Source organism: Caulobacter sp. GW821-FHT09B08 (assembly GCF_059418225.1).
In genome coordinates, this window is sequence record NZ_JBWKPL010000004.1 from 1 (window position 1) to 55,756 (window position 55,756).

The window sequence follows — 55,756 nt, forward strand, 5'->3', positions numbered from 1 at the left end:
TAGACGTCGATGCCCGGGCCGGCGCTCTCGGTATATTCGCCCTTGAGCACATGGGGGATGCCGCAGGCGAACTCGATTACCTCCAGGCCCCGCTGGATGTCGCCCTTGGAGTCGGCGATCACCTTGCCGTGCTCGGACGACAGGATTTCGGCCAGCGAATTCATGTCGCGCTCGAGCAGGCGCTTGAACTCGAACATCACCCGCGCCCGGCGCTGGGGATTGGTGGCGGCCCAGCCGATCTGGGCGGCCACGGCGGCGGCGACCGCCTTGTCCAGCTCCGCATCCGTCGCCAGCTGCACCCGCGCCTGCACCTCGCCGGTGTTGGGATTGAAGACGTCGCCGTAACGGCCCGAGCTGCCGGCGAAGGTCTGTCCGTTCACGAAGTGGTCGATGCTACGCATGATACGCTCCCTAAATCTTGTTTTGCGCGTCGATAGCACCCGGCGACCGAGCCGTATCGCGCAAAACCTCTCCGCCGCAATTCGTGAAGGCGGACGCTATTCCTCGACGTGGACCTTGCGGAACCGCCCTTGCAGATAGACCAGCGGCTCGTGGTCCGGGTCGTAGCGCAGCTTGACCACGCGGCCGACATAGACCCGGTGGTCGCCCGCGTCGAAGACCTGGTGGGTCACGCATTCGAAATTGGCCATGCAGTCGGGCAGGACCGGCACGCCGGTGCCCCAGGTCTCGGTCTCGATGCCCGCGAAACGGTCACCGTCCTTCTGGACGAACTGGCGGGCCATGGCCTGCTGGTCGGCGTGCAGCACATTGACCGTGAACCGCTCGGCCGCGTCCAGGAACGGCAGGCTGCGCGAATTGAGGTCGACGCAGACCAGGGCCAGCGGCGGGTCCAGCGACACCGAGGTGAAGGAGTTGGCGGTCAGCCCGACCTTGCGGCCGTCCTCGCAGACGGTGGTGATCACCGTCACCCCCGTGGTGAAGCATCCAAAGGCGTGGCGCAGCGCCCGGGCGTCATGCTCGCCCCCCTCGCCCAGTTCGATCGTGACCGGCTGACTCATCGGACCACCAGTGATGCAAACCGGCGTTACGGGCAAGGGTTTGGGGGCTTCTGTTGGGGTAGTGCGGCGCCCACTTGCCCCCTACGGACCGCTTCGCGGTCGTCTTCCCCCATAGGGGGAAGAGCTGGGTGAGTGCGAGCGGCTCCGCCCCCTACGGGGGCGGACAGGCGGCGCAGCCGCCAGGTGGGGGCAAGCAGGTACGCTCCCACGCCAGCGGCTGTGAGAAGTGGGAAGGGTGCGAAGCGCCCGGGCCTCGCCCGGAGGTTTTGCAGTTTTGAATACCGTTTCGACGAAGACAGAGCGCTTCGCGCGGCCGTTATCCGGAAGCCTTCGGATCGCGGATTTTTAACCCGCTCCGATGGAGGCCCCCGACGGGCGGGATGCTGGCTGCATCCCGGACCGCAGAGGCGATTTCAGCCCCTGCCTGTCGCGCATCGTCTTTCGGCCCCGTGGGGGAGTTCCCCTCGTCCGGCCCGACCCGCCGCGAGCCCAATCCAAGGCTCCGACACGCCGACCGACCCGAAAGGCCCCACCAGACCGGCCGACGGACGCTTCCCGCTCGACCACCCCTGAGAGCCGTTCGGTCGCCGGCCGGACGCCCTTCCCGTGCTTTCAGGTGGGATAAGGATACGGGAGGTCTGGAGGGTGGGGATAACTTAGCTCGAAAAACTTCAAGCGACTGAAATCGCTGAACTCCACCGGCTATCCGCCGGGAATAGAGCTCCGCTGATGGGGACACACGCATGCGTGTGTCCCCAGCCGTGGTCGCCGACTCGCCGGGGACACGCACTCACTCAACCGCCCAGCCAACCGGCCGACGCCTTGCCGTGAGAGCATGTCCCCTTAAGCCCTACCCTTCGATCACATGCGGCACGAACCGCGCCAGATTCTTGGTCACCACGCTGTCGTCCTCGCGGATGCCGATGCCGGCGGGTTCATTGCCGACGATCCACGCCCCGATCACCGGCCGCTTGCCGTCGAACTCGGGCGGCGGGTGGTAGGCCTGGACGATCGCGCCCTCGGCGCCGTAGCCCTGGTCGAGCACGGGCTCGTCTCCGCCGACCACCTCGACATTGGCCCCTTCGCGCGAGAACAGCGGCTTGCGCACGAACCGCCCGCCCAGGGCGCTGGCCGCCGGATCCCCCTCGAAATAGGCCTCCAGCAGGTTCGGGTGGCCGCGATGGCGCTCCCACAGCAGCGGCAGGATGCCCTTGTTGGACAGGATCGCCTTCCACGGCGGCTCCAGCCAGCGCACGCCCGCCGTGGCGAGGTTCGCCGCATAGGGCTCGCGCAGCATGAACTCCCACGGATAGAGCTTGAACGCCGCCTGCAGGACGAAGCCCTCCAGGTCGACGAACTGGCCCTCTTCGTTGAGGCCGATGGCGTCCATGGCCACGAACTTGGGCTCCAGCCCCGCCTGCAGGGCCAAGTCCTCCAGGAAGCGCACCGTCTGGCGATCCTCGACCGCCTCCTCGTCGCTGGCGAAGTGGACGAAGCCGCCGGACGGGAACAGGGTCTTGAACCGGTCGCGCAGGGCCTCGAACAGGCTGTTGAACTGGTCGGCGTTCGCCGGGAACGTGCCGTTGGCGATCAGTTCCTCCAGCCACAGCCACTGGAAAGTGGCCGCCTCGAACACGCTGGTGGGGGTGTCGGCGTTGTACTCGTAGAGCTTGGGCTTGGACTGGCCGTCATAGCCGAAGTCGAACCGGCCGTAGAGCGACGGCGCCTTGGCCCGCCAGGAGGCCGCCACGAAGTCGCGATGCTCGGTCGGGATCGCCAGCTTCTCCATCAGCTCCTGGCTGGTCACGACCTCGTCGACCAGATCCAGGCACAGGTCGTGGAGCTCGGCCGCGGCCGGCTCCAGGTCCTGCTCCACCTGATCCAGGGTCAGGGCGTAGGCGACGCTTTCGTCCCAGTACGCCTGGCCCTCGGTGTGGTGATAGACGAACCCGACGGCGTCGGCTTTCGCCTGCCAGTCGGGTCGCGGGGGCAGCTTGAGACGACGCACGGGCGGCTCGACCCTATCCGTTGCCCTTCTCGTTGAGATCGGCGTCCTTCTGCTCGATCTGCAGCGGCGGAGCGGCCGGGGCCAGGCGGGCCAGGACGTCGTCGGCGCTGGACTGGCCCGGCAGGATGCCGGCCAGGCGCAGCTTCTCGTCGAGGTCCGCGCCCGTGCGGCGGTCTTCCAGCTCGCCGGCGGCCTTGATCTTCTCGCCGCGAATGGCCTGGCGTTCCTTGATGCGGGCCAGGCTGTCGGCGGCCGAGCCCAGGGCCGCGCCGGCGCCCGCGCCACGCGCGGTGACGGCGGCCTGGGCCTTCTGGACGCTCTCGTTGACCTTCACCACCTCGACCTCGCGACGCAGGGTCTCGATGCGGCGGTCGGTGGCGCTGATGGCCTGGTGCAGCTGGTCCTCGGCCGCGCGCATGTCGGCGACCTGCGGCTCTTTCAGGTTGATGTCCTGCTCGAGGTCGGCGATGCGCTGGGCCACCTGGCGGGCCAGGTCCATGTCGCCCTTGGCGACGGCGGCGCGGGCCGAGCCCTCGTACTTGCCGACCTGGTCGCGGAAGCCGGCGATTTCCTTTTCCAGGATGCGGCGGCGAGCCACCAGGGTGGCCAGGTCGTCGCGCGCCTTGCCCTGGGCGGTGTCGGCGTCGCGGATTTCCTGGTCGAGGATGCGGATGGCGTTGGCGTCGACCACGGCGGCGGTGGCCTCGTGCGCGCCCGCGCGGCCCAGGGTGAACAGCTTGTTCCAGATGGACATCGGAAGGGTCTCTCTTGAGGCTCTTATGGGTTAGGCGGCGGGCGCGAAGGATGCGCGCAGGTCGGAGGCGGCGTCGATGGCGTTTTCGGCCAGGGTGCGCAGCTCGATCAGGATTTCCTCGACCGGCGAGGTGGTCGAGATCTCGCCGAACAGCTCGTAATAGTCGCGCTCGCCCACCGTGCTGATGCCGAAGTTCGACAGCGGCACCAGCTTCTGAGCCTTGAGCAGGAATTCGTTGAAGGCGTGGCGGTCGGCCTGTTCGTCGACGGGCCACAGCAGGGTGGAGGCGGCGATCTGCTGGTCGCTGACGCTGACGAAGATCTCGAGATCCCCCTGCCAGTGCATGGTGGCCAGGAGGATCGGCTCGGCGCCTTCCAGCACCCGCACCGTCAGCTCGTCGGCGCCGCGTCCCGGCGCGTCGTCGAGCGCGGCCTTCAGGGTGCGGACAGTCCAGGCGGTCTGGCTCATGGGGGCGTGATCCTCAGGTAAGCCCGTTCGGGCGGTTTCATACTAGATGGGAGAACGAACGCCAGTCGTCGAGAGCGCGACCTTACGTGCTCGCATGACAAGTTGGTAATCCCGGAGCCCCTTTTTTAGCTGGAGCCGGCGTCGTACATGTGACGCGAGTTTCGCATCGGGTCGTTCATGTTCAGCAAGCTCTTCGGCCGCAAGGACGCCGCGCCCGCCTCGGCCCTGCCGGCTGTGCGTAACGTCACCCTGGGCCGCACCGTCTGGTTGGATACGCTGGCCTGGCGGCGACTGGGCGACGAGCTGAAGTTCACCCTGGACACCGACACGCTGGAGATCACCGCCCAGGGCCTGGTCGATCTGCGCGACGGCGGCTTCGTGCACCGGTTCTACACCGACGACGACGTGATGTTCCAAGCCGTGTCCGACGACCGCGAGGGCCAGCGCGTCACCGACGTGACCCTGTTCATTCCGTGGGTCAGCGCCTATCCGGGCGGACGGGCCGACGAAGAGGCCTGGGCCAAGCGGCTGCGGGCGCGCACCTTCACCGGTCCGGACCTGCCCGAATACCGCCGCGACTGGTTCGGCGACGAGGCCGGGAGCCAGGACCCGGTCACCTTCTGGGAAGACGTCCACGACGACCGCGACGGCGTTCCGGACCGGCGCATCTTCCAGGCCTGCATGCTGTTCTCGCGCGACCTGCCGGGCGACGGCCGCGAGCTGTTGCTGGCGATCCAGCAGGAAAACGAGAACGAGGATTCCCGCAAGCGCGAGACCTCGTTCGAGATCATGATCGGCGTGGCGCTGGGCGTCGGCGATTTCCGGGCCTAGCGCCTTTATTTTGGGGGAAACGATGAGCGACCTGCACGGATTTGGCGGCAACGCCCTGGCTTTCCTGGTGGCCTTCGCGGTCGCGGGGCTGTTCACCGTGGCCTTCAAGCTGATCTACCAGTGGGTGACGCCCTATAACGAGGCCAAGCTGATCCGCGAGGGCAATGTGGCCGCGGCCATCGCCCTGGGCGGCGCCCTGGTGGGCTATGTGCTGCCCCTGGCTTCGGCGCTTTCGAACACCGTGTCGCTGGTCGAGTTCTGCGCCTGGGCCCTGCTGGCCGGCGTGATCCAGGTCGCGGCCTTCACCCTGGTGCGTGTCGTGGCGATGAAGGACGTCGCCGCCCGCATCGAGAAGGGCGAGATCGCCGCGGGCCTCTATCTGATGAGCATCTCCCTGGCGGTCGGCCTGCTGAACGCCGCCTGCATGACGGCCTGAGGCTTACCGCGATGACCGATCAAGCTCCCTCCCCCGCCCCGCGCCGTCGCCTGCGTTCCGGCGGCCTGGTCCTGACCGGGCTGATGGCCGGCACGGCGATGTCGATCAGCGCCTGCGACGATGGCGGCGGCTCGGCCGCCCAATGGGGCGATCCCCCGGCCGCCTCGCGCGAGGTCGACGCCAAGACCTACGCCTCGCTGGCCGACTGCAAGGCCGACAGCGACATGACCGCCCAGCAGTGCGAGACCGCCTACGCCCAGGCCCAGAAGGACAACACGGAGAACTCTCCGAAATTCAACGACCGCCAGACCTGCGAGGAGCGCTACGGCGTCGACCAGTGCGTGCCGCGCAACGACAACAACGGCGGCAGCTTCTTCACCCCGCTGCTGACCGGCTTCATCGTCGGCCAGGCCCTGAGCAACATGGGCGGCGGCTATTACGGCGCGCCGATGTACCGCGGCCGCGACGGGACCTATTACGGCGGGGGCGGCTATCCGCTGTCGCGCGACTACGTCACCGGCCGCACGCGGGTGCGCACCGACACCTTCAACGCGCCCGAGATGCACGCCCCCACCCGCGTCCAGACCCGTAGCTCGGTGATCTCGCGCGGCGGCTTCGGCGGCGGCGGACGCAGCTGGGGGGGCTGAGGCCGCCTCTCGCTATTGGGAATGTTGGTCCTCGAACTGGACTGTAAACCATTGTAAATTCGGCCCGACAGCCGAAGCGGAGGGGGCTTCGGCGCGGTAGTCTGCGCTTCGTGGACCGGCGCGTTGTTCCATCCCCCCGGACCGGCGTCCGCCACCGCGCGCCCCGCTTTTCCCACCACTGCGGGGCGCGCGCGTTACCTTGGTGCAAATGAACGCATGAAAGTCGCCCTGCTCGACGACGACGACAGCCACAACGCGCTGGTCGCCGCCCTTTTGGGGCCGGCCGGCTATGACTGCACCAGCTTCACCCGTCCCGAGCGCCTGCTGGCCGAGCTTCGCCGCCAGACCTTCGACCTCCTGATCCTCGACTGGAACATGCCCGAGCTTTCCGGCATCGAGACCCTGCGCCGGGTGGCCGAGGTGCTGAACCCCGGCCCGCCGGTGCTGCTGCTGACCAGCCGCTCCATAGAGGCCGACCTGGTGGAGGGGCTGAACGCCGGGGCCGACGACTACATCGTAAAGCCCCTGCAGCCGCCGGTGCTGATCGCCCGGGTCAACGCCCTGGCCCGCCGCGCCTATCGTCCGGCCGCCCTGCCCCAGATCGAGCAGCACGGCGTCTATCGCCTGGACCCCGGCGCCCAGACCGCCGCCTGGGGCGAACACCTGGAGACGCTGACGCCCAAGGAGTTCCAGCTGGCCAGCCTGCTGTTCAACAACCTGGCCCGGCCGCTGTCGCGCGAATATCTGCTGCGCCGGGTCTGGGGCCAGCGGCCCGACCTGGAGACCCGCACCCTGGACGCGCACGTGTCGCGCCTGCGATCTAAGCTTCACCTTCGACCCGCGAATGGTTTTAGACTGACCACCGTCTACGGGTTCGGCTACCGGCTGGAAGCCTGCGAGCCCGAAACCGCGACCGGAGCCGCCGAATGATCGTTCGCCCCTCGCTTGCCGTCCTCGCTCTGCTGGCGATGGCGTCGACCCCGGTTCTGGCCGCGCCGCCGGCCAAGAAGCCCGCGCCTACACGGCCCGCGTCCAGCGAACCGCCGGTCAACTACACCGTCCAGAAGGGCGACACCCTGATCGGCCTGGGCCGGAACTACCTGCAAAAGCCCGGCGACTATCGCCAGGTGCAGACCGCCAACCAGATCAGCCGCCCCACCTCGATGCCGGTCGGCAAGAAGCTGGTCATCGACCCGCGCCTTTTGAAGACCACCCCCATCGACGCCAAGCTCAGCGCCTTCAGCGGCAAGGTCGAGATCGAGACCAACGGCCGCCGCGCCCCGGCCCAGGCGGGCATGACGATCCAGGAAGGCCAGCGGATCATCACCGGCCCCGGCGCCTTCGCCACCTTCGAGATGGAGGACGCCTCGCGCGTCACCCTGCCCTCCAACACCACCGTCCGCGTCGAGCGGCTGCGCACGATCAACCTGACCAACGCCCCGCAGCGGGTGTTCAAGCTGGACGAGGGCCGCTCGACCATCCAGGCCACGCCCAACGGCAATCCCAACGGCCGCTTCGAGGTGCGCACCCCGGTCTCGATCTCGGCCGTGCGCGGCACCGAGTTCCGGGTCGGCGCCGGCGACGCGAAGGCCCAGACCGAAGTGATCAAGGGCGGCGTCGGCGTGGGCCTGGGCGAGGCGCCGCCCGCCGGCGAGCCGATCCCCGCCGGCTTCGGAGTCACCGCCACCCCGGCCGGGGTCAGCCCGCCCGTCGCCCTGCTGCCCGCGCCCAAGCTGGGCGACGGCGGCCAGAACCAGGGCGACCGCACCGTCCACTTCGCCGTCCAGCCCGTGGCGGGCGCCGCGGCCTACCGGCTCCAGCTCTCGCGCGACGCCGGCTTCGTCGACCTGTTCGCCGAGGCCAATCCGAAGGAGCCGGCCATGGACTTCGGTCCGCTGGACAACGGCACCTATTTCGTCCGCCTGACCGCCATCGACGCCGGGGGCCTGGAAGGCCTGCCCGCCGATTACAGCTTCGACCGCGACCTGGACATCCTGGAGCCCGGCGCCCCGCCCAGCCCCGAGCAGGACGGCAAGCACCGCAAGTTCCTGTTCCGCTGGAGCTCGGCCGGTGACGGCGTGCGCACTTATCGCTTCCAGCTGTTCCCCGGGACCGAGGCGGCCAATCCCATCGTCGATCAGCCCGGCCTGAACACGCCGCAACTGACCCTGACCGACCTGCCCCCCGGCGCCTACAGCTGGCGGGTCAGCGCCACGCGGTTCAAGAACGGCGCGGTCACCGAGAAGGTCGGTCCGCTGCAGTCGCTGCAGATCGGGCGCTAGGGCTTGGCCCTTGCCCTGCGCCTGCCCTCCTGGCGTCGCCTGCGGCCCCCGCCGCCGGCCTCGACCCGGCATCGGCTGGCGCGCTGGCTGATCGTGGCGGCCCTGACCGGCCTGGCCCTGGCGGGACTGACCGCCAGCCCGCTGACCACCCGGCTGGACAACATCCTCTACGACCGCCTGGTGCGGGCCAGCGCGCGGCCGGTGGATCCCACGATCCTGATCGTCGGCATAGACGAGCGCAGCCTGCGCGAACTGGGCGCCTGGCCCTGGTCGCGCGCGCGGCATGCCGAGATGATCGACCGACTGACCCAGGCCGGGGCCAAGGCGGTCGTCTACGACGTGCTGTTCAGCCAGCCCGCGCCCGATCCGGCCGACGACGCGGCCCTAGCCTCGGCCATCGCCCGCTCGGGCAAGGTCTATCTGCCCCGGTTCCTGGAGCCGCCGCCGCGCGAGGGTGCGCCGCCGGTCGTCGTGGGCTCCACCCAGGAGATCGCCCAGGGCGCGGCCGGCGTCGGCCTGGCTCACGTGCTGTTCGACGCCGACGGCGTGGTGCGCCGCGTGGAGCCATTCTCGCCCGACGGTCCCGACCTGGCGCCCGACCTGATGACCGTGGTCCATCGCGCCACCAAGGCCCCGGACGCGCCGGACGCCACGCGGGGCGACGCCCCGACCCTGCTGATCCCCTTCGCCGGACCGCCGGACCGCTATCGCCAGATCGCCTTCTCCAGCGTGCTGGCCGGCGAGATCCCGCCCGAGATGATCGCCGGCCACACGGTGTTCGTGGGCCTGACCGCGCCCGGCCTCGGCCCCGCCTTCCCCACCCCGGTCACGCCCGACGCGGCCAGCATGACCGGCGTGCAACTTCAGGCCAGCCTGCTGGACGGGCTGCGCAGCGGGACGATGATCAAGCCCGCCGGCCTGACCGCCCAGCTGGTCTTCGCGCTCAGCCTGCTGTGGCTGCTGCTGGCGGGCCTGCTGGTGTTGCCCCCCCGCGCCAGCCTGCTGCTGCTGGCGGTGCTGTTCGTGGTGGCGGTGGGCGCCAGCGCCTCGCTGTTCAGCGGCGGCCACCTGTGGCTGTCGCCGGTGGCGGCGCTGCTCGGCATGGCCCTGGTCTCGCTGGTCTGGGGCTGGGGACGCCTCGGGCGGGTCAACGACCTCTTGGGCCACGAGTTGGACCGCCTGCGCGCCACCGATCCGGCGGCACCCGCCGCTCAGGAGACCGGCTTCGAGGGCGACGTGGTCACCCGCCAGGCGCTCAGCCTGGGCGCGGCCATCACCCGCATCGACGACCTGCGGCGGTTCTCGGCCGACGCCCTGTTCAGCCTGCCCGACGCCACCCTGGTGGCCGACGCCCAGCGCCGGGTGATCGCCGCCAACGCCGCCGCCCAGACCCTGCTGGCCCAGCTGCCCTGGGTGCTGGAGGGCGGCGGCCTGGCCGAGGCCCTCAACGCCCTGGAGCCCCTGGGCCGCACCTTCCCGATGACCTGGCCGGCCGAGGCCGACAGCGGCCGCGCCATCGACCTGCACCTGGCCGACGGCCGCTCGTTCCAGGTCCAGACCGTCTTCCGCCGCGACGAGGCCGGAGAGGGCTCGGGCTGGATCCTGCGCCTGGCCGACATCACGCCCCTGACGGCGGCCATGCGCCAGCGCGAGCAGGCCCTGCAGCTGCTGACCCACGACATGCGCTCGCCGCAGACCTCGATCCTGGCCCTGCTGGCCACCACGCCCGATCTGCCGCTCGAGGTGTCCGAGCGGCTGGCCGCCTGCGCCCGTCGCACCCTGGCCCTGGCCGACGGCTTCGTGCAGCTGGCCCGCGCCGAGGTGACCCAGACCCTGATGGAGCCGGTCGACCTGTGCGACGTGGCGGTGGAAGCCGTCGACGAGTTGTGGCCCCAGTGCCGCCAGCGCCGCATCGAGATCCGCCAGGAGGGCTGCGACGCCCCGATGATGGCCCTGGGCGACCGGGGCGTCCTGGCCCGCGCCCTGGTCAACCTGATCGGCAACGCGGTGAAGTACAGCCCCGACGGCGGGGTGATCACGGTCAGCGCCGCCACGGCCGTGGAGGCCGGCCGCGCCTTCGTCGACATCGCCGTCGCCGACCAGGGTCCGGGCCTGACCGCCCAGGAGATGACGTTGGCCTTCCGCCCCTTCCAGCGCTTCGACCGTCCCGGCGCGGCCGCCGCCGAAGGCGCGGGCTTGGGCCTGGCCTTCGTCCAGGCCGCCGCCATCCGCCACGGCGGCGGCGTGACCTGCGCCAGCACGCCGGGCGCGGGCGCCCGGTTCACGCTGCGACTGCCGGAGTTGGCCGTCTAACCCCTCTCCCAGAGGGAGAGGGAGGGGCCCGTCGCGAAGCGATGGGAGGGTGAGGGGTTACGAGGACTGACGACGTGCCGGCGCTCCGTCCGACGCCGTAACCCCTCACCCCGACCCTCTCCCTATGGGAGAGGGAGCAGCAAACCGGGACACGCACGCCTCTCCCGCGCTCTGCATGGCGCGGTCTTGGAGGCGTGCGTGTCCCCTTCCCCCTCCCGTAACTACGGCTTGACGAACTTGAGAATGAACTGGTCGGTCTTGCCCCGGATGGCGGGGTCGAAGACGCTGGCGGTGCGCGGGTCCGCCGGGTTGCGCAGCAGCGGGCTCTCGGCCGCCAGCTTGAAGCCGGCCGCCTCGACCTCCTTCTTGACCACGGCGATGTCGATACGGTGCAGAGTATCGGGCGCGGTCAGGCCCGAGCCGTCGACGGCGTAGTGGTCGACGATCAGGAAGACCCCGCCCGGCTTCAGCGCCTTGAAGATCAGGGCGTCGATCTTTCCGGCGTTGTCGGCCGGCGACATCTTCAGGTGCAGGTCGTGATAGTTCTGGACGGTGATCACCGCGTCCAGGTCGTCGGGCAGGTTCAGGTCGCCCAGGCTGTGGTTCATGGGCGTGACGTTCTTGTAGGCCTTCTCGACGGCCTTCAGGTCCTCGCCGTACTTGGCCTGGAACTGGATGAACTCCAGCGGCTGGTAGGCGTAGACTCTGCCCATCGGCCCCACGGCCGGTGACAGGATGCGGGTGAAATAGCCGCCGCCGATGATGAAATCGAGCACCGTGTCGCCCGGCTTGACCCCGGCCAGGGCCAGGATCTCGCCCGGATGGCGGGCGGCGTCGCGGGCGGTGTCGGCGGCGGGCCGGGCCGGATCGGCCAGGGCCGCGGTGATGCTGGCGGGAACTTGTGCGAAAGTCGGGACGGCGAACGCGCCGAGCGCCAGCGCCGCCAGGGCGGAGATCAGGGGTCGCGACGTCATGGGGGGTCCTCGCCTTCGACGCCCCTCGATAGCCCGTCACGGCGCCTGAGTGAACATCGGTATTCGAGATCGCGCGAGGTTTCGGGGGATAGGCGGTGGATGAAACCGCTAGGTCGCGCTGAGCGCCGCCACCAGCCGGTCGGCCAACACGTCCGGATCGGCGCCGGAGGCCCGCACGCTGGACCAGGCCACGACCTTGCCGCTGGTCAGGTCCAGCACCGACAGGGTCGCGGTGCGCACCGGGCCGCGCCGGTTCCAGAAGTGGCGCTTGACCGGGGCGCCGCGCCAGGGCGCGGTGGCCACCTCGGGGCCGGCGCCGGTGGAGATCCCCACCTCGCCCGGCGAGGTGGCCACCGCCACCTGCAGCCGATAGCGCGGCCCCTGAGCGCCCGGCGAGACCGCGCCCTTGGCCAGCGCCCGGGTCAGCACCTTGTCCTGAACCGCCTTGGCCAGGGCCGCGTCGGGGCCGGCGGGAGCGCCCGATCCGGCCTCGACGGTCACGGCCTGATGGGCCAGGGCCGAAAGCCCGCCCTCGTGCGCCACCTGCGGCCGGGTCGCGCAGGCGCCCAGGGCCAGGCAGGCCATCAGGGCCATCATCGGAACGCGCATGGAAGGCTCCCCCAGGACCGAACGTCGGTGCGTCAAACTCTAGCTTCCGATGCCCGCGCCGTCACCCCGCCAGCCAGGCGAAGAGCCGCGTCAGCACCCAGCCGATACCGATCCACAGGGCCAGACTGATCAGGCCGGCGACACACAGCAGGATCAGGCGTGGGCGGCCGTCGGCCGTGCGATGCGGCGCGGGATCCAGGCCCAGGCGGTCGGCCAGCGCCTGCAGCGCCGTCATCATGTTCACCGCCCGGCCACGCCCCCTAATGATTGGTGGGCGGAGTAGAAGCCCTGAAAAAGGGCCCCCACCAGAGGTGGAGGCCCGGATTTTACAAAGCGTTACATTGAGCGAACGCGGGTCGCCCGGTCAGTGGGTCTCGTAGGCCGCCTTGCCGCCGCTGATGGCGAAGGCCTCCTCCGGCGAGAGCACCAGCTTCTTGCGGCCGAACAGGGCGAAATAGACGATGCCGATGGCGAACCAGATGGCCACCCCGATCACCCCGCCGCGATAGATGGGGTCCTTCAGCTGGTAGAAGATCGTCACCAGCGAGATGACCACCGTCAGCACGCCGCCGGCGATCCCGAACCGACTCTTGTAGGGCCGCTCCAGGTTCGGGAACTTCTTGCGCAGCAGGATGTAGGACAGGCCCTGGGCCACATAGGACAGCATGGCGCCGAACACGGCCATGTTCAGCAGGGTGCTGCCGATCATCGCCGCGCCCTTCTCGGCCCCCAGGATGAACCAGACCGCCAGCATCACCAGCAGGCCCAGGCCCGAGCCGGTGATCAGGGCCACGTCCGGCGTCTTGCGCACGCCGTGGGTCACCGACAGGGCGCGGGGGAAGTAGCCGGCGCGCGACAGCGAATAGATCTGCCGGCCATAGGCGAAGATCACCGCGTGGAAGCTGGCCACCAGGCCGGCCACCGCGACGGCCGCCAGCAGCTTGGCCACCCCGCCGCCGTAGATCGTGCGGAAGCCTTCCAGGATCGGTTCGCCCGACTTGGCCAGGGCGAAGGTCCCCGGCGCGATGGCGCTGTTGAGCCACAGCACCAGCAGGCCCGAGATGATCAGGGTCGAGATGCCCAGGATGATGCCCTTGGGCAGGTCGCGCTGCGGGGTGTGGCTCTCCTCGGCCGCCAGGGGCAGCTGCTCGATGGCCAGGAACAGCCAGACCGCGAACGGCAGCTGGGCCAGGGCCCCGCCGATGCCGGCCGGCAGGAACGGCCCGTGGCCGTTGGGCAGCTCGGTCCCGCCGGGACCCACGTTCATAGCGTACTTGAAGAAGTCGGCGTGCGGCAGGGCGCTGACCCAGAACACCGCCAGACAGGCCAGGGCCAGCAGGGTGACGAACACCGTGAACTTGAACGACATGGCCACCCCGCCCGCGTTCAGCCCCACGAAGATGATGTAGGCCCCGATCCAGTAGAGCGGCTGGGCCCAGGTGGGGGTCTCGAAGATCCCTCCCAGGTACGAGCCGATGAAGAAGCAGACCACGGCCGCCGTCAGCACGTATTCGACGTTCTCGCACAGGCCGGTGACGAAGCCGCCCCACGGCCCCATGGCGGCGCGGGCGAAGCTGTAGGCGCCGCCGGTGTGCGGCTGGGCCGCCGCCATCTCGGCGATCGAGAAGGTCAGGCCCAGGTACATGACGGTGATGATCAGGGTGGCCACCAGCATGCCGCCCCAGCCGCCCGTGCCCATCCCCAGGTTCCAGCCCGAAAACTGGCCGGAGATCACGGCCCCGACGCCCAGGGCCCACAGCGAGAACACCCCCGCGTATCGCTTGAGGCCTCGTTTATCGAAGTACGCGGCGTCGACCTTTTCGTAGCTGACGCCGCCGCCGGCGGTCTCCTCGCTCATGATCCATCCCCTCGTTGAAGCTTTCCCGCGCCGAGGGTGCGCCCGCCGTCCGAACGCGGCGAGTCTTCGTGATCACGAAATCCGCGCCTCGCAGATCGACGTTCACTATTTCGGCGCCCGGCGGCCGCTGGGCGATCCGGCGAGCACGATCTGCCTTGGGAGGCGGCATGACCGTACCGTTTCGGGTGGAATTGACCCCGCCGTCGAACTGGACGAGAACAGCCAGGTTCAATTGTCAGACAAGAGGTCTTTCCGTGACCCGGTTTTCGCGACGCACGTTCCTCGGCCAAGGCGCCGCCCTGGCCTGCGCCTGCGGCCTGCCGGCCTTCCCGGCCCGCGCCGCGACCGCAGCCCCCGCGACCGAGCCCGCCCTGAAGACCCTCGCCTATGACCAGGTCCGCCTGGGCCAGAGCAAGCTTCTGGATCAGCTGGAGAGCCAGCACCGCCTGTTCATGGGCCTCTCCGACGACCGCCTGCTCAAGCCCTTCCGCCAGCGCGCCGGCCAGGACGCCCCCGGCGAGGACATGGGCGGCTGGTACGACAATTCGGCCGACTTCCACATCGACGTGAACGACTGGAGCACGGCCAACTGGCACGGCTACATCCCGGGCCACAGCTTCGGCCAATACGTCTCGGGCCTGTCGCGCTATGTCGCCATCACCGGCGATCAGGCCACGCGCGCCAAGGTGGCCGGCCTGGTGAAGGCCTATGGCGAGACGATCTCGCCGCGCTTCTTCGACGGCTACACCCTGCCCGCCTACACCTACGACAAGGTCGTGATCGGCCTGATCGACGCCTATCGCTACGCCGACGTGAAGGAGGCCGGACCGGCCCTCGACCGGGTCACCGACGCGGTCCTGCCGTTCCTGCCCGAAAAGGCCCTCACCCGCGAGGAGCGCCGCCAGCGGCCGCACACCAGCGAGGCCGAGATTTGGGACGAGCCCTATACCCTGCCCGAGAACCTGTTCCTGGCCTGGCGGCTAGGCCTGGGCGAACGCTATCGCGAACTGGCCGTGCGCTACCTGCAGGACGGGCCGCTGTTCGATCCGCTGGCCGCCGGCGTCAGCCCCCTGAAGGGCAAGCACGCCTATAGCCACGTCAACGCCCTCAACTCGGCGGTCCAGGCCTATTACGTGACCGGCGACGCCAAGTACCTGCGCGCGGCCCGCAACGGCTTCGACTTCGTCCAGCGCCAGTCCTACGTCACCGGCGGCTGGGGTCCCAACGAAACCCTGCTGGCGCCCGACGACACCGAGGGCCTCTACAAGTCGCTGACCTCGACCCACAGCTCGTTCGAGACGCCCTGCGGCGCCTACGGCCACTTCAAGATCGCCCGCTCGCTGCTGCAGATCACCCGCGACAGCCGCTACGGCGACAGCATGGAGCGGGTGCTCTACAACACCATCCTCGGCGCCAAGGACACCTTGGCCGACGGCCGCACGTTCTACTATTCCGACTACAGCGACACGGCGACCAAGGTCTTCCGGGGCGAGACCTGGCCGTGCTGCTCGGGCACCTTCATCCAGCTGGCGGCCGACTACGGCATCAGCGCCTGGTTGGTGGACGGCGCCAAGGTCTACGCCAACCTCTACGTGCCCTCGACCCTGACGGCCGAGGCCGGCGGCCTGCCGCTGACGATCCGCCAGACCACCAGCTATCCGATGAACGGCCGCATCCAGCTGAACGTCGACCCCGCCCGCGCCGGCCGCTTCGACCTGATGCTGCGCATTCCGGAATGGGCCGGGACGGCCACCAAGATCGCCATCAACGGCCGCCCCTTCGCCGGCCCCGTTCGCGCCGGAACCTTCGCCGAGGTCTCGCGCACCTGGCGCCCCGGCGACGTGGTCATGATCGACTTCGACATGACCCCGCGTCTGGAGGCCCTGGACGCCGCCCATCCGAACGTCGTGGCCCTGGTCACCGGCCCGCTGGTGCTGATGCCGGTGGGCGGCTCGAAGGCCAAGCCCGACCGCAAGGCCTGGCTGGCGGCCCAGCGGCGGGGAGATCAGGAATGGGCCGTCCGCACCGCCGACGGCGACCTCGTCCTGAAGCCGTTCATGGCGATCCAGGACGAGCCGTATCGCGTGTACAGCGAGGTCCTGGCCTAGTCAGGCGTCGCTGACGGAAATCGCCTGCGCCGGGCACTGGCTCTCGGCCCGGCGCACCAGGTCCTCAAGGTCCGGCGGCACCTCGTCGACCTTCACGGTGGCGTAACCGTCGTCGTGCAGTTCGAACACCTCGGGACAGACCCCGACGCAGATCCCGAAGCCGGCGCATATATCCTGGTTGATACGAACCTTCACCGCGCGCCAGCCTCCACCGGGTCGAACTCGATGGCGATGTGCGTCAGGCCCCGCAGGATGAAGGTCGGCAGATAGCTGTAGCGCCGCGCGTCGGCCGGGCCGTGGACCTTTTCGGAGATGCGGATGTCGCTGGTCCGGTCGAACATGCGGTTGATGGCGACGATCGTTTCGGCCCGGGCCAGCGGCGCGCCGGGACAGGCGTGGCGGCCGGCGCCGAACGCCACGTGCAGGCGGGCGTTCTTCCGATCCAGCTGGAATTCCTCGGGATTGTCGAACTTGCGCGAGTCCCGGTTGGCGGCGCTGTTGGAGATGTAGAGGAAGGCGCCGGCGGGGATGTCGACGCCGCCCACGCTGGTCGGCTTCTTCGCCAGGCGGAAATCGCCCTTCACCGGGCCCTCGATCCGCAGGCATTCCTCGACGAAGTTGGGGATCAGGCTGCGATCCTCGCGCAGGCGCTTCTGGAGATCGGGGCGCTCGCCGATCACCTTGAACGCGTAGCTGAGCAGTCTCACCGTGGTTTCCTGGCCCGCGGCGAACAGGTTGGCGGCGATCCGCGCCACGTCCATCGGCTCGGGCACCGCACCGCCCGGGAAGGTGGCGGCGGCCAGGCCCGTGAGGACGTCATCCGTCGGATTGCGCCGGCGATCCTCGATATATTTCGAGAACTTGTCGTACAGGAAGATCAGCGGCCCGTGATTGACCTCGCCGTCCGTGCCGCCGACCACGGCCCCGCCACTCTCGCGCTCCACCCGGATGAGATGCCTGCGGAACTCCGCCCGGTCCTCCGGCGGCACGCCCAGCAGGTCGGACACGACCAGCACGGCGAAGGGCTGGGCGAAGGCGTCCATGAACTCGCACTCGCCCTTGGCAAGGAACGTGTCGATCTGCTCGTCGGCCAGCTTCCACATGAAGTCCTCGTTTTCCTTGAGGCGCTTCGGGGTGATCAGCGACATCAACAGCGTCCGATGGGCGGTGTGGGTCGGCGGATCCATCGTGGGCAGCTGGTCGCTGAACGGCGTCTGGTCGCGATAGGTTTCGATCAGTTCGGAGATGTCGTCGTTCTCGCGGCCCGCCAGCGGAATGGGGCAGCCCGCGAACGGTCCCGTGGTCGACATGCAGGAGGAGAAGCGCGCCGGATCGTTATAGACTTCGAGCGCTTCGTTGTAGCCCGTCACCATGACGATGCCCTGGTGAGGCTCGCGCACCACCGGAGACTGCTGCCTCAGATAGTCGAAATAGCCGTACGGGTCCTCGATGAACCGGTCGCTGCGGAAGAAGTCATGCGCTTCAAACTCATCGGGCTTGTCGTGCATGGTCTCACCTTCAACGGGTTTCTGGCGAACTCCAGGTTCGCGATCCGCTGAGATTTGGCGCCGCCCACCCGTAAATCCACCGCATATCGGCCGCGCCTCTCCAACACCGCCTTGGCGATGTTCCTCACCCCGCGTCCGTCACGCACCGGAAGCCGATGGTCCCCGCCCGGTCCTTGCCCGGCGCCATCAGCAAGAGCTTGCCGTGCTGGTCGTTGCGATAGGCCTGGGGGAAGTACCAGATCGAGCCCTGCGGCTGGTACGACGAGCCGCCGCGCAGGATGGCGGCGCGGGTGTGGTCGTCCTGGTGCTCGTCGGTCCACTGCCAGACATTGCCGACCAGATCGAGCACGCCGAACGGGCTGGCCCCGGCCGGATGGGCGTCGACAGCGGCGGGCGGGGTGAGGGTCCGCCCCTTGTTCGGCGTCGGGACGGCGGCGGGATTCCAGGCCTCGCCCCAGGGATAGGCGCGGCCGTCGGTCCCCTGGGCGGCGTACTGCCATTCCCATTCGCGCGGCAGGCGCTTGCCGGCCCAGGCGGCATAGGCGCGGGCGTCCTCCAGCGACACCCAGGTCACCGGCTTGTCGGCCCAGCCGTCGGGATAGGTCCCGCCCGTCCAGTCCTTGAGGAAGTTGAGGTCGTCCTTGGGGTGGTAGCGGGTGGCGTCCAGGAAGGCTTTGAACTGCTGGTTTGTCACCGGCGTGCGGTCGATGAAGAAGCGCTTGATCGCCATCTGGCGGTCGTGGAAGCGGCGCGGAGTCCCCTCCTCCCACGGATAGGCCACGTCGACGCCGGCGCCGTTGGCGCCTTCCACCGCCAGGCCGCGCACGGCGAAGCGGAAAGTCCCGGCCGGGATCTCGACCATGCCGGCGGGCGCTGTGGCTGCGGGACGGGTGGGCGCGACCTCGACCATCTTCTGCGGCAGCGGCCTCCACTCGGCCGAGTAGGCAGCCAGGGGCTTGGCGGTCATGGTCTTCATGCGGGCCATCAGGTCGCGCGTCGCCGCGTCCGGCTCGCCGTCGACCGCCAGCACCGCGCCATAGGCCTTGGCCTCGATGGGGAAGCTCAGCCAAGCCTTGCCGCTATCACGCTCCGGCGTCAGCTCGACACCGTGATATAGGTCGAACCACCGGCGGCCAGGCGCGTCTGCCACGGCCATCTGCCGGCCGTCGACGCCGTATTCGTTGCGGTTGACGATGGTCCAGACCTCTTGCCCGTTTTTGGGCCAACGGCTGGAGAAGACCCCGAACCGGACCATCGGATAGAACGGCTCCCAGTCCGGGCTGGTCAGGAACGGGGCGACGCCGCGCTCGATCGCGGCCACCCGGCGCGTGGCCTCGCCGTCGCGCGGGGTGATCCCGTTCCAGATGCCCCAGATGTTCTCCCAGCTCTCCCAGCCCTCACCGTTGAAAAAGGCGTACTGCAGGTCGTCGGTCTTGGAGCGGTTCCAGCGGTCGGAGATGTTGACCATGTGGCGCGGCTCCAGCCACCGGTACCGGTCGACCTTGGGCACGAAGCCGAAGTCGTACTGGCCCCACGACATCACGTTCCAGCCCAGCTGCTCGTCGTGGACCACGCCCTCGGGCTGGAAGGCCAGCACCTTGCCCTGGCGCTCGGCGGCCAGGGAGAAGGCCAGCGGCACGCCGTCCTGGGTGTCGCCGTTCATGCCGTCGGCGCCGATCTCGATCATCAGCTGGGTCAGGGCCTCGGGCCAGGGCGCGCCGGGATCGCGCGTGCCCTGGTCCCACATCATCATCGGGAACAGCACCTTCACCCCGCGACGGTGGAAGTCGGCGATCATGCCCTTCACGCCGGGGATCCCGCCAGGCAGCGCGTGGATCATGTCGATCTGGTTGCGGGCGTCGACACCCAGGTTGGGATAGTCGGGCCACAGCAGCACCGCGTCGATGCCGCCGAACCGCTCGATCAGGTCGTCCAGATAGCGGTCGACCGTGTAGCGGCCGCTGGCGGGATCGTAGAGGTAGCGGTCCTCCATCATCGCCTGGGCCTGCATGAAGGCCTTCTGGGTCCAGGCCAGCTCGGGCCTGTCGTAACGGCTGGTGTCCAGCCCCACCCGGATCCGCCGCTCGGCCCGCCAGCGGGTGATGTCGGCCAGCCAGGCCTGGTGGTCGGCCTCGGTGCAGGGGTTGAACGGGCCCTCCCAGGGCTCGGGGTAGGTGAAGCAGCGCGGCCCCACGACCATGTTCTGCTTGAACCAGGGGAAGGTGGAGTACTGGGTGTCCTGGGCGCTGGCCGGCGCGGCGGCCAGGGTGGCGGCGGTCAGGGCCGAGGCCAGGAAGGCGGCGACGCCCTTCGAACGATGTCGATAGACCATGGCGCGCTCTCCCCCTCAGGCTCGAGGAAAAGCGATAGCAAGCCGGCGTCGCCGCACGGTGGCCGGTGTGTCGCGGGGCCGGCGTTTCCGCACGATGCCGTGGAGGCGCCCAGACGAAGGGCGCCTCCACGTCCGTTTCCACGCGATGACTTGTCCGAGCGCGCACGAGGCTTGCACCGCCGTCATCGACGCCGGCCGCGTCAGGTTCAGCCGGCCTTGGCCCACGCCACCGCATCGGTGCCGGCGGGAAGGCGCATCGGGCTGGAGGGATCGGTCGCCGCCCGCCAGACCGCTTCGGCGACGTCCGTCGGCCGCGTCACGTCGCCGGGGTTTTCAAACCCCGCGAAGACCTGGGCGGCAATGTCGGCATAGGCTTCGGGGATGGCCACGCCCATCCGGGTGCGGGCGTTCGCGCCGAAAGCGGTTTCGGGGGCAAGGCCAGGCAGGACGATCCGAACCCGGACGCCGAACGGTTCCAGCTCTAGGGCCAGGGACTCGGTGAAGGCGTTCACCGCCGCCTTGCTGGCCGTATAGACCGACAGCAGGTGCAGCGGGCGCAGGGTCACCGTGGACGTGACGTTGACCACCACGCCGGCGCGCCGCTCGCGAAATTGCGGCAGGAAGGCCTGGGTCATGGCGATGGTCCCCAGCGTGTTGGTCTCGAACACCTCGCGCGCCTGATCCATGGACAGGCCTTCCACGGCGTTGAGCAGGCCCACGCCGGCGTTGTTGACCAGGACGTCGATCGGCCCGGCCGCTTCGACGACGCTCGCGATGCTGGCGGCGTCGGTGACGTCCAGCGGTAGGATCCGCAGACGGTCGGACGGCGGAAGGATGTCGGGGTTCGGCGTCCGCATCGTGGCGATGACGGTCCAGTCGCGGTCGAGGAAATAGCGGGCGGTCTCCAGGCCGAAGCCGGAAGAGCATCCGGTGATGAGGATCGTGTTCATGACTGCTCCTTTGGGGGAGACAGAAAGTTGGGATGGCACGAGCGGACCTGCTACGATCTAAAGTCCAGATTGCATTGTCGTAAGTCCGAATATGACCGACCCTCTCGCCCAAATCGTCGGCTTGCTGCAGCCCAACGCCTCGTTCTCAAAGCTGGTGGTGGGATCGGGCGCCTGGGCCGTGCGCCGCTCCGACGACGACGGGCGGCCCTTCTATTGCGCGGTGCTGGAGGGCGCCTGCCTGTTGTCGGTCGCCGGCCAGGCGCCGATCACGCTCGAGCAAGGCGATTTCGTCCTTGTGCCCGCGGCCTTCGATTTTTCGACCTCCAGCCTCGAACCGCCGCCGCAAGGCGTCGAGACACGACGGGCCGAGATCAGTCCGGGCGTCTTCCGGCTGGGCGATCCCGACGATCCGCCCAATGTGCGGATGCTGGTGGGCCATTGCGCCTTCGTCGCCGACGACGCCCGGCTGCTGGTGTCGCTGCTACCGCAGTTGGTGCACGTGCGTGGCCATGATCGGCTGACGACGCTGGTCGAGCTGGTCAACGGAGAGACGCGCGCCGATCGGCCCGGACGGGACGTGGTCCTGGCCCGGCTGCTGGAAATCCTGCTGATCGAGACCCTTCGCTCCACCGCCTGCGCCGTGGCGCCTCCGGGCCTGCTGCGAGGGCTCGCCGACGATCAACTCGCCGTCGCGCTGCGGCGGATGCACGAGCGCCCGACGCACGCCTGGACGGTGGTCGAGCTGGCGCGGGAAGCGGCGCTATCCCGCTCGACCTTCTTCGAACGGTTCCGGCGCGAGGTGGGCGTCGCGCCGATGGAGTATCTGCTGGGCTGGCGCATGGCCCTGGCCAAGGACCTGCTGCGCCGCGAGAAGGTGGGCGTCGCCCAGGTGGCCCAGCGAGTGGGCTACAGCTCGGCCAGCACCTTCAGCGTCGCCTTCGCCCGCTCGGTGGGGATGCCGCCGGTCGCCTATGCGCGTGAACAGCGAAACACCTGATCCGCCCGAGAGCGTGGCAAGAGGGCCGGAGCCCCCTACCCCGCCAGAGCGGCCTTGATCGCGTCCAGGCCGTCCTGGGCCTTGGTCGCATCCGGGGCGCCGCCCTGGGCGAAGTCGGGCTTGCCGCCGGCGCCCTGGCCGCCCATGGCGATCACGGCGGCCTTGGCCAGGTCGGCGGCGCTGAACTTGCCGACCAGATCGGCGGTCACGGCCACGGTGACGGCGGCCTTGCCGTCGGTGGTGCCGATCAGGGCCACGACGCCCGAGGCCAGCTGCTTCTTGAACTCTTCGGCCACGCCGCGCAGTTCCTTGCCGCCGACGCCGTCCAGGACGCGGGCGATCAGGGCCGTGCCGGCGACGTCTTCCGGACCAGCCGCACCGCCGCCGCCGAGGGCCAGCTGTTTCTTGGCGTCGGCCAGTTCCTTTTCCAGGCGCTTGCGGTCGGCGATCAGGGCGTCGACGCGCAGCAGCACGTCGGCGACCGGGGTCTTGAACTGGTCGGCCAGCGACTTGGCGACGCCGGCCTGGTCCAGCAGGAAGCGGCGGGCCGCCTCGCCGGTGAGGGCCTCGATGCGGCGCACGCCGGCGGCCACGCCCTGCTCGGAGACGATCTTGAACAGGGCGATGTCGCCGGTGCGGGCCACGTGGGTGCCGCCGCACAGCTCGACCGAATAGGCTTTACCGGTCTCTGTCAGCGACTCGCCCAGCGTCAGCACGCGGACGCTGTCGCCGTACTTCTCGCCGAACAGGGCCACGGCGCCGGCCTCGATGGCCTCCTGCGGGGCCATTTCCTTGGTCTCGGCCGGGACGTTCTGGCGGATCACGGCGTTCACTTCGGCCTCGATGCGCTCCAGCTCGTCGGCGGTCAGCGGGCCGCCGTGGCTGAAGTCGAAGCGCATGCGGTCGCCGTCGACCATCTGGCCCTTCTGGGCGACGTGCGGACCCAGCACGTGGTGCAGGGCGGCGTGCACCAGGTGGGCGGCCGAGTGGTTGGCGCGAGTTGTGGTGCGCTTGGCGGCGTCGACCGAGGCCACGACCTGGTCGCCGACCTTCAGCGGGCCGGCGAGCTCGACGCGGTGCACGTGCAGATCGCCGGCCTGCTTCTGGGTGTCGAGCACGCGGCTTTCGACGCCATGGGCTTCGATCACGCCGGTGTCGCCGGCCTGGCCGCCGCTCTCGGCGTAGAAGCTGGTGCGGTCCAGCAGGACGTCGACCGTGGCGCCGGCCTGGGCGGCCTCGACGGTCGCGCCGTCCAGCACGATGGCCTTGACGGTCCCGGTGGTCTCGGTGGTGTCGTAGCCGACGAAGTTGGTGGGGCCGTTGGCCTCGCGGATCGGGAACCAGGCGGCGGCCGCGCCCTGCTGGCCCGAGCCGGCCCAGTTGGCGCGGGCCATCTGGCGCTGGCGGTCCATGGCCACGTCGAAGCCGTCGGTATCGACGGTCAGGCCCTTGGCGCGCACGGCGTCCTGAGTCAGGTCCAGCGGGAAACCGTAGGTGTCGTAGAGCTTGAAGGCGGTCTCGCCGTCCAGCACGCCGCCGGCGGCCAGGTTGGCGGTGGCCTCGTCCAGCAGGCCCATGCCGCGGCCCAGGGTGACGCGGAAGCGCTCTTCCTCCTGGCGCAGGGTCTCGACGATGGAGGCCTCGGCGCGGCGCAGTTCCGGATAGGCCTGGCCCATCTCGGCCACCAGGGTCGGGGCCAGGCGGTGCATCAGGGGCTCGTTGGCGCCCAGCAGATAGGCGTGGCGCATGGCCCGGCGCATGATGCGGCGCAGGACGTAGCCACGGCCTTCGTTCGACGGCGTGACGCCGTCGGCCAGCAGGAACGAGGACGAGCGCAGGTGGTCGGCGATCACCCGGTGCGAGGGAGCCTGGGCGCCCTCGGCCTTGACGCCGGTCAGCTCGACCGACGCGGCGATCAGGGCCTTGAACAGGTCGATGTCGTAGTTGTCGTGCACGCCCTGCAGGACGGCGGCGACGCGCTCCAGGCCCATGCCGGTGTCGATCGAGGGCTTGGGCAGCGACACGCGCTCGCCGCCGGCCATCTGCTCGAACTGCATGAAGACCAGGTTCCAGATCTCGATGAACCGGTCGCCATCCTCATCCGGCGAACCGGGAGGGCCGCCGGGGATGCCTTCGCCGTGGTCGAAGAAGATCTCCGAGCACGGGCCGCAGGGGCCGGTGTCGCCCATCGACCAGAAATTGTCGTTGGTCGGGATGCGGATGATGCGGTCGTCGGAGAGGCCCGCGATCTTCTTCCAGAGATCGGCCGCCTCGTCGTCGGTGTGGTAGACGGTGACCAGCAGCTTGTCCTTGGGTAGGGCGAAGTCGCGGGTCAGCAGGGTCCAGGCATGGTGGATCGCCTGTTCCTTGAAGTAGTCGCCGAACGAGAAGTTGCCCAGCATCTCGAAGAAGGTGTGGTGACGGGCGGTGTAGCCGACATTGTCCAGGTCGTTGTGCTTGCCGCCGGCGCGGACGCACTTCTGCGAGCTGGTGGCGCGCGGATGGGCCGGGGTCTCGGCGCCCGTGAACACGTTCTTGAACGGCACCATGCCGGCGTTGACGAACAGCAGGGTCGGATCGTTCTGCGGCACCAGCGGAGCCGAAGGCGTGATCGCGTGATCGGCCGCGCCGAAGTAGTTCAGGAAGGTGCTGCGGATCTCGTTCAGGCTGGGCATCGGCGTCTCGAGTGTTCGTACAGAGTCCGGTCGAACCGGAAGTCGGCGCTGCATAGCGCGGTTTCAAGATTTGTGGAAACCAAGTCGGTGATCTTGGGGCGGAATGAGGCTCGCGCCTGAGCACTCCCCCCTCCGTCGGCTGCGCCGGCACCTCCCCCACGGGGGGAGGACCTATCGAGGCGCACCCACTTGCCCCCACCTGACCGCTTCGCGGTCTGTCCGCCCCCGTAGGGGGCGGAGGGGCGGAGGCCTGAATAAAATCGGACGCCTGGCATGGGGTCCAGGCGTCCGGGGATCGCGGCCGGCCGTGGCGGTAAGCGCGGCGGGCTATAAGGCGGGGTCGCCCGCAGCGGGCGGCGGCCGCGAAGCTTCCGGGCGGCGGCCCATGGGGGAGCCGCCGCCGGAAATCCTAGTCTTCGGTGTCGTCGTCTTCCGACGGGCCGACCAGAAGCTCTTCCTCGATCTTCTGCGACGACTTGCGCACCGCCGCCTCGATCTCGGCGCACAGGTCCTTGTTGACCTTCAGGAACTCGCGGACGTTGTCGCGGCCCTGGCCGATGCGCTGGCTGTTGTAGGAGAACCAGGAGCCGGCCTTGTCGATGATGCCGCCCTTGACGCCCAGGTCGATGATCTCGCCCAGCTTGGAGATGCCCTCGCCGTACATGATGTCGAACTCGACCTCGCGGAACGGCGGGGCCACCTTGTTCTTGACCACCTTGACCCGGACGTTGTTGCCGACGATCTCGTCGCGGTTCTTGATCGAACCCGTGCGGCGGATGTCCAGGCGGACCGAGGCGTAGAACTTCAGGGCGTTGCCGCCCGTGGTGGTTTCCGGGCTGCCGTACATCACCCCGATCTTGTGACGGATCTGGTTGATGAAGATGACGATGGTGTTGGCCTTGTTGATCGAGGCGGTCAGCTTGCGCAGCGCCTGGCTCATCAGACGGGCCTGCAGGCCCGGCAGGCTGTCGCCCATCTCGCCTTCGATTTCGGCCTTCGGGGTCAGGGCCGCCACCGAGTCGACGATCACGATGTCGACCGCGCCCGAACGCACCAGGGTGTCGGTGATCTCCAGGGCCTGTTCGCCGTTGTCGGGCTGGGCCACCAGCAGGTTGTCGAGATTGACGCCCAGCTTGAAGGCGTAGCCCGGATCCAGGGCGTGCTCGGCGTCGACGAAGGCGGCGGTGCCGCCGGCCTTCTGGCACTCGGCCACCACGTGCAGGGCCAGGGTGGTCTTGCCCGAGCTTTCCGGCCCGTAGATCTCGATCACCCGGCCCTTGGGCAGGCCGCCGATGCCGAGCGCGATGTCCAGGCCCAGCGAACCGGTGGAGATCGACTCGATCTCGACCTTGCCCTTCTCGCCCAGCTTCATCACCGAGCCCTTGCCGAACGCCCGGTCGATCTGGGCCAGCGCCGCTTCCAGAGCGCGCTGCTTGTCGCCGTCTTCCTTGCCCACGAGTTTCAAAGCCGCCTGGTTGCTCATTGTTGGTCCGCCCTTATTCCATGATTCCGACAACCGGATCGGAGGTTCGCGACCGCCGCGCCCACCCGCCTGTGGAATGATTAATGCGTACATGGTTTGTTCCATGTTCGCAACATGTTCTTACTGTAAGGGCCCTATACGTCAGATACGGTCGTATCGACCCTCGCGATCGACGCTAACCTTGACAATACATCTGGGGCGCGAGCCGATCCGCGCGAACACATCCCAGGGTACGTCGGGTGCGACATTTCCCCACATCTGCAAGGCGATAGCGAAGCTCCAACGCAACCGGTCCTTAACAAGAGCCCGCCCATTCTGGTCGCCTTCCGGGGGGACTACGTCTTGTCGATCGATCCGCGTCGCCTGCTGAGCCTGGCCTTCGCCAGCGCCGACCTCTTGCTTGAAGTCGAGAACGGCCGGGTGACCCTGGCCCTCGGCGCCGCCCAGCGGATCATGGGCCAGGACGAGCGCACCCTGATGGGCCGCGCCTGGCGCGATCTCTTCACCGCCGCCGACCGTCCGCTGATCGACGCGACCACCGCCATGATGGGCGACGGCCAGCGCCGTGGTCCGGTCACCATCCGCATGGCCGGCGAACCGGTCCGCTACGTGAACCTGACCATGCGCGCCCTGCCCGACAACGGCGGCCGGATCTCGGTTTCGGTCACGCCGGGCACGGCGCCGTCCGGCGAGCTGGACGAGGCCGGCCTGCGCTCGCGCGAGAGCTTCGAAGACATCGCCCGCGGCCTGTTCGAGGCCGCCCGCGTGACCGGCCTGGAACTGGAACTGGCCATGGTCGACTTCTCGGGCCTGGATTCGGTGCGCCAGCAGCTGTCCAAGCCCGAGGCCCACGCCCTGGACCTGAGACTGGCCGGCGCGGTGCGGGCCGAGTCCCACGCCGGGGCCATGGCCACCCAGCTGTCGTCCGAGCGCTTCGCCCTGGTCCGCGCCAAGAGCGATCATCCCGACGAGATGGCCCAGCGCCTGACCAGCGCCACGGCCATGCAGGCCAGCGCCCACATCGTACCCATCGACGGCGGCGTGGCCCCGTCGCGCGGCCTGAAGGCCCTGCGCTACGCCCTGGACGACTTCCTGCGCGAGGGGCTGAAGGACACCCCGCCGCTCAGCCTGTCGGAAGCCATGAACCGCTCGGTCAAGCGCACCCTGTCGCGGGCCGGCGCCCTGGGCGTGGCGGTCAGCCAGCGGCGCTTCACCCTGGCCTACCAGCCGGTGGTCGACTTGCGGACCGGTGTCGCCCACCACCACGAGGCCCTGGTGCGCTTCGAGGACGGCGGCAGCCCGTTCCAGCTGATCCGCATGGCCGAGGAATTCGACCTGATCGAGGAGCTGGACCACGCCATCGCCGAGATGGCGGTCAAGCGCCTGGCCGGCGACCGCACCGGCGCGGTCAAGCTGGCGGTCAATGTCTCGGGCCGCACCATCGTCAGCGAGACCTTCGTCAATCACATCGCCGGCCTGCTTTCCAAGCACGAGGCGGCCAAGGGCCGGCTGATCTTCGAGATCACCGAGACCAGCGCCATCGACGACCTGCCGCGCGCCAATCTGCACATCCAGGGCCTGCGCGGCCTGGGCTCGCTGGTCTGCCTGGACGACTTCGGGGCCGGCGCCTCGTCGTTCGCCTATCTGCAGGAACTGAGCCTGGACATCGTCAAGATCGACGGCCGATACGTGCGCGAGCTGGCCGGCAACGGCCGCGACGGGGCCATGGTCCGCCGCCTGGTCGAGCTGTGCCGCGACCTGAAAATCCGCACCGTGGCCGAGATGGTCGAGACCGCCGAGGTCGAGGACGTGGTCCGCAAGGCCGGCGTCGACTTCGCCCAGGGCTGGCTGTTCGGCAAGCCGGCCGACCAGCCCCAGCCGGCGCTGAAGCTGAACTCGGTCATGCCGGCGGCGCGACGCGCGGGGGTTTCGGAAGGCTGGGGCTAAGCCCTACTCCCCCTACTTCCCCGCCTTCGTCCGCGCGATGTAGTCGTCGATCACCCTGTCCAGCACGACCAGCGGCGTCATGCCCGACAGCAGGCCCGCGTCGTGGAATTTCTTGATGTCGAACTTCTTGCCCAGCGCCTTCTTCGCGCGCTCGCGGGCCCGCAGCCAGGTGATCTTGCCGACCATGTAGCTGCACGCCTGGCCCGGCCAGACGACATAGCGCTCGATCTCGGTGATCGACCCGCTCTCCTCGTCGCCCATGGTCTCGGCCATGTATTTGACGGCCTGCTCGCGGCTCCACTTCTTGTAGTGCATGCCGCTGTCGACCACGAGCCGCACGGCCCGGAACAGGGCGTCGTGCAGCATGCCGATATGGCCGAACGGGTCGTCCTTGTAGAGGCCCATCTCCACGCCCAGTTGCTCGGAATAGAGCGCCCAGCCCTCGGTGTAGCCGGAATTGCCGATGGTCTTGCGGATCAGGGGCAGGCCCTTGGCCTCGTTCGACAGCGACAGCTGCAGGTGGTGGCCCGGAACGCCCTCGTGCACCGTCAGGGTGGTGAGGATGAACTTGGGCTGCTCGGCCGTGTCGCGCAGATTGATCCAGTAGATCCCGGGCCGTTTGCCGTCGAGCGAGGGCGAATTGTAGTAGCCGGCCGGCGCTCCGGCCTCGATGGCCTTGGGCACGCGACGGATCTCCAGCGGGGCCTTGGGCAACTGGCCGAAATAGGCCGGCAGCTGCTTTTCGATCCACTGGGCCTTGGCGTTCAGGTCGGCGATCAGCTGGTCCTTGGCCGCGTCGGTGTTGGCGTAGACTTGGCTGGGATCGGTGGCCAGGGCGCGCATGCGCTCGCCCGGCGTGCCCTTGGTGATGCCCTGCTTGTCGAAGATCTGGCCGATCTCGGCCGAGATCGACTTGACCAGGTCCAGGCCCAGCTGGTGGATCTCGTCGGGCGTCAGGGTGGCGGTCGTGTAGTTCTTCAGCGACACGGCGTAGTAGTCGGCGCCGTCCTTCAGACGCCAGACGCCGGCGTCGTGGACGGCCTGGGGCCGCACGCTTTCCAGCAGCGCGATCTGGCGCTTCAACGCCGGCAGCACCGAATAGTCGTAGATCTTGCCGGCCTCGCCGGCCCAGTCGCCGGGGATGTCCTTGGCCTTGGTCCGGCGGGCCAGGGACGTCACCACCGGCGCCTCGGCCGTGGGGACGCCGGCGAAGGCCCGCATCTGGATCAGGGTCTTGTCGATGACGAAGTCGGGCGGGATCACACCCTGCGCATAGTCGCGCTTGGCCAGCTCCAGCTCCTGGTCCATCAGCCGGGCGAAACCCTCCAGGCGCACCAGATAGGCGTCGGCGTCGGCCTTGGTCTCGATGGTGTGCTGGGTGTCGAGGAAGTCGGGATAGCTGCGATAGGCGCCGGTCAGCTGGCTCAGCACGTAGGGCGAGCCCGAGCCGCCGCCGGCGTAGGTGAACTTGCTGTTGCCCTCGTCCTGCACCGCCAGGGTGAACTCGACGGTGTCGTAGTTGACCGCGTCCATGCCGGTCAGCTGCTTGCGGTCGATGGCCCGCAGGGCGGCCAGGTCCTTGCGGGTCTGGTCGATGCCGGCTTGGATCGCCGTGGCCGACCGGTCGCCCAACAGCGACTTGGTCCAGGCCAGGTCGCCCTTGTCCATGCCCAGGCCCGTGGTGCTCCCGGGATTGCGACGCAAGCGGCGGGCCATCATGGCGTCGAACAGGGCGTTCAGCTTAGCGGCCTCGCCTGAAGCGGGGACGGGGGCGGGCGCGTCCTGAGCCAGGGCCAGTTCGGGCGCGGCGACGGCCAGGCCGGCGGCGACCGTGGCGAGCAGCATCTGGCGGCGGTTCTGCATGGCGGGCCCTTCCCCTCTTTTATCCCATGGGCAAAGGCGTAGAGAGCCTTGCCTGGAGTCACAACCGGCGCGGGATTAAATTCCCGTCATCTTGCCCCTGGCCGCATTTTCATGCGGCCGAACCTCAGCTCAGCGTGACGAACAGCTCGTTCTCGATCACCCACTGGCCGGTCACCTTGCGCCAGGTGGCCAGATAGGTCCCCCGGGTGTCGTCCTGGCCGCGCGTGGTCCCCACCCAGGTCCCCTGCTCGGCGGCGCGCAGGCCGGCCGCGTCGATCTCGATGCTCGTGGTCGTGCGCACATAGGCCACGAAGGCCGGGTCGGCGAACTGGCCGGCGAAGGCCTCCAGCACGTCGCGCGCGCCCAGGATCAGCGAGCCGTCGCCGACGATCACCTTGATGTCCGGCGCGAAGAACGGCGCCAGGCGTCGGGCGTCCTTGCCCGCGATCAGCTTGTTGGTGAGCTTGCGGCGGGCGGCGACGGCGTCTTGTGGCGTGGTCATGAAACGGGCGCTCGCGGCGGGTGGATGGCGGGACGAACACCGGTATAGGCTGACCGTCTCCCCGCCCGCAAACCGGACGCCCCATGCCGACCGACCTGCCCGTCCTGACCACCGCGCGCCTGACGCTGCGCCCGCCGGAGCTCTCCGACTTCGAGGACAGCGCGGCGATGTGGAGCGATCCGATGGTGGTGCGCCACGTGGGTGGCCGCACCTCCACGCCCGAGGAAAGCTGGGCGCGGCTGCTGCGGGCCCGGGGCCTGTGGCCGCTGCTGGGCTACGGCTACTGGGCGGTGCGCGAGACCGCCACGGGCCGCTATGTGGGCGAGGTCGGGTTCGCAGACTTCCACCGGGGGCTGGAGCCCTCCATCGACGGCGTGCCGGAGATGGGCTGGGTGATGGCGACCTGGGCGCACGGCCAAGGCTTCGCCAGCGAGGCGGTGGCGGCCGGCCTCTCCTGGGGCCTCGCCCAATGGGACGACGCCCCGGTGGTCTGCATCATCGACCCCGACAACGCCCCGTCCCTGAAACTGGCCTACAAGATGGGCTTCCTGGAGCTGGCGCGAACCACCTACAAGGACGCTCCCATCGTGCTGCTGCAGCGAGGCTAGCTAGTCCCGCAGGGTCGACGCCCTGAACTGGCCCTGCACGCTTTCCTGCGTCCGGTCGGCGGCCGCGCGGGCGGCGTCGCGCTCGCTCTTGGTGGTGCAGACCCGCCGGGGGAGATGGCTGCCGATCGGGGTCTCCTGGCGGCAGATCACCTTGTCCTTGGCCTTGTCCGTCTCGGCGGCCGTGACCGTGGCGGGGGAAACGCTGGTCGTCGCGGCCGACGTCGTCCCAGGCTCCGAGGTCGATTGGGCCAGCCTCGGCGCGGCGGCGGCCGACAGGATCAGGATGGAGACCAGAAGACGCATGGGAACCCTCGGAGAAGACCAGCGGATAAAACCGGAGCCAACGATCCGTCGTCAAGCCGCCTGCAGCTGCTGCTTCACCCGCTCGGCCAGGGTCTTGATGTCGATGGGCTTGGGCAGGAAGGTGACGCCCGTCTCGCCTTCCAGCAGGTCGCTGAACTCGGCCTCGGCATAGCCGCTGATGAACATCACCGGCGCGTTGCCCAGATAGCCGCGCGCCTTCTTCAGCAGGGTCGGGCCGTCGATGCCGGGCATGATCACGTCGCTGATCAGGAGGTCGATGGTGCCGGCGTGCTCCTCGGCGATGACCAGGGCCTCTTCGCCGTCGCTGGCCTCCAGGACCTCGTAGCCGCGAGCGCGCAGCAGGCGGGCGGCGACGCCGCGCACGGCGTCCTCGTCCTCGACGAACAGGATGCGGCCGGCGCCCGACAGGTCGCGGGGCGGACGCGGCTTGGCGGTCTCGGCCACGGTGGCGGCGGCCGCCGCGGCGGCCTGCTGGGCCGGGGTCTGTTCGTGCACGGGCAGGAAGATGCGGAAGGCCGCGCCCTCGCCCGGACGGCTGTGGACGTGGATCCAGCCGTCGGACTGCTTGACGATGCCGTAGACCGTGGCCAGGCCCAGGCCCGTGCCCTCGCCCACCGGCTTGGTGGTGAAGAACGGGTCGAAGATCTTGCCCATCACCTCGGGCGGGATGCCGGGGCCGTCGTCGCTGACCTCGATGAAGGCCTGGTCGCCCTCGGCGCCGGGGAAGCCCAGGCCCTGGGCCTCGTCCTGGGTGAGGCGGGCGGTGCGGATGCGCACCACGCCGCCGCCCTTGGCCGCCCGCACCGCGTCGCGGGCGTTGACGGCCAGGTTCATGACGGCGGTCTCGAGCTGGCTCTTGTCGGCCCGCACCTGCGGCAGGTCGCGGCCATAGTCGGTGATCAGCTTGACGTCTTCGCGGAGGAGACGACGCAGCAGGACCTCGAACTCGCTGATCAGCTCGCCCAGCTCCAGCACCTCGCGCTGGACGGTCTGCTTGCGGCTGAAGGCCAGCAGCTTGCGGACCAGGTCGGCGGCGCGCACGCCCGTCTGGCGGATCTCGTTGAGGCCTTCGTACGAGGGATCGCCCACCGGGTGGCGGTGCAGCAGCTCGTCCAGGCGCAGCTGGATGGCGGTCAGCAGGTTGTTGAAGTCGTGGGCCACGCCGCCGGCCAACTGGCCGATGGCCTGCATCTTCTGGGCCTGGGCCAGCTGCAGTTCCATCTGCTTCTGCTCGGACACGTCGATCAGATAGACCACCAGCCGCCCGTCGGCGCGGTAGAGATAGAGATGGGCGATCCGGGTGGGGTCGCGGGCCAGGCGCACCTCGAACGGTCCGGCCTTGCCTTCGGCCAGGCGGGTCTCGGCCTCGACGCGCGAGGGCGGGTCGATCAGGGCGCCGAACATCGTGCCGGCCGGCACGGTCCCGGCCAGGGCGGCCAGGGCGGGGTTGGCTTCCAGGATGCGCGAATTGAACGGGTCCAGACCGTCCAGCAGGGCCGCGCCGAACGGCGAGGCGCCGGAGAAGGCGTCCAGGGTGCGAGGGGCGGCCTGGGCCGGCTGGGCCAGCGCGGGCGCCGGCGCGGCGGCGGCCACCACCACTTCCTTCTCGATCACGGTGGGCAGGCGCACCAGCAGGCGGCCGCCGCGCAGGCGGGCGGCCTCGGCCTGGCGCTCGACGCCGGCGATCACCAGCACGCCCTTGGCGGGCGCGCCGCCCAGAACGGAGTCGCGCGCCTTGACCAGGGCGGCGAACAGGCCGGCGCCCGCCGCGCCCTTGGGCAGGCGGCGCGCGTCGCCCACGGCGTCCACCCAGGCGGCGTTGGCGGCCAGGATGCGGCCGTCGGCGGCGGTGAGGGCGGCGGGTTCGGACAGGGCGTCGAGGATGGCCTCGCCGCCTTCGGGCTCGGCGTCGCCCACGGCGGTGGAGGCGCGGATGGCCACCAGGCCCAGGATCGCCACGCCGGCGACGCCGCCCAGCAGCAGCAGACCCGCCAGGGTCGCCGGACCGGCGCGCAGCGCGGGGGCGGCGGCGAACACCGCGGCCAGGACCAGGAACACCGCGGCCCCCCAGATCAGGAGGTCGGGACGGCGCTTGCCCTCGCCGGGGAGATCTTTCATGGACGTCTCGGTCATGGGGGACCGGAATCCTTCTTCAGCCTTGCAGGCGTCTAGCCCGTTGATTCGCGGGATAGAATACCCCTAACGCGCCCCATCGACCGACTCCTGATCGGTTGCCGATTCCGTGACCGAATTATGGTGTGGAAGTATCGGGGAAGAGACGTTGCCGGACGCCCCCTCCGTCACGCGCCCGCGACGCGCGCCACCTCCCCCGCAGGCGGGGGAGGATCAGTCCGCCCAGGCCCGCTTCTTGGCCTGCTTGTTGCTCATCACGAAGCCGATGACCTTGGCGACGGCCTCGAAATGTTCGGCCGGGATCTGCTCGTCCACGTCCATGGCCGCGTAGAGGGCGCGGGCCAGGGGCGGGTCTTCCAGCACGTAGACGCCGTTCTCCTCGGCGACGGCGCGGATCTTCAAGGCCAAGTCGTCGACGCCCTTGGCCACGCAGATCGGGGCGGCGGTCTCGCCCTGCTCGTACTTCAGCGCCACGGCGTAGTGGGTCGGGTTCATGACGACGACGGTCGCCTTGGGCACGGCGGCCATCATCCGCTGGCGCGAGCGCTGCATGCGCATCTGCTTCTGCTTGCCCTTGATGTGCGGGTCGCCTTCGGACTGCTTCATCTCGTCCTTGACGTCCTGGACGCTCATCCGCATGCGCTTGTTGAAGCGCAGGCGCTGCCAGAACCAGTCGAAGCCGGCGGTGGCGATCAGGAAGATCAGCACCATCCAGAACAGCTTCATGCACAGCTTCATGGACAGCGGGATGATCGCCGCCACGTCCATGCCTACCAGGCCGGGGATCTCGTCCGCGTTCGGCTTGACCACCATCCAGGCGATCAGACCGGTGATCAGGAACTTCACCGCCGACTTGGCGAACTGCATCAGGCCGTCGGGACCGAACAGGCGACCCAGGCCCTTGATGATGTCCAGCTTCTGCAGGTCGGGCTTGATCTTGTCGGCCGACAGCAGGAAGCCCGTCTGGGCCACGTTGGCGGCCGCGCCCAAGAGGCCCGACACCACCATCACCAGCACCACCGCCGGCAGGGCCGCCAGGATCGCGGTCTTGGCGATGGCCCGGATGCCGCCCTCCACGTCCATGGTGCCGGCATGGGCCAGGAACGGCGTCAGCTGTCCCACAAGGTCGCGGGTCAGCCAGCCTCCGGCGATGACCACGACGCCGAACGCGCCAGACAGCGAAGCCAGTTGCGAGATGTCGGCGGATTTCGGGACGTCGCCCTTGGCGCGAGCGTCCGACAGCTTCTTGGCTGTTGGTTCTTCTGTCTTCGAAGCTTCGTCCTGATCGTCGGCCATGGCGTCCCCCTAGTTGAACACCGCCAGCAGGTCCCGGTACCGATCGGCCCAGACCATGGCGATGCCGCCGAGCGAGAGGCCCAGCAGGGAGAGGCCCAGGATGACGCTGAGCGGCGAGGTGACGAAGAAGATCTGGAACGAGGGCATGACCCGGCCCACCAGGCCGGTCGCCAGGTTGAAGACGATGGAGAACACCAGGATCGGCGCCGACAGCTGGACGCCCAGCTTGAACGAATCCGCCACGGTGCGCACGGCCAGGGTGGCCGCGTCCTCCACCGGCACGGCGCGGGTGAACGGGAAGATGTCGTAGGACCGGACCATCGCGCCGATGAACAGGTGGTGCAGGTCGGTGACCATGACCAGCACGATGCCCAGCATCGACAGGAAGGTGGCCACCGCCGTGCTGGAGGGCGCCCCGGCCGGGTTGGCGGTCTGGGCGAAGGACAGGGTGGTCTGGATCGAGATGATCTCGCCGGCCGTGGTCAGGGCGGTCATGAACAGCTTCAGCACCGCGCCGATCATCAGGCCGATCAGCACCTCGTGCAGCACCGCCCCGCCCAGGGCGCCGACGCTGCCGGGCACCGTGGTGATCGAGCGCGAAACCAGCGGGGCCATCACGAGGGCCATCAGCACGGCGAACGACAGGCGGATGCGCTGGGGAACCACGGTCTCGCCGATCCCGGGCATCAGCATGACCATCGCCCCGATCCGGGCGAAGACCAGACCGGCCGTATAGACCTGCAGAACGGTGGCGTAGCTGTCCAAAGCCCCCTGCCCCTACATCCCGGCGATCTTGGCGGCGATCTCTTTCATGAAGCCCGACATCAAGGCGCCCATCAGCGGCAGGAACAGCAGCAGCGACACGAAGATGGCCACGATCTTGGGGGCGTAGACCAGGGTCGCCTCCTGGATCTGGGTCAGGGCCTGGAACAGGCCGATGGCCACACCCACCACCAGGCCCACGATCAGGATCGGCGCGCAAAGCTGCAGGGTCAGCCAGATCGCGTCGCGGCCCACATCCAGGACTTCGGCTCCAGTCATCGGAAGGGCCTCTACGGGTAAGCGCGCACGCGGGGGATTCGATGGCTGGCACCATCGCCCGACATGGTTAACAGCCAGTTAGGGAAGATTGACAGAGGGCAGTCGGCCGCGTGGCGAAAGGTCGCCGGGGGGCAGACGCTTCGGCTAGCTTCTCAAACTACACAATGGCACTCTCCACAACTATGAAGGCGCCTGAAGACAGCCAGAGCGACCTTTGGCTGAGCTGTCGCGCGAGGGCGCAAAGGGCCTGGGATGAATAAGGACTTCGTCGTCTGGCTCAGCCATGTGAGCTATCTCGGCTGGGCAACCATTATTGTCGACCTGCTGAAGGCGCTGGCGTGGCCCGCGACCGTGATTTTCGTCGTTTGGCGGTTTCGAAAGAGCCTTGAGCGTTTGGCTCAAGAGGTCGCCAAATTCGAGGGCTTTGGCCTCAAGATTGACTTCGCCAAAGGAGTGGAGGCATTGGCCGAGGCCGTCGAAGCGGTGGCCGAGATCCCGTTGCCAGCAGAAACAGACACTCCTGTGGGCCATCCAGACCTAGTTAGGCCTAATGTTGATGAGCCATCTCCACAACCCGATACCCTGGCGCCGACCGACCGGGACCTCATCATAAAGACTTTGCCCTCTAACAACGAAACATTGGTGCGCGGCCACATCCTAGCAGCCTGGGTTGGCATCGAGACGGCGATTAAAGAGGTTGCTGCACGCTTTGCCGTGGTGAGTAAAAATCCCTTTCCGGCCGGACCATTGCTTAAGGATATGGTGAGAAAAGGGATCGTCAGCTCCGAAACCGCCGCCCTCGTCGAACAGGCTAGAGCCCTCCGAAATGCCGCTGCTCACAATCAGGCGGAAGGACTGAGCGTGTCGTCAGCCACAAATTATGCCGCGCTCACATCCCAAATTATCAGCCAGTTGTTCCGGGACGCAAGGCTGTTCTCAGACATTTCTCAGAATGGCCCAGAATCTCCGTAATAAACAGGAATAAAAAGACACCAATCTCTTGCACCCAAAGGTTTAGCGGGGAGTACTACGTTGACATCGTAGTGCTCCCCGGAGCCCCCTACTTCGGCTTCCGCGCCGCCTGGACCTCGATCTCCACCAGCATGCCGCCCTGCACCAGCGACGTGACCTGGCTTGTGATGCGCGAGGGCTTGTTGGGCTGTTCGGGGGTGCCGAAGAAGGTCTTGTAGCCTTCCATCATGCCCGGGAAGTCCATCTTGCCGCCCTTGGCCGGGTCGCCGACCAGGAGGACGCGCATCATGACGACGTCGCCCATGGTCGCGCCTTGAGTCTTCAGGGCCTCTTCGATGCGCTTCAGCACGCCGATGGTCTGGGTCTTGGTGTCGCCGAAGGTGGCGACCAGGGCGGTGTCGCCCTTGGGGTCCAGCTGCGGCGGCACCTGGCCGCTGACATAGATGGTGTCGTAGCCGGCCGGCACGGTCACCACGGTGGCGATCGGCGAGGCCGGCGAGCCGCCCCGGACGATCTCCTGGGCGTTGGCGGCGCCGGCGGCGAGACCAGCGGTGGCCAGGACGGCGGCGAGGATCAGGCGCTTCATGGTCGTCTCTCTCCTTGGTGGTCGTTCGGGACTCTAGTGGGCCTGCAGGCTGGCCGGCTTCTTGCCGGCCTTCAGCCTGGCGCGGGCGGCGGCGACGTCGGCGGGGGTCACGGGCTTGCCCTTGTTGCCCCACGCGGTGCGAACATAGCTGATGATCGAGGACAGGTCGGCGTCGGAAAGGTCGTCCTTGAACGCGGGCATGCCCGCCCGGCCGGCCAGGACGGTGGCCATCATCGGCCCGGCGTCGCCCTGCACGAACGGGTCGCCCGCCAGGGCCGGGAACGCGCCCTTCACCCCCTTGCCGCTGGTCTGGTGGCAGGCCGAGCAGTTGTCGTTGAACAGCGACTGCGGCGTGGCGGCGTGCGCGCCTCCCGCAAGGACCGACACGGCCGAAAGGCCGAAAGCGAAGACGATCGAACGCTTCATGGAATCTCCCCGAAAACCCTTTCTCCAGGCATAGCCCGACTTCACGCCTTGAGCACCCGGGCGTGCAGCTTGCCGATCTGCTGCCAGGCCGACTCGATGGCGCCCGCCTGCCAGCCGCCCAGATAGGTCAGGTGCTCGCCGGCCAGGTAGACGCGGCCGTCGGGCTCGCACAGCACCGGATAGGCGTCCTTGCGGCCCTCCTCGCCCCACTCGGCCCAGCCGCCCAGATTGAACTGCGCCAAGTGCCAGCAGAACGAGAAGGCGGTCTCGAAGTTCTCGGCGTATTCGGGGAAAATCTTCTGGCCGGCGGCCACGGCGAAGGCCGCGCGGTCGGACGGGCTCTTGGCGCTGATCTTGGCCGCCTCGCCGCCGAACGAATAGTAGCCCAAGAGCACGCCCTTCTGCCCCTGCCAGCCGGTGGAGGGCATGGTGATGCTGCCCACGCCCGGCATGTCGTTGTAGACGTGGCCGCCATAGATGAAGTGCTTTTCTTCCCAGAACCGGGTCTTCATCTGCAGGCCGATCTTGTTGACCGGCGCGTAGGACACGCCCGACATCGCCGCCTTGAACGGCTTGGAGAAGTCGGCGTCGATGTTCTTCAGCACGCTGAGCGGAATGGTGCAGACGCAGTAGTCGGCGGCGATGGTGTCGCGCTCGCCGAACTTGTCGGTGTAGGTGACGGTCACGCCCTTGGGACCCTGCTTGATCTTCTCGACCACGCAGGAATAGCGGATCAGCGAGCCGACGCGCTTTTCGAAGCCCTTGGCGATCTGATCCATGCCGCCGATCGGCTGGAGCATGGTGCGCTGCTGTTCGTAGCCGCTGACCGAGCTCAGCACCTGCCAGGCCTTGGAGTGCAGAACGTCGCCGAGGCTATAGGGGGTGGACGGCTTGCCAGGGCCGGGATCGACGCCGGGGCCGGGATTGACGTCGAAGCCCCGGCCTTCCGTGCCGGTATAGGCAAGATCCGTTGGAGACAGACGCCCCTCGTTGATCATGTAGGCCACGAAGAGGTCGCGGTCCTCGGCCGTCAGCGGCGCGTCCAGCTGGCCCTTGGAGGCGGCCTTGGCGATCATCTCGGCGGCGTAGCCCCGGGCGTCGGCGGCGATCTGGCCCTTGCGGACGGGCTTGCCGGCCAGCGGCCCGTCGCCCTTCTCGAAATAGACATAGGCCGCGTCGTTGTCGTTGACGAAGCTCTCCAGCGGCACCCCGAACAGCTTGGTGTAGTGCAGGGTCGAACGGTGGTGGTACGGGATCCGCCACGGGCCGTGGTTGATGTAGAGCCCCTCGTCGAAGTCGCAGGTCTGGCTGTTGCCGATCAGGTCGGTGTGCTGGAAGCCCTTGCGCGCCGTCTGGCAGCGGCCGCCGGCGAAGGACCGAGCCTCGAGGATCTGCACCTGGTAGCCGGCCTTGGTCAGTTCGTAGGCAGCCGTCATGCCCGCCAGGCCCGCGCCCAGCACCACCACCTTGGTCCCCTTGGCGTCGCCTTCCAGCTTGGGCGGTTCGGCATGGGCCGAGGAGAAGCCGAAGCCCAGGGCGTCCATGGCCGACATGGCCAGCGACACCCCGCCAAACGCCGCCACGCTCTCGAAAAACCGCCGCCGCGTGAGGATGGCGCCGTCGTCGTTCATTACTGCCTTCACAAGCCCCGCTCCGAAATCGCGCTCATCGCTGCCCCTTACTTCGCGCCCCTTCGATCCGGGATCATGTCCCGCGCATCCGATCCGGGGGCCGGATCGAGCTTTGCCGCGCGCTTGGGCGCCGGCTCGACTTTATGCGGCAAGAACGGGCCGTCATCACCCATCGCGCGAAAACGCCGCCCGGCTGGAAGCCGGACGGCGCTCGCGTCGGACATCGCCGGCCTTGAGGCGGCGATGTCCGATCGGTTCGAGAGCTCTAGTATTTCACCTTCAGACGCGCGTACCAGAAGCCGCCGTTCATGCCGAACGGACCGCCCGAGCGCGGGTAGATCTGACCGTCGGCGGTGCTGCCGGTCAGGGCGTAGATCGGGTTGGCCGTGGTCGGCTTGAGCTTGTCCGGATATTCGTCGAACAGATTGTTGGCACCGACGGTGACGGTGTACTTCTCCGCGACCGTGTAGCTCACGTCCAGGTCCGCCGTGACCTTCGAGCCGAACGTCTGGCCCGGATAGTCCTGGTTGGTGCTCCAGCTGCTGTAGTAGTTGCCGCGGGCGTTGACCATGAAGCCGGCGACCTCGTAGCTGGCCGAGAGGTTGGCGCGGTGCTTGGGCGTGATGTGCTCGATGTCGTAGATCCGGTCGGCGCCGATGGCCACCGGATCGGACTTGGTCACCTCGCTCTTGTTGTAGCTGTAGGCCAGGGTCAGGGTCAGCGGGTTTTCCAGCAGGTCGGCGCGATAGGTGGCCACCGCGTCGACGCCCTTGGTCTTGGTGTCGAAGCCGTTGGTGAAGTAGGCCACGGCGCCGCCGACGCCCACCGCGGCGAGCGCGGGTTGGGCGGCGATGTCGGCCGCGTCCACATCGAAGGTGCTGGTGATGCTGATGCGGTCCTTCACCTTGATCAGATAGCCGTCGACCGTGAGGGTGAAGTTGCTGATCGGGTTGAAGATGAAGCCGACGCCGAAGTTGGTGGACTTTTCAGGCGTCAGGGTTTTCGCGCCGAAGTACTGCGCGATGGCGCTGGTCACCGGATAGGTGCCGGTCTGAACCTGCTCGCCACCGGGAGCGAAGGCGGTCGTCAGGATCTCGGTGTTGCTCTGACCGGGCGACGGCGCGTGGAAGCCGGTGCCGACGGTGCCGCGCAGCGAGAACATGTCGGACACCCGGTAGAGGGCGTTCGCCTTGCCCACGACGGTGTCGCCGAAGGTGTCGTAGTCCTCGTAGCGACCGGCGACGCCGACCGTGAAGGCCTCGGTGATGTCGGTTTCGGCGCCGACATAGAGGCCGTAGTTGCTCTGGGTCGAGGTCTTGGCCGAGGCCGGGCTGGTGCCGCCGTAGCCGCTGGCGCCGGGCGATTGCGAAACCGTCTCGGGATTGCCGTTGACCAGCGAGCGCGTGTAGACGCCGGGCGAAACCTGCACGTACAGCGGCTGCACGGCGTAGGGGCCAGCGGCGTAGGACTGCAGGTCGCCGGCCGTGGCTTCATACTCTTCGTGGCGGTACTCGGCGCCGCCCGACAGGGTGATCGGGCTCGCGAAGCCGACCTCGATCGGATAGGTCAGGTCGAGGTTCAGGTTGGTTTCGCGCTGGATCAGCTTGCCGAACTTGAACTCCGTCTGGCTGTTGGGACCGAAGGAGGCGTTGAGCGACTTGGTCATGGCCAGGTCGAGCGAGTTCTTGGCCAAGGTGGCCGAGAGGTCGTAGGTCAGGCCGTTGTCGGCCTTACCCTTGACGCCCGCCGTGCCGTAGAACTGTTCGACCACGCCCTGGAAGCGCGGGGTGAAGCCGGCCGGATAGACGGACGTGAAGTTGAAGGTGTTGCCGTCCTTGACGAACCCGCCCGTGGGGCAGGTGGCGTTGTTGGCCGGGCAAGGCGTCAGGTAGATCGGCGCGAAGGCCCCGTTGCGACCCGGCGAGCCGGTGGCCGCCTGGCCGGTGCCGTTGTCGATCACCAGCGGCGTCGGCGCCGAGATCGGCGAGCGATAGTTGAAGCTCTGGTCGGCTTCGCGATGCCCGACATTGGCCGTCAGATAGATGGTGGTGTTGTCGTTGACGTCGTAGCCGGAGTTCAGGAACACCTTGTAGCCGTCGGTCGGCGACGAGCCCCAGATCTGCGCCGGGCCCGGATAGTTGGGCAGCTGATTGGCGAGGTTGGGATAGGTCGAGGCGAAGACGGCCGCGATGGGTCGGGTGGCGCCGCGGCTGGTCTGGCCGTCGTCGAAATACTCGCCCGAAATATTGACGAAGCCCGAGTCGAACAGCTTGAAGCCGGCGTTGGCCGCGAACTGATAGCTCTCGCCGTCGCCGGCATAGGTCTTGCCGTAGCGCGCCTGGGCTTCGAAGCCGCTGTCGCTGTCGCGCAGGCCGTAGTTGATGACGCCGCCGATGGCGTCCGAGCCGTATTGGGCGGTCGCGCCGTCGCGCAGGATCTGCAGGTTCTTCACCGCGATCGAGGGGATCAGCGAGAGGTCGACGGCCTGGGCGCCCAGCGACAGGGCGGTGTCGCCGCCCGTGACGACCTGCACCAGGGCCGAGCGGTTGTAGCGCTTGCCGTTGATCATCACCAGAACCTGGTCGGCGCCGAGACCGCGCAACGAGGGCGCGCGCACGAAGGTCGAGGCGTCGGAAATGGTGTTCTGCGGGACGTAGAACGACGGGACGATGTTCTTGACCACGTCCAGCATGTCGGCGGCGGGCTGACGGGCCAGTTCTTCACCCCCGAAGACGTCGATCGGCGACGGCGAATCCACGACCGACCGGTCGGTTCGACGCGTGCCGAGGACGATGACGGTTTCGACCTCCGTCGTGGTCGCGGCCGGCTCGGGCGCCGCGGCCGGCGTTTCGGCGGCGTTGGCCAGGCCGGCGTAAGCGAGGGCGACCGAAAGAGTCGAGATCCCCGAAAGCAGAATATTCCGTGAGCACTTATTCATACACAACCCCCTCGTGGCGCTTAATGCGCGCGTTTGATTGCTCCTCCGTGGTGTTTCCCGGGACGCGTTTTCTTGTTGTGATACTTGAATACAGACGCAACGCACGACGTATGCCGTCATTGCAACAGTTCGTCAGAGCTGAAATTTCCGCAATAGCCCCGACCGTCACCGGATCGTAACGAAGGCCTTCAGGGCGCTCGTCGCCTGATTGCACGGCGCCCGCCATGGTTTTTGGGCAGAACGATGATCAGGATTGCGGCGCCTTGGGGCGATGGAGGCGCTTTTGGACGGTCGTCCCGGCTTCGCGCCGCCCAAACAAAAACCCTCTCCCGGCGGGGAGAGGGTTTTGGCCTTTCGGCGGGGATTCGGGAGGCTAGCAGCCCGGTCCGGCGCCCAGGGGCAGGCAGCGGCCGTCGATGTCGGCCGGCGGGGTGACGCCGGTCACGCCGGCGATGGTGGGGGCAATGTCGACCGTCTCGATCGGCAGCACCCGCTCGCGGCTGGGACCGCCCTTCCACCAGAATAGGATCGGCACGCGGCGGTCGTAGTCCCAGGGGCTGCCGTGGCTGGCGACATAGGTCGCGCCGGCCGCCGCCAGGGTCTGGTAGGGCTTGAAGGCCACCAGCACGTCGCCCACCCGGCCCGGATAGGCGCTGCGGCGCATGCGCTCGGCCACGCTGATCTCGTCGGCCGGCGTGCCCTTGGGCGGCGGGGCGGCGGTGAACAGGGCGGCGGAGTCGTAGGCCTCGTAGACCTCCGAGCGCTGGCCCAGGATCGCCAGGGTCGCGGCGACCACGCGGGCGCGGTCCTGCACGGTCGGCGTCTTGCCGTCGGGACCGACCACGTACAGCGACTCGATGCCCCCAGCCTGGACCAGCGGGTCGTAGTCCAGCTTCAACCGGTCGCGCAGCTGCGCGTTCAGCGCCTTCATCCACGGGATCGACGGCACCCGGCCCGCGTCGTAGCCGTTCTCGGCCAGGCGCTCGGGGAAGTCCGAACCGCCATGGTCGGCGGCCAGCACGACCAGCACCTGGCCCTTGACCTTGTCCAGGCTGTCCAGGAACACGCCCAGCCGGTCGTCCAGGCGCAGCACCTGGTCGCACATCTCAGGACCGCGCGCGCCGTAGCGGTGGCCGATGAAGTCGGTGGCCGACAGGCTGATGGTCAGGACGTCGGTCGCCTCGCCCTCGCCCAGCTTGAATTCGTCGCGCAGGGCCTGGGCGGCGTCCAGGGTGACGCGGTCGGTATAGGGACTGACCGACAGGTCGTTGGTGATCGCCGCCTCGTCCTTGCCCACCGGCGTGGGCAGGCCCGCATGCCATTCTCGGCCGCCCGTCGTGTAGTCGCCCTCCAGCGCCTTGCAGGCCTTGTGGTCGTAGGTCCAGACGAACGGCTTCTTCTTCTGGTCGGCCACCAGCTTGGCGTTGAACGCCGCCACGGGGGCCAGCCTGGCCTTGGCGTCCTGGCCGGGCTCGACCCAGGTGGTCATGCCGAAGCGCGTCTCCAGCCAGAAGACGCCGTCGGCCTTGTGGCCGGCCATGTTGATCGCCCCGCGATCCTTGCCCGACACCGCATAGACGCGGCTCTTGGGCGAGACGGCCTTCAGCCAGTCGCCATAGGTGTCGGCCATCAGGAGCTTGGGGCTGGCCAGGCGGCCGCCGCCGGACGGGTCGTTAGCCAGGGTCACCGACGGATCGTCCAGGCAGTAGGTCTTCTTGCCCGTCTCCTTGTCGTACCAGTCGTTGGCGACGATGCCGGTCTTGTTGGGATACTTGCCCGTCAGCAGGGTGGAGTGGCCCGGGCAGGTCTCGGTCATGCCGTGCGACTGGAAGCCGCTGGGATAGACCGTGCCCTCCCCGGCCATCCGGCCCAGGCCGCCCTTGAACCGGCCGCGATACTGCTCGAACAGGTTGGCGCTGAACTGGTCGATCGAGATCACCACCACCAGCTTGGGCTTGGGCGCCTCGACGGGCGCGGCCAGGGTCGAACCGGCGGAGAACAGGGCGGCGGAGGCCGCGAGGGCGGCGAAAAGGGGCAAGCTACGCATGCCCGTCAAAATGCACCGTCACAAAACGGTCGCAAGCCGGAACTGGCGGAACGGCGGTGTTTAGGAGGTATGCGGATTATTACGCCACCTCCCTTTCGGCCTCCCGGCGACGCCCGATCGCGGCCCGTTCGAACGGGGTGGTCTGGTAGATCTCGTTGAGCCAGTTGCCGAACAGCAGGTGGGCGTGGCTGCGCCAGCGGTTGGCCGGGGCGCGGGCCGGATCGTCGCTGGGGAAGTAGTGGCGCGGCACCGGCGTGGCCGGGTCCAGGGCGTGGTCGCGGACATATTCCGCCGCCAGGGTGCCGGCCTCGTATTCGGGGTGGTTGAACATGTGCAGCGCGCGGTGGCCGGCGTCCTCCAGCAGGCACAGGCCCGCCTCCTCGGAATCCAGCAGCACCTTCAGGGCGCCGTCGGCCGGCAGATCGGCCTCGCGCACCTCGGTCCAGCGCGAGACGGGGATGTCGATCTCGTCCGACAGGCCGCGCAGATAGGGCGAGGCCGGGGCGCGGTTGAGGTGGCCGTAGACGCCCGAGCGCTTGGCGGCCAGGGCGTGCTTGGGCACCCCGTGGAAGTGACGCACGGCGGCCTGGGCGCCCCAGCAGACGGTCAGGGTCGAATGCACGTGGGTCTGGGTCCAGTCCAGGATCCGGCGCAGCTCGTCCCAGTAGCCCACCTCCTCGAAGGCCAGGGTTTCGACCGGCGCGCCGGTGACGATGAAGCCGTCGAAGGTCTGATCCCGCACCTCGTCCCAGGGGCGATAGAAGGCGGCCATGTGGTCGGCCGAGGTGTTGCGCGGCGTGTGGCTGGACAGGCGCACCAGCGACAGCTCCACCTGCAGCGGCGTACCGCCCAGCAGGCGCGCGAACTGGGTCTCGGTGCGCGGCTTGTCGGGCATCAGGTTCAAGAGGCCGATGTGCAGGGGCCGGATGTCCTGGCGGGCGGCCTCGGTCTCGCGCATCACCACCACGCCCTCGGTCTCGAGGGTGGCGCGGGCGGGGAGGTCGTCGGGGATCTTGATCGGCATGGAACGTGCGGCCCTGTGGTCTCGAAAGGGACCGGAGCGGACGGAGCGTGGAGTCACCCGTTTCGTTGCCGCCTCGGCCACATCCTCCCCTGGGGGAGCGCCACCTTGCCCGGAAAGCAGGTTGGCGTTGGACCGACGGCCCAACTCTGGATGCGAGGCAAGCTCTACGGCGTTCGGCCGCCGGTCGCAAGACCCTCCTCCAGCGCCTTGGCCGCCTGGCCCGGCGACCGCTTGTCGCGGTCGCGGTCGACCGAGAAGTTGGCGCGCTGCATGGCCTCCACCGTGATCGCGCCCTCCAAACCCGCCAAGGCCCGCTTCAGCCGCGCGTCGTCGGCCCGCCCCGGCGCGACCAGCAGCACCGCGTCATAGGGCGGCAAGGCGCCCTTGGGATCGGCCAGCACCACCAGGTCGTCGGCGGCGATGCGCCCGTCGCTGGAGAAGGCCGAGATCACATCGGCCTCGCCCGAGCCCAGGGCGCGGTACATGAAGGTGGGCTGGAACTGCCGCTTGGCCTTGAACCTCAGGCCGTAGGTGGTCTCGACGCTGGCCCATTCGGGACGCGAGAAGAACTCAAGGTCCCCGCCCATGGTCAGCTGCGGGGCATTGGCGGCCAGGTCGGCCAGGGTGCGGATGCCCAGGGCCTCGGCCCGGTCGCGGCGCATGGCCAGGGCGTAGGCGTTCTCGAAGCCCAGCGGGGCCAGCAGCACCACCCCGTCGCGGCGCCTCAGCTCGGTGCGCAGACCGTCGAGCACCGCCTGGCGGCCGGGATTGTCCTTGCGACCCAGGACGTTGGCCCACAGCGTGCCGGAATAGTCGACATAGGCGTCGATCTCGCCGGCGGCCAGGGCGCGATAGGCGACGGCCGAGCCGAGGTTGATCTTGCGGGTGACCGTCGCCCCCTGCCCTTCCAGCCGGTCGGCCATCACCTCGGCCAGGATATATTGCTCGGAGAAATTCTTGGCCCCGATCACATAGCTGGCCGGGCGCGGCGCCAGCTGGGCCGCCAGGGGCGCGACGGCCACGGCCAGGCCCATGGCGAGGCCCGCCAGGCCCGCGCCCCACAGCCGCCGGTCGCGCCGCTCGGCCCCGCGCTCGACCAGGCCCAGCAACTGGTCCACGACCAGGGCCAGGGCGGCCGAGGCGATGCAGCCGGTCAACACCATGTCCCAGGCCTCGGTCTGGAGCCCTGAGAAGATGTAGTCGCCCAGAGAGGTCTGGCCGACCGGGGTCGACAGGGTCGCCGCCCCGATGGTCCACACCGCCGCCGTGCGCACCCCGGCCATGATCACCGGGATGGCCAGGGGCAGCTCCACCCGCCACAGCCGCTGGCGGTCGGTCATGCCCACGCCGCGCGCGGCCTCGACCACCGCCGGGTCCACGCCCGTCAGCCCGGCCACGGTGTTCCGCAGGATCGGCAGCATCGAATAGAGGGTCAGGGCCAGCAGCGACGGCAGGAAGCCCAGGGCCGAGAAGCCATGGCCGAACGCCGCCTTGGCCAGGTTCGAGAGGCCCAGCAGCAGCGGATAGAACAGGGCCAGCAGGGCCAGGCTGGGAATGGTCTGCACCAGCCCCGCCAGGGCCAGCGAAGGCCAGCGCAGGCGCGGGCTGCGGGCGGCGAGCACGCCCAGCGGCAGGGCGATCAGCAGGCCCAGCGCCAGGGCCGAGGCCGACAGCAGCACGTGCCAGGCCAGGCGCTCGGGCAGCAGCGAGAGCAGACCGCTATTCACCGGCCACCTCGCGCATCCGAACGGCCTGGCGGCGCGGGGCCTGCATCAGGGCCTCGACGGCGGGGTCGTCGTGCCCGGCCAGCAACGCCCTCGGCGTATCGTCGGCGATCACCCGGCCCTGGCTCATCACCACGATCCGATCGGCCAGCAGCACGGCCTCGGCGATGTCGTGGGTGACCATCACCGTGGTCAGGGCGAGCGCCTCGTGCAGGCCGCGCACGTCGTCGGCCAGGGCGGTGCGGGTCACCGAGTCCAGGGCGCCGAACGGCTCGTCCATCAGCAGGATCGAGGGGCGCGCCGCCAGGGCCCGGGCCACGCCCACGCGCTGGCGCTGGCCGCCCGACAGGGCCGAGGGGCGGCGGTTCAGCATCGAGGCCGGCAGGGCGACCAGCTCCAGCAGCTCGGCGGTGCGCGCGGCAATGGTCGCGGGCTCCCAGCCCAGCAGGGTCGGCACGACGGCGATGTTCTCGGCCACGGTCAGGTGCGGGAACAGGCCCACCTCCTGGAAGACGTAGCCGATGCGCCGCCGCAGGATCGGGCCGTCGAGGTCGGCGGTCGCGGCGCCGTCGATCCGCGCCTGGCCGACCGAGGGCGCGACCAGGCCGTTGATCGTCTTCAGCAGGGTGGTCTTGCCCGCCCCCGAGCCGCCGACCAGGGCCACGAACTGGCCTTTCGGAATGGACAGGCTGGTGGGGTGGAGGACGACCGCGCCGTCATAGGCCTTGCTCACCTGATCCAGGACGATGGCGTCGGTCATGCGTTTCCCAAACAAGAGGCCCCAAGCGGCGCCGGGTGGACGCGCTGTCGCAGGGGCGTCCTGTCACAGTCAGTCAGAACGCGCGGCGTGGGAAGCCTGTTGGGACAGCTGATTCGTCGCGCGCGGTTCGCCGCCGTCGCGACCGACCCAGGAGACAGACCATGACCGCCGCCATCGCCGCCCGCCCGTTCGAAGCCCGCGTCACCCCGGCCCAGAAGCGCGCCCGCGCCTATGCCGGCCGCCTGCGCCTGGCCGTCTTCGCCATGGTGCTGCTGAACGCCGTGGTCTGGGGCGGCATGATCGCGGCCCTGCGCGGCCTGATCGACCTGCATGCCCTGGCCGACCAGGCCTGGGCCCTGGGCTCGGCCTGGGTGGCGGCCCTGCCGACGGTGACGATCACCATTTCGCACTGACACGACGTCTCCGCCTCACGCGGCCAGCCGCTGAGGTGATGGAAAGGGTCGCGGAGCGCCGGACATCGTCCGGAGTGTTTGAATGTGTGTACCGTTTCGACGAAGCCCGTTCGCTCCGCGCAACCGTTATCCGCCAGCTTCCGGTAGGCAGCGCTCTTGACGCTTAGCCGGACCCGGTTCCGCCGTTTCCGGCGGTCCCGGACGCCGGGGGCGCGGACCTAAGGGTGAGCACGCGCTTTATCCCCGTTCGACGCCGACGGCGGGCAGGCTTCCCAACGATGGAAGTCCCCGGACACGCCGGAGTAACCCCCTCCAGCCCAGTCCCGCTCGATCGCCCCCCGCCGCCGCATCGGTCGCTGGCCATGCGCCCTTTCCATGCTGCGAGGTGAGACAAGAATACGGCCGGTCGGAGTGGGTGCGGCGAATAAAGATTTAACCCAGCGATTTCAGAAGGCTGGCACGCCCTAAGCCGGGGACATGCCCTTGCGGCGCGTCCCCATCAACATCCACGCGTCTGATCGTCGTGCTCAGCGGACGGGTTTGGGGACACGCCGCGAGGGCGTGTCCCCGGCCCTGCCCGTCGAACCTCCGCCCGCAGCGGCGAGGCCGCGCCTTGAAACCGTTGAGGCGAGCCTGCTCTGTGGTCTGGCCGCGTCAATGTCCGAGAAGGGTGGCAAGCTGACGTAGGGAAAAGACCCGGCCATCTCCAGAGTCTCCTCCATGGCGGTGAGGAGGAAGACGAGGAAATAGTCAGCCCAAGCGGCTCGCCCGAGCCGAGAGCGGAGGCGCTGACATGTCCAGCAGCAAGCCCAACATCCTGTTCATCATGGCCGACGACATCGGCTGGTTTAACCCGAGCTGCTACCACGGCGGAGTCATGGGCTACGAGACGCCCAATATCGACCGCATCGCCAAGGAGGGGGCGAAGTTCACCGACTTCTACGGCCAACAGAGCTGCACGGCAGGCCGCGCCTCGTTCATCACCGGCCAGTCGCCGATCCGCACGGGCCTGACCAAGGTGGGCATGCCGGGCGCGACCCTGGGGCTGAGCGCCGATGACCCTTCCATCGCACAGTTCCTGAAGGCCTACGGCTACGCCACCGGCCAGTTCGGCAAGAACCACCTGGGCGACCGCAACGAGCACCTGCCCACCGTCCACGGCTTCGACGAGTTCTTCGGCAACCTCTATCACCTCAACGCCGAGGAGGAGCCGGAGTACCCGAACTATCCGAAGGACCCGGCGTTCCGGAAGCGCTTCGGCCCGCGCGGCGTGATGAAGTGCCAGGCCTCCGACACCGACGACACCACGGTCGACGAGCAGTTCGGCCGCGTCGGCAAGCAGGTGATCGAAAACACCGGCCCGCTCACCAGGAAGCGCATGGAAACGGTGGACGAGGAGTTCCTCGGCGCGGCGCTGGATTTCATGGATCGCAAGACCAAGGCGGACGAGCCGTGGTTCTGCTACTTCAACCCGACCCGCATGCACGTCTTCACCCACCTGAAGCCATCGTCGGTGGGTGTCACGGGCCTGGGCCTCTATCCCGACGGTATGGTCGAGCTGGACGGCTATGTCGGCCAGCTGCTCGCCAAGCTGGAAGAGCTTGGGGTCGCCGACGACACCATCGTGGTCTTCACCACCGACAACGGCGCCGAGGTGCTGTCCTGGCCGGACGGCGGGACCACCCCGTTCCGGGGCGAGAAGGACACCAACTGGGAGGGCGGCTGGCGCATTCCGTGCGTGGTTCGCTGGCCCGGCGTCATCGAGCCCGGTCGCGTGATCACCGAGACCGCGGCCCTGCTCGACTTCATCCCGACCTTCGCGGCGGCCAACGGCGAGCCGGACCTGGTCGAGAAGGTCAAGACGGGCCACACGATCGGGGACAAGGCGTTCAAGGTCCATCTCGACGGGGTGAACCTGCTGCCCTTCCTGAAGGGCGAGACCGTTGAACCGCCGCGCGCGGGCTTCCTTTACTGGAGCGACGACGGCGACCTGATGGCCATCCGCTTCGGCCGCTTCAAGATGGTGTTCAGCGAGCAGCGGGCCAAGGGGCTGGAGGTCTGGCGCGAGCCACTCACGCCGCTGCGCATCCCCCGGCTCTTCGACCTACGGGCCGATCCGTTCGAGCGCGGCGAAGAGAGCTTCAAGTACAACGACTGGTTCGTCGAGAACGTGCCGTTCCAGTACGCGGCGCAGGCCGTGGTCCACGAGTGGCTGGAAAGCTTCAAGACCTTCCCGCCACGGGCCAAGTCGGCCAGTTTCAGCGTCGACCAGATCGTCGAGGCCCTGCTGCCCAAGTCCTAGCGGGCACAAGGCCCGCTTTCTCCAAGAGACGGCAACCGCTCCTTAGATCGGCATCCGCATGATTTCCTGATACGCCGAGATCACCTGGTCGCGCACGGCCATCACCGTGTCGAGGCTCGCCTCGGCCGACGAGATGGCGGTGACGACGTCGATCAGTTCGGCCTTGCCGGACGCCTGCTGGGCCATCTTGGTTTCGGCCGCGCGGGTCTGGTGCAGGGTGTCGGTCATGGCCGACTTCAGCAGGGCGCCGAAGTCCATGGACTTCTTGGCCTCGCCGGTTCCGCCCAGCGAAGGCGTGGCCATCGAGCCCTGGGCGGCGTAGGCCTTGGCGGCCGCGAGCGCGGTCATCATCGCTTAGGCCCCTCTACTTGCGCAGGATGTCGAGCGTGCGCGTTTCCATGGCGCGCGACGTCTCGATGACGTTCATGTTGGCTTCGTAGGCGCGCTGCGCCTCCTTCATGTCCAGCGCCTCGACCAGGGTGTCGACGTTGGGCAGCTTGACGTAGCCCTTGGCGTCGGCGGCCGGGTTGCCGGGGTCGTATTCGGTCTTGAAGTCGCGCTGGTCGGGATCGACCTTGGCCATCACCACGCCCTCGCCGCCGGCCACCTTGGCCGGCTTGAACACCGGCACCTGGCGACGATAGGGGTCGCCGCCGGCCGTGCGGGCGGTGGAGTTGGCGTTGGCGATGTTCTCGGCGATCACCCGCATGCGGCCCTGCTGGGCCTTCAGGGCGCTGGCGGCGATGGCCATGGTGGCCATGGACTGGGAGCGGATCTCGGTCATCTAGTCGTTTCCCCTAGCTGCCCGGGCGGCGCGTGGCCGTCCGCAGCAGAGCCATGGACTTCTGGTAGAAGCCGACCGCCGCGTCGTAGTTCATGCGCGCGTCGGTCATCTTGAGCATCTGGTCCTCGAGCGTCACGGAGTTGCCGTCGAGGGTGGTCTCGCTGTCGGCCTGCTCGGGCGAGCGCCAGGCGCTGACCGGCTTGGACGGCGCCATGTGGGTGGCGCTGGTGGCCATCATCTGCACGCCGTTCAGCGCGGTTCCCGACACCTGGCCGCCACGATACGACTGGCCGCTGGCCTGCTGGTCCAGCGTGGCCTTGAAGGAATAGGCCTTCAGGTCGCGCGGCTGGTAGTCGGGCGTATCGGCGTTGGCGACGTTCTGCGCGATGACCTTCTGCCGCTCGGACAGATAGCCCATGCGACTCTTGAGCATCGCGAAAAGGGGAATGTCATCGGGACCCATGATGATGTTCATGGTGAAGAAACAGGGTTAATCACGCATTAAGAACCGTGCGGCACACCAGGGGTGCGGCCCCGCGTCGCGCCCTGCTTCGCTTCCCCGTTTTGTTTTCCAGTTCCTCCTTCCCGACCGGGCGTCATGGACATCTTCGAACTGATCCGCGCCGTCGCCGCCCTGGCCATCACCCTGGGGCTGGTCGGGCTGGCCGGCGTGGCCCTGCGCAAGTTCGGACCCGACGCCCTGTCGCGGCTGAGCACGCTGCGCAAGGACCGCCGGATGCAGGTGGTCGAGACCCTGGTCCTGGACCCCACCCGGCGCCTGGTGCTGTTCACCGTCGACGGCGAGGAACGCCTGCTGATGCTGGGCGAGGGCAAGCTGCTGGACTGGGCGCCGACCAAGTCCAAACGAACGCCGGCCAAACCCAAAACCACCGCCGATAAGGCCTCTGGGGAGATCGTGGTCTGATGCGCGGCCTGATCAAGCTCATCGTCGGCGCCGACCCCAAGGACCTGCGCCAGGCGGCGATCATCTCGCTGCTGGCCACCCTGGCCGTGGTGATCGGCCCGGCCGCGGCCATGGCCCAGTCGGCGATCAATGTCGACCTCGGCACGGGCGCGGGCCTCTCCGAGCGCGTGGTGCAGATGGTCGGCCTGCTGACCGTGCTGTCGCTGGCCCCGTCCATCGTGATCATGACCACCTCGTTCGTGCGGATCGTGGTGGTGCTGGGCCTGCTGCGCACCGCCATCGGCATCCAGCAGAGCCCGCCCAACCCGGTGCTGATCAGCCTGGCCCTGTTCCTGACCGCCATCGTCATGGGCCCGACCTTCGAGCAGTCCTACGACCAGGGGGTCAAGCCGCTGCTGGACAAGCAGATGGAGATGCCCGAGGCCTTCGACGCGGCCGCCGCGCCCGTGAAGGTGTTCATGCTGCGCCAGGTCGACCAGGACGACCTGGCCCTGTTCATCCGCCTGTCGAAGATCGAGCGCCCCAAGACGGCCATCGAGACGCCGCTGAAAGTGGTGACGCCGGCCTTCATGATCTCCGAGCTCAAGCGCGCCTTCGAGATCGGCTTCCTGCTGTTCATCCCCTTCCTGGTCATCGACCTGGTGGTCGCCAGCGTCCTGATGAGCATGGGCATGATGATGCTGCCGCCGGCGTCGGTGAGCTTGCCGTTCAAGCTGATCTTCTTCGTGCTAGTGGACGGCTGGCGACTCGTCGCGGGCAGTCTGGTCGAGAGCTTCCAGCGTGGCTCCGGCGGCGGTTAAGTGATTTAAAGAGCAAGAAAAATGAGCGTTTTCGTCCTGGGGTCGATCAATCTGGACGCCGTGGCGCGGGTCGACGACCTGCCCCGGCCGGGCGAGACGGTGGCCGGCATCTCGCTGGAGCTGTTTCCCGGTGGCAAGGGCGCCAACCAGGCCGTCGCGGCCGCCCGCATGGGCGCGGCCACCCGCCTGATGGGCGCGGTCGGCAAGGAGGACAGCGGTCCCAGCCTGAAGGCCAAGCTGGCCGGCTACGGCGTGCAGGTCTCCGACGTGGCCGAGCTGCCGTCGATCCCCACGGGCCAGGCCCACGTGTGGGTGTCGTCCAGCGGCGAGAACATGATCGTCGTCACCAGCGGCGCCAACGCCACGCTCGGTCCCCCGCACGTGGCCGCCACGCCGCTGGAGGGCCAGAAGGTGCTGCTGTGCCAGCTGGAGACCCCCGCCCCCGCCATCGAGGCCCTGTTCCGCGCCGGCGTGGCCAAGGGCGCCCTGCGGATCCTGAACGCCGCCCCCGCCCTGCCCCAGGGCGCGGCCCTGTTCCCGCTGACCGACATCCTGATCCTCAACCAGACCGAACTGGCCACCTACGCCCGTCTCGACGACGAGCCCACCCGGCTGGAGGAGGTCTCGCGCATCTGCCGCAAGCTGATGAGCCGGCCCGACCAGACGATCATCGTCACCCTGGGCTCGGCGGGCGTGGCCACGGTGCGCCGCGACGAGGCCTTCCTGGTCGAGGGCCGCAAGGTCAAGGCCGTCGACACCACCGGCGCCGGCGACTGCTTCTGCGGCGCCCTGGCCGCCTGCCTGGCCGCCAACATGGACCTGCGCGAGGCCGTCGAGCACGCCAACGCCGCCGCCGCCCTCTCGGTCCAGAAGGCGGGCGCCGCGCCCTCCATGCCCAGCCGGCGCGAGGTCGAGGTCTTCCTGGAAGGCTGACGTCAGGGAAGCTTCGCAACGGGCGGAGCGCCTTCGCGTTGCAGCAGGAACCGGCTCGCAAGGGCCGCCTCCCCTGCGACGCTACATGACACACACCTTCGGATCCCCCATCGGGCGGCGGGCCGTGCTGACCGGCCTTCTGGCCGGCGGCCTGGCCGGCTGTGGAACCCTGCCGCGCGAGGCCGGCCCCATCCGCCTGGCGACCGGGACCACCCTGGTGCGCACCCAGGACCCGCGCATCCGCGCCTCGGACGGTCCGCGCCTGAAGGCCCTGATCGAGGACGTACAACGGCGGCTGACGGGCGCGGGACCCCGCCAGTCGGTCCTGGCCCTCTCGGGCGGCGGGGCCAGCGGGGCCTACGGCGCCGGCGTCCTCTACGGCTGGAGCCAGGCGGGCGCCCGGCCGACGTTCGGCATCGTCACCGGCGTCAGCACCGGCGCCCTGGCCGCGCCCTACGCCTTCCTCGGCCCGGGCTGGGACGAACAACTGCGCGCGGCCTATGTGGACGGCGCGACCAAGGGCCTACTGGGCTTCGACAGCTTCCGCCCGCTGGTCGCCCCCAGCCTGTTCAGCCCGCGCGTGCTCAAGACCCTGATCTGGAAGAGCGTGACGCCGGAGATGCTGCGTCAGATCGCCGCCGAGCACGCCAAGGGTCGCCGCCTGCTGGTGGCGACCACCAATCTCGACAGCGAGGAGACGGTGATCTGGGACATGGGCGTCCTGGCCACCCAGGGCGACGACAACGCCCTGACCCTGTTTCGCCAGGTGCTGCTGGCCTCGGCCAGCATTCCCGGCGTCTTCCCGCCCGTGCTGATCAAGGGCGCCACCCAGGACGGGACTCTGATCGAGGAGATGCATGTGGACGGCGGGGTCAACACCCCGTTCCTGGGCGTGCCCGACAGCCTGTTCCTGTGGACCTCGCCCGATCCGGGACCGGGCGCGGACTTCTACGTGCTGATCAACGGCCAGGCCGACCGCCGCCAGAGCTTCACCAAGGGCACGCTGAAGGGGATCCTGGGCCGCAGCTACGACAGCGCCAGCAAGGCCTCGATGCGCTCGTACCTGGCCGCCAACGTCGCCTTCGCCGAGCGCAACCACATCCGCCTGATGCTGTCGACGATCCCATCAGAGGCCAAGGCGTCCAGCCTGGACTTCGACCGCAAGTCGATGGCGGCCCTGTTCGAGCTGGGTCGCGCCCGCGCCGCCTCGGGCCAGGCCTGGTCCCAGGTCCACGCCCGCTCGCCCATCCCCGAGGTGCCCGCGCCGCCGGCGCTGGAGGTCGCTAGGTCCGCCGCCGCAGGTTCTTCCCCAGCACCGCCACGATGATCAGCACGAAGGCGGCCAGGCGCAACAGGTAGATGCCGCTGCGCTCCTCGTGCTGGGTGTTGAGCAGGATCGGCAGGGCGCTGCCCGCGGCCAGCAGGCCGAAGGCGGCCGAGAAGGCCAGGAACAGCTTGTCGCCCGTGCGCCGCCAGAACTTCAGGAAGAACAGGCCCGCCACCAGATAGCCGGCGGCCAGGGCCC

The 55,756-nt window shown here is 68.8% G+C and carries 52 protein-coding genes and 1 riboswitch (1 of these 53 cut by a window edge); of the genes, 17 read left to right on the plus strand and 35 right to left on the minus strand.

The genetic code is table 11. The annotated features are described in order from the left end of the window. From AC07OA_RS13385 to AC07OA_RS13405, 5 genes are all read right to left on the minus strand, one after another. Positions 1-401 (minus strand): aldehyde dehydrogenase family protein (locus AC07OA_RS13385; protein WP_494664312.1); only part of this gene is annotated, 401 nt, incomplete at its 3' end. 96 nt (positions 402-497) lie between these two features. Beyond that, positions 498-1,019 carry a flavin reductase family protein gene (locus AC07OA_RS13390; protein WP_494664313.1) on the minus strand — a complete coding sequence of 174 codons (522 nt, stop codon included), beginning with the start codon at positions 1,017-1,019 and terminating at the stop codon, positions 498-500. A gap of 850 nt (positions 1,020-1,869) precedes the next feature. Beyond that, positions 1,870-3,027, minus strand: coding sequence for a glutathionylspermidine synthase family protein (locus tag AC07OA_RS13395; RefSeq protein WP_494664314.1), 1,158 nt, complete (start codon positions 3,025-3,027; stop codon positions 1,870-1,872). 13 nt (positions 3,028-3,040) lie between these two features. Further along, positions 3,041-3,781, minus strand: a complete 741-nt coding sequence (locus AC07OA_RS13400) for a PspA/IM30 family protein (protein WP_494664315.1) — start codon at positions 3,779-3,781, stop codon at positions 3,041-3,043. A gap of 30 nt (positions 3,782-3,811) precedes the next feature. Then, positions 3,812-4,249, minus strand: a complete 438-nt coding sequence (locus tag AC07OA_RS13405; RefSeq protein ID WP_494664316.1) for a YjfI family protein — start codon at positions 4,247-4,249, stop codon at positions 3,812-3,814. A 177-nt stretch (positions 4,250-4,426) separates the two neighbouring features. Here AC07OA_RS13405 and AC07OA_RS13410 point away from each other — a divergent pair, with 177 nt between their 5' ends. The 6 genes from AC07OA_RS13410 (at position 4,427) to AC07OA_RS13435 (ending at position 10,758) form a co-directional block, all read left to right on the plus strand. Next, a complete protein-coding gene (locus AC07OA_RS13410) occupies positions 4,427-5,080 on the plus strand; it encodes a DUF2491 family protein (protein ID WP_494664317.1) in 654 nt (217 codons plus the stop codon). A gap of 22 nt (positions 5,081-5,102) precedes the next feature. Next, entirely contained in the window at positions 5,103-5,516 is a 414-nt protein-coding gene (locus AC07OA_RS13415) for a DUF350 domain-containing protein (protein WP_494664318.1), read from the plus strand. Between the two features lie 11 nt (positions 5,517-5,527). Beyond that, positions 5,528-6,163, plus strand: coding sequence for a DUF1190 domain-containing protein (locus AC07OA_RS13420; protein ID WP_494664319.1), 636 nt, complete (start codon positions 5,528-5,530; stop codon positions 6,161-6,163). Between the two features lie 216 nt (positions 6,164-6,379). Then, entirely contained in the window at positions 6,380-7,093 is a 714-nt protein-coding gene (locus tag AC07OA_RS13425; RefSeq protein ID WP_494664320.1) for a response regulator transcription factor, read from the plus strand. Continuing rightward, positions 7,090-8,445, plus strand: coding sequence for a FecR domain-containing protein (locus AC07OA_RS13430; RefSeq protein ID WP_494664321.1), 1,356 nt, complete (start codon positions 7,090-7,092; stop codon positions 8,443-8,445). Before AC07OA_RS13425 ends, AC07OA_RS13430 begins: the two co-directional genes overlap by 4 nt. 3 nt (positions 8,446-8,448) lie before the next feature. Beyond that, positions 8,449-10,758, plus strand: a complete 2,310-nt coding sequence (locus tag AC07OA_RS13435) for a CHASE2 domain-containing protein (RefSeq protein WP_494664322.1) — start codon at positions 8,449-8,451, stop codon at positions 10,756-10,758. Here AC07OA_RS13435 and AC07OA_RS13440 read toward each other — a convergent pair. From AC07OA_RS13440 to AC07OA_RS13460, 5 genes are all read right to left on the minus strand, one after another. Next, positions 10,727-10,915: a hypothetical protein gene (locus AC07OA_RS13440; RefSeq protein WP_494664323.1), complete on the minus strand. Its 189-nt coding sequence runs from the start codon at positions 10,913-10,915 to the stop codon at positions 10,727-10,729. The genes AC07OA_RS13435 and AC07OA_RS13440 overlap by 32 nt on opposite strands. Positions 10,916-10,979: 64 nt before the next feature. After that, the gene (locus tag AC07OA_RS13445) at positions 10,980-11,732 is read right to left on the minus strand and encodes a class I SAM-dependent methyltransferase (protein ID WP_494664324.1); all 753 of its coding nucleotides are present in this window, start codon (positions 11,730-11,732) and stop codon (positions 10,980-10,982) included. Positions 11,733-11,840: 108 nt separating this feature from the next. Continuing rightward, positions 11,841-12,341, minus strand: coding sequence for a hypothetical protein (locus AC07OA_RS13450; protein ID WP_494664325.1), 501 nt, complete (start codon positions 12,339-12,341; stop codon positions 11,841-11,843). Between the two features lie 61 nt (positions 12,342-12,402). Continuing rightward, positions 12,403-12,579 (minus strand): hypothetical protein, encoded by a 177-nt coding sequence (locus AC07OA_RS13455; protein WP_494664326.1) that lies wholly within the window; start codon positions 12,577-12,579, stop codon positions 12,403-12,405. Positions 12,580-12,705: 126 nt separating this feature from the next. Then, complete coding sequence (locus AC07OA_RS13460) at positions 12,706-14,199, minus strand: amino acid permease (protein WP_494664327.1); 1,494 nt, start codon at positions 14,197-14,199, stop codon at positions 12,706-12,708. Positions 14,200-14,453: 254 nt separating this feature from the next. Here AC07OA_RS13460 and AC07OA_RS13465 point away from each other — a divergent pair, with 254 nt between their 5' ends. Continuing rightward, positions 14,454-16,307 (plus strand): beta-L-arabinofuranosidase domain-containing protein, encoded by a 1,854-nt coding sequence (locus AC07OA_RS13465; RefSeq protein WP_494664328.1) that lies wholly within the window; start codon positions 14,454-14,456, stop codon positions 16,305-16,307. Here AC07OA_RS13465 and AC07OA_RS13470 read toward each other — a convergent pair whose 3' ends face one another. From AC07OA_RS13470 to AC07OA_RS13485, 4 genes are all read right to left on the minus strand, one after another. Next, entirely contained in the window at positions 16,308-16,502 is a 195-nt protein-coding gene (locus AC07OA_RS13470; protein WP_494664329.1) for a ferredoxin, read from the minus strand. Continuing rightward, positions 16,499-17,815: a cytochrome P450 gene (locus tag AC07OA_RS13475; RefSeq protein ID WP_494664330.1), complete on the minus strand. Its 1,317-nt coding sequence runs from the start codon at positions 17,813-17,815 to the stop codon at positions 16,499-16,501. Before AC07OA_RS13475 ends, AC07OA_RS13470 begins: the two co-directional genes overlap by 4 nt. 124 nt (positions 17,816-17,939) lie before the next feature. Further along, entirely contained in the window at positions 17,940-20,147 is a 2,208-nt protein-coding gene (locus tag AC07OA_RS13480; RefSeq protein WP_494664331.1) for a formylglycine-generating enzyme family protein, read from the minus strand. Positions 20,148-20,353: 206 nt separating this feature from the next. Beyond that, a complete protein-coding gene (locus tag AC07OA_RS13485) occupies positions 20,354-21,097 on the minus strand; it encodes an SDR family oxidoreductase (protein WP_494664332.1) in 744 nt (247 codons plus the stop codon). A gap of 91 nt (positions 21,098-21,188) precedes the next feature. On the opposite strand from AC07OA_RS13485, the gene AC07OA_RS13490 reads away from it, so the two are divergent. After that, positions 21,189-22,094: an AraC family transcriptional regulator gene (locus AC07OA_RS13490; RefSeq protein ID WP_494664333.1), complete on the plus strand. Its 906-nt coding sequence runs from the start codon at positions 21,189-21,191 to the stop codon at positions 22,092-22,094. Between the two features lie 35 nt (positions 22,095-22,129). Here AC07OA_RS13490 and alaS read toward each other — a convergent pair whose 3' ends face one another. Both alaS and recA read right to left on the minus strand, forming a co-directional pair. Beyond that, positions 22,130-24,769: an alanine--tRNA ligase gene (alaS, locus tag AC07OA_RS13495; RefSeq protein ID WP_494664334.1), complete on the minus strand. Its 2,640-nt coding sequence runs from the start codon at positions 24,767-24,769 to the stop codon at positions 22,130-22,132. Positions 24,770-25,178: 409 nt separating this feature from the next. Then, complete coding sequence (gene recA / locus AC07OA_RS13500; protein ID WP_494664335.1) at positions 25,179-26,252, minus strand: recombinase RecA; 1,074 nt, start codon at positions 26,250-26,252, stop codon at positions 25,179-25,181. 342 nt (positions 26,253-26,594) lie between these two features. Here recA and AC07OA_RS13505 point away from each other — a divergent pair, with 342 nt between their 5' ends. Beyond that, positions 26,595-28,199, plus strand: a complete 1,605-nt coding sequence (locus tag AC07OA_RS13505; protein ID WP_494664336.1) for a sensor domain-containing phosphodiesterase — start codon at positions 26,595-26,597, stop codon at positions 28,197-28,199. A gap of 12 nt (positions 28,200-28,211) precedes the next feature. On the opposite strand, the gene AC07OA_RS13510 is transcribed toward AC07OA_RS13505, so the two are convergent. Both AC07OA_RS13510 and AC07OA_RS13515 read right to left on the minus strand, forming a co-directional pair. Beyond that, positions 28,212-30,062 carry a DUF885 domain-containing protein gene (locus AC07OA_RS13510; RefSeq protein ID WP_494664337.1) on the minus strand — a complete coding sequence of 617 codons (1,851 nt, stop codon included), beginning with the start codon at positions 30,060-30,062 and terminating at the stop codon, positions 28,212-28,214. A gap of 124 nt (positions 30,063-30,186) precedes the next feature. Then, positions 30,187-30,564, minus strand: coding sequence for a YybH family protein (locus AC07OA_RS13515; RefSeq protein ID WP_494664338.1), 378 nt, complete (start codon positions 30,562-30,564; stop codon positions 30,187-30,189). An 83-nt stretch (positions 30,565-30,647) separates the two neighbouring features. Here AC07OA_RS13515 and AC07OA_RS13520 point away from each other — a divergent pair, with 83 nt between their 5' ends. Then, a complete protein-coding gene (locus AC07OA_RS13520) occupies positions 30,648-31,172 on the plus strand; it encodes a GNAT family N-acetyltransferase (protein ID WP_494664339.1) in 525 nt (174 codons plus the stop codon). Here the strand turns inward: AC07OA_RS13520 and AC07OA_RS13525 are convergent, their stop codons facing one another. The 5 genes from AC07OA_RS13525 to fliQ all read right to left on the minus strand — a co-directional run bounded on the left by AC07OA_RS13525 (position 31,173) and on the right by fliQ (position 35,966). After that, positions 31,173-31,475: a hypothetical protein gene (locus tag AC07OA_RS13525; protein WP_494664340.1), complete on the minus strand. Its 303-nt coding sequence runs from the start codon at positions 31,473-31,475 to the stop codon at positions 31,173-31,175. It lies immediately after the preceding gene. A gap of 51 nt (positions 31,476-31,526) precedes the next feature. Further along, positions 31,527-33,629, minus strand: coding sequence for a cell cycle histidine kinase CckA (gene cckA, locus AC07OA_RS13530; RefSeq protein WP_494664341.1), 2,103 nt, complete (start codon positions 33,627-33,629; stop codon positions 31,527-31,529). Between the two features lie 213 nt (positions 33,630-33,842). Next, positions 33,843-34,925 (minus strand): flagellar biosynthesis protein FlhB, encoded by a 1,083-nt coding sequence (gene flhB / locus AC07OA_RS13535; RefSeq protein WP_494664342.1) that lies wholly within the window; start codon positions 34,923-34,925, stop codon positions 33,843-33,845. 9 nt (positions 34,926-34,934) lie between these two features. Next, positions 34,935-35,690 (minus strand): flagellar biosynthetic protein FliR, encoded by a 756-nt coding sequence (gene fliR, locus AC07OA_RS13540; RefSeq protein WP_494664343.1) that lies wholly within the window; start codon positions 35,688-35,690, stop codon positions 34,935-34,937. Positions 35,691-35,702: 12 nt separating this feature from the next. After that, positions 35,703-35,966, minus strand: coding sequence for a flagellar biosynthesis protein FliQ (gene fliQ / locus AC07OA_RS13545; RefSeq protein ID WP_018113289.1), 264 nt, complete (start codon positions 35,964-35,966; stop codon positions 35,703-35,705). Positions 35,967-36,218: 252 nt separating this feature from the next. On the opposite strand from fliQ, the gene AC07OA_RS13550 reads away from it, so the two are divergent. Continuing rightward, the gene (locus AC07OA_RS13550; protein ID WP_494664344.1) at positions 36,219-36,938 is read left to right on the plus strand and encodes a hypothetical protein; all 720 of its coding nucleotides are present in this window, start codon (positions 36,219-36,221) and stop codon (positions 36,936-36,938) included. An 88-nt stretch (positions 36,939-37,026) separates the two neighbouring features. Here AC07OA_RS13550 and AC07OA_RS13555 read toward each other — a convergent pair whose 3' ends face one another. From AC07OA_RS13555 to AC07OA_RS13590, 8 genes are all read right to left on the minus strand, one after another. After that, the gene (locus tag AC07OA_RS13555; RefSeq protein ID WP_494664345.1) at positions 37,027-37,524 is read right to left on the minus strand and encodes a RidA family protein; all 498 of its coding nucleotides are present in this window, start codon (positions 37,522-37,524) and stop codon (positions 37,027-37,029) included. A 33-nt stretch (positions 37,525-37,557) separates the two neighbouring features. Beyond that, a complete protein-coding gene (locus AC07OA_RS13560) occupies positions 37,558-37,950 on the minus strand; it encodes a c-type cytochrome (protein WP_494664346.1) in 393 nt (130 codons plus the stop codon). 41 nt (positions 37,951-37,991) lie between these two features. Continuing rightward, the gene (locus AC07OA_RS13565) at positions 37,992-39,581 is read right to left on the minus strand and encodes a flavin monoamine oxidase family protein (protein WP_494664347.1); all 1,590 of its coding nucleotides are present in this window, start codon (positions 39,579-39,581) and stop codon (positions 37,992-37,994) included. Between the two features lie 265 nt (positions 39,582-39,846). Beyond that, complete coding sequence (locus AC07OA_RS13570; protein ID WP_494664348.1) at positions 39,847-42,339, minus strand: TonB-dependent receptor plug domain-containing protein; 2,493 nt, start codon at positions 42,337-42,339, stop codon at positions 39,847-39,849. 553 nt (positions 42,340-42,892) lie between these two features. Beyond that, positions 42,893-44,566 carry an alkaline phosphatase family protein gene (locus tag AC07OA_RS13575; RefSeq protein ID WP_494664349.1) on the minus strand — a complete coding sequence of 558 codons (1,674 nt, stop codon included), beginning with the start codon at positions 44,564-44,566 and terminating at the stop codon, positions 42,893-42,895. A gap of 79 nt (positions 44,567-44,645) precedes the next feature. Beyond that, complete coding sequence (locus tag AC07OA_RS13580; RefSeq protein WP_494664350.1) at positions 44,646-45,590, minus strand: homoserine O-succinyltransferase; 945 nt, start codon at positions 45,588-45,590, stop codon at positions 44,646-44,648. Positions 45,591-45,641: 51 nt separating this feature from the next. Then, positions 45,642-45,749, minus strand: a riboswitch (SAM-I-IV-variant riboswitch). Between the two features lie 5 nt (positions 45,750-45,754). Continuing rightward, positions 45,755-47,317 carry a glycine betaine ABC transporter substrate-binding protein gene (locus AC07OA_RS13585; protein ID WP_494664351.1) on the minus strand — a complete coding sequence of 521 codons (1,563 nt, stop codon included), beginning with the start codon at positions 47,315-47,317 and terminating at the stop codon, positions 45,755-45,757. Further along, complete coding sequence (locus AC07OA_RS13590) at positions 47,310-48,074, minus strand: ATP-binding cassette domain-containing protein (protein WP_494664352.1); 765 nt, start codon at positions 48,072-48,074, stop codon at positions 47,310-47,312. Before AC07OA_RS13590 ends, AC07OA_RS13585 begins: the two co-directional genes overlap by 8 nt. A 161-nt stretch (positions 48,075-48,235) precedes the next feature. Here AC07OA_RS13590 and AC07OA_RS13595 point away from each other — a divergent pair, with 161 nt between their 5' ends. Together AC07OA_RS13595 and AC07OA_RS13600 are read left to right on the plus strand one after the other, a co-directional pair. Next, a complete protein-coding gene (locus AC07OA_RS13595; protein ID WP_494664353.1) occupies positions 48,236-48,487 on the plus strand; it encodes a hypothetical protein in 252 nt (83 codons plus the stop codon). A gap of 793 nt (positions 48,488-49,280) precedes the next feature. Further along, positions 49,281-50,789, plus strand: coding sequence for an arylsulfatase (locus tag AC07OA_RS13600; RefSeq protein ID WP_494664354.1), 1,509 nt, complete (start codon positions 49,281-49,283; stop codon positions 50,787-50,789). A gap of 42 nt (positions 50,790-50,831) precedes the next feature. On the opposite strand, the gene fliE is transcribed toward AC07OA_RS13600, so the two are convergent. From fliE to flgB, 3 genes are read right to left on the minus strand one after another with little or no spacing between them, the layout of a single operon-like run. After that, entirely contained in the window at positions 50,832-51,140 is a 309-nt protein-coding gene (fliE, locus tag AC07OA_RS13605) for a flagellar hook-basal body complex protein FliE (RefSeq protein WP_494664355.1), read from the minus strand. A gap of 13 nt (positions 51,141-51,153) precedes the next feature. After that, positions 51,154-51,573: a flagellar basal body rod protein FlgC gene (gene flgC / locus AC07OA_RS13610; protein ID WP_494664356.1), complete on the minus strand. Its 420-nt coding sequence runs from the start codon at positions 51,571-51,573 to the stop codon at positions 51,154-51,156. Positions 51,574-51,586: 13 nt separating this feature from the next. Then, positions 51,587-52,036: a flagellar basal body rod protein FlgB gene (gene flgB, locus AC07OA_RS13615; protein ID WP_494664357.1), complete on the minus strand. Its 450-nt coding sequence runs from the start codon at positions 52,034-52,036 to the stop codon at positions 51,587-51,589. Between the two features lie 135 nt (positions 52,037-52,171). On the opposite strand from flgB, the gene AC07OA_RS13620 reads away from it, so the two are divergent. From AC07OA_RS13620 to AC07OA_RS13635, 4 genes are all read left to right on the plus strand, one after another. Then, positions 52,172-52,498 (plus strand): hypothetical protein, encoded by a 327-nt coding sequence (locus tag AC07OA_RS13620; RefSeq protein ID WP_494664358.1) that lies wholly within the window; start codon positions 52,172-52,174, stop codon positions 52,496-52,498. Continuing rightward, the gene (gene fliP, locus AC07OA_RS13625) at positions 52,498-53,298 is read left to right on the plus strand and encodes a flagellar type III secretion system pore protein FliP (RefSeq protein ID WP_494664359.1); all 801 of its coding nucleotides are present in this window, start codon (positions 52,498-52,500) and stop codon (positions 53,296-53,298) included. Before AC07OA_RS13620 ends, fliP begins: the two co-directional genes overlap by 1 nt. A gap of 21 nt (positions 53,299-53,319) precedes the next feature. After that, on the plus strand, positions 53,320-54,231 hold the full coding sequence (locus tag AC07OA_RS13630) for a ribokinase (protein WP_494664360.1): 912 nt from the start codon (positions 53,320-53,322) through the stop codon (positions 54,229-54,231). Between the two features lie 124 nt (positions 54,232-54,355). Continuing rightward, on the plus strand, positions 54,356-55,558 hold the full coding sequence (locus AC07OA_RS13635; RefSeq protein WP_494664361.1) for a patatin-like phospholipase family protein: 1,203 nt from the start codon (positions 54,356-54,358) through the stop codon (positions 55,556-55,558). On the opposite strand, the gene AC07OA_RS13640 is transcribed toward AC07OA_RS13635, so the two are convergent. Next, positions 55,515-55,756 carry the 3' portion of a DUF5985 family protein gene (locus AC07OA_RS13640; protein ID WP_494664362.1) on the minus strand. Its footprint extends 40 nt past the window's final position, so only the last 242 of its 282 coding nucleotides appear in the window; its start codon lies off the right edge, out of view; the stop codon is at positions 55,515-55,517. The two genes, AC07OA_RS13635 and AC07OA_RS13640, sit on opposite strands and share 44 nt — an antisense overlap.

Bases quoted from the DNA above. Each gene is read 5' to 3' on its own strand.
- AC07OA_RS13550 (WP_494664344.1), top strand. From the start codon at position 36,219: ATGAATAAGGACTTCGTCGTCTGGCTCAGCCATGTGAGCTATCTCGGC.
- AC07OA_RS13490 (WP_494664333.1), top strand. From the start codon at position 21,189: ATGACCGACCCTCTCGCCCAAATCGTCGGCTTGCTGCAGCCCAACGCC.
- AC07OA_RS13510 (WP_494664337.1), bottom strand. From the start codon at position 30,062: ATGCAGAACCGCCGCCAGATGCTGCTCGCCACGGTCGCCGCCGGCCTG.
- AC07OA_RS13460 (WP_494664327.1), bottom strand. From the start codon at position 14,199: ATGAGCGAGGAGACCGCCGGCGGCGGCGTCAGCTACGAAAAGGTCGAC.
- AC07OA_RS13485 (WP_494664332.1), bottom strand. From the start codon at position 21,097: ATGAACACGATCCTCATCACCGGATGCTCTTCCGGCTTCGGCCTGGAG.
- AC07OA_RS13630 (WP_494664360.1), top strand. From the start codon at position 53,320: ATGAGCGTTTTCGTCCTGGGGTCGATCAATCTGGACGCCGTGGCGCGG.
- AC07OA_RS13520 (WP_494664339.1), top strand. From the start codon at position 30,648: ATGCCGACCGACCTGCCCGTCCTGACCACCGCGCGCCTGACGCTGCGC.
- AC07OA_RS13590 (WP_494664352.1), bottom strand. From the start codon at position 48,074: ATGACCGACGCCATCGTCCTGGATCAGGTGAGCAAGGCCTATGACGGC.
- AC07OA_RS13525 (WP_494664340.1), bottom strand. From the start codon at position 31,475: ATGCGTCTTCTGGTCTCCATCCTGATCCTGTCGGCCGCCGCCGCGCCG.
- AC07OA_RS13555 (WP_494664345.1), bottom strand. From the start codon at position 37,524: ATGAAGCGCCTGATCCTCGCCGCCGTCCTGGCCACCGCTGGTCTCGCC.
- fliE (WP_494664355.1), bottom strand. From the start codon at position 51,140: ATGATGACCGCGCTCGCGGCCGCCAAGGCCTACGCCGCCCAGGGCTCG.
- recA (WP_494664335.1), bottom strand. From the start codon at position 26,252: ATGAGCAACCAGGCGGCTTTGAAACTCGTGGGCAAGGAAGACGGCGAC.
- AC07OA_RS13515 (WP_494664338.1), bottom strand. From the start codon at position 30,564: ATGACCACGCCACAAGACGCCGTCGCCGCCCGCCGCAAGCTCACCAAC.
- AC07OA_RS13620 (WP_494664358.1), top strand. From the start codon at position 52,172: ATGGACATCTTCGAACTGATCCGCGCCGTCGCCGCCCTGGCCATCACC.
- AC07OA_RS13475 (WP_494664330.1), bottom strand. From the start codon at position 17,815: ATGCACGACAAGCCCGATGAGTTTGAAGCGCATGACTTCTTCCGCAGC.
- AC07OA_RS13430 (WP_494664321.1), top strand. From the start codon at position 7,090: ATGATCGTTCGCCCCTCGCTTGCCGTCCTCGCTCTGCTGGCGATGGCG.
- flgB (WP_494664357.1), bottom strand. From the start codon at position 52,036: ATGGGTCCCGATGACATTCCCCTTTTCGCGATGCTCAAGAGTCGCATG.
- AC07OA_RS13390 (WP_494664313.1), bottom strand. From the start codon at position 1,019: ATGAGTCAGCCGGTCACGATCGAACTGGGCGAGGGGGGCGAGCATGAC.
- AC07OA_RS13595 (WP_494664353.1), top strand. From the start codon at position 48,236: ATGACCGCCGCCATCGCCGCCCGCCCGTTCGAAGCCCGCGTCACCCCG.
- fliQ (WP_018113289.1), bottom strand. From the start codon at position 35,966: ATGACTGGAGCCGAAGTCCTGGATGTGGGCCGCGACGCGATCTGGCTG.
- AC07OA_RS13600 (WP_494664354.1), top strand. From the start codon at position 49,281: ATGTCCAGCAGCAAGCCCAACATCCTGTTCATCATGGCCGACGACATC.
- cckA (WP_494664341.1), bottom strand. From the start codon at position 33,629: ATGACCGAGACGTCCATGAAAGATCTCCCCGGCGAGGGCAAGCGCCGT.
- AC07OA_RS13480 (WP_494664331.1), bottom strand. From the start codon at position 20,147: ATGGTCTATCGACATCGTTCGAAGGGCGTCGCCGCCTTCCTGGCCTCG.
- alaS (WP_494664334.1), bottom strand. From the start codon at position 24,769: ATGCCCAGCCTGAACGAGATCCGCAGCACCTTCCTGAACTACTTCGGC.
- flgC (WP_494664356.1), bottom strand. From the start codon at position 51,573: ATGACCGAGATCCGCTCCCAGTCCATGGCCACCATGGCCATCGCCGCC.
- AC07OA_RS13400 (WP_494664315.1), bottom strand. From the start codon at position 3,781: ATGTCCATCTGGAACAAGCTGTTCACCCTGGGCCGCGCGGGCGCGCAC.
- AC07OA_RS13405 (WP_494664316.1), bottom strand. From the start codon at position 4,249: ATGAGCCAGACCGCCTGGACTGTCCGCACCCTGAAGGCCGCGCTCGAC.
- AC07OA_RS13415 (WP_494664318.1), top strand. From the start codon at position 5,103: ATGAGCGACCTGCACGGATTTGGCGGCAACGCCCTGGCTTTCCTGGTG.
- AC07OA_RS13560 (WP_494664346.1), bottom strand. From the start codon at position 37,950: ATGAAGCGTTCGATCGTCTTCGCTTTCGGCCTTTCGGCCGTGTCGGTC.
- AC07OA_RS13575 (WP_494664349.1), bottom strand. From the start codon at position 44,566: ATGCGTAGCTTGCCCCTTTTCGCCGCCCTCGCGGCCTCCGCCGCCCTG.
- AC07OA_RS13410 (WP_494664317.1), top strand. From the start codon at position 4,427: ATGTTCAGCAAGCTCTTCGGCCGCAAGGACGCCGCGCCCGCCTCGGCC.
- fliP (WP_494664359.1), top strand. From the start codon at position 52,498: ATGCGCGGCCTGATCAAGCTCATCGTCGGCGCCGACCCCAAGGACCTG.
- AC07OA_RS13425 (WP_494664320.1), top strand. From the start codon at position 6,380: ATGAAAGTCGCCCTGCTCGACGACGACGACAGCCACAACGCGCTGGTC.
- AC07OA_RS13455 (WP_494664326.1), bottom strand. From the start codon at position 12,579: ATGATGACGGCGCTGCAGGCGCTGGCCGACCGCCTGGGCCTGGATCCC.
- AC07OA_RS13565 (WP_494664347.1), bottom strand. From the start codon at position 39,581: ATGAACGACGACGGCGCCATCCTCACGCGGCGGCGGTTTTTCGAGAGC.
- AC07OA_RS13420 (WP_494664319.1), top strand. From the start codon at position 5,528: ATGACCGATCAAGCTCCCTCCCCCGCCCCGCGCCGTCGCCTGCGTTCC.
- AC07OA_RS13445 (WP_494664324.1), bottom strand. From the start codon at position 11,732: ATGACGTCGCGACCCCTGATCTCCGCCCTGGCGGCGCTGGCGCTCGGC.
- flhB (WP_494664342.1), bottom strand. From the start codon at position 34,925: ATGGCCGACGATCAGGACGAAGCTTCGAAGACAGAAGAACCAACAGCC.
- AC07OA_RS13580 (WP_494664350.1), bottom strand. From the start codon at position 45,590: ATGCCGATCAAGATCCCCGACGACCTCCCCGCCCGCGCCACCCTCGAG.
- AC07OA_RS13450 (WP_494664325.1), bottom strand. From the start codon at position 12,341: ATGCGCGTTCCGATGATGGCCCTGATGGCCTGCCTGGCCCTGGGCGCC.